Raw genomic sequence first — 57,034 nt, 5'->3', positions numbered from 1 at the left:
CTTAACTCATCAGTCGAAGGTGATCAGATCACTTATCACGGCGCAGAACACCTTGGTGTTGCCGTTGATACCGAGCGGGGCTTACTAGTTCCAGTTATTGCAAATGCAGGCGATCTCAACATGGGTGGCATTGCACGCAAGATTGCCGACCTAGCTGCACGCACACGCGACAACAAGGTAACTCCTGATGAACTTGGTGGCGGAACTTTCACATTAACAAATACCGGAAGCCGCGGTGCGTTGTTTGATACACCAATCATTAATCAACCACAGGTAGCAATCCTTGGACTAGGCGCAGTTGTAAAGCGACCAATGGTTGTTCGTGGAGAAGATGGCGGAGAGACAATTGCGATCCGTTCAATGGTTTATCTTGGTTTGTCATATGACCATCGTGTTGTTGATGGCGCAGATGCAGCTCGCTTCCTAGTAACTCTCAAAGAGCGTCTCGAAGGCGGCGCATTTGAGTCTGATCTAGGACTTTAGTTCCGACATGTCAGTACATCAGCGAATCGCTATAACTGGCGCATCTGGACTTATCGGAACAGCGCTAGTCGGTCATCTAAAAGCTGAAGGTCATACTGTTCAACGCCTTGTTCGTCGCGCCCCAGTTGGTGCTGATGAAGTTCAGTGGGATCCGCAAACAGGATTTGTTGATCTAGAACCTCTGCGCGGGGTTAACGCGGTCATTCACCTAGCCGGAGTTGGTGTTGGAGATAAGCGTTGGAGCAAAAAATATAAGAGTGAAATTCTGAATTCTCGTCTTCTAGGAACTACCGCGATTGCTAAAGCAGTAGCCGAGCTAAAACCACAAGTTTTCATTTCTGCATCTGCGATCGGTTGGTATGGAGAAAGCGGAAACAGAGCGGTCGTAGAAACAGATCGAGTTGGTGATGATTTCCTTGCGGCGGTTTGTCGCGAATGGGAAGCTGCTGCTGATCTTGCCCAGGATGTGCGCACGGTAAAGATTCGTACAGGTTTAGTTCTGGACCCAACGGGTGGGGCACTTGGAAAGATGTTGCCTTTATTTCGTTTAGGTCTAGGTGGAAAACTAGGTAACGGCAAGCAATGGTGGTCGTGGATTACCTTGCACGACCAAATCAGAGCAATTGTTTTTGCATTAGAAAATCCAATTTCAGGTCCAGTAAATCTGACTGCACCAAACCCTGTAACCAACCAAGAGTTCACAGCAGCTTTGGCGCGTGCAATGCACCGTCCTGCATTGTTTCCGGCCCCAGCCATCGCACTCAAGATGGCACTCGGTGGATTCTCTTCCGAAATTCTTGGTTCTAAGCGAGTCATACCTCATGTGTTGCAAGAAGCTGGCTTTACGTGGGACTACCCGCACATTTCAGAGGCGCTATCAGCCCTGATTGAGGATTAGTTCTGCAGCCAATCGGCCTGAAAAAAGTGCACCTTGTTGCGAAGGCACTGCTCGATGATCGCCAACAACAAATAGATCCTCTGACACCTTAACGGTTTGAGTTAGGGCTCGTCCTACATTGTGAATCGGCAGAGCTGCTGGAATTTCATATTTGGCTATCAATTGCCAGTCATGGGTACTGATCCCCCACATGATTGCTAAATGTCTGCGAACATCGGATTCAGTTGCACCTAAATCAGTTGTTGTAGACACTAGATGCTGTCCAAGTGGTGCATAACTAGATGAAATATCCGACATAACTATTGAGTTGATGATCGGCCCACGATTCTGACCATCAACAATCAAGCGCCCATTTCCGGAAGGGTTGTTTGCCACGGCGTGATACCAAGTAATGCAACCAGCCATTCGCGGTACTTCGGGCAATCCTAGAAGTTGTGTTGCAGTAGTCGCATCGGTTGCAACGATGATTGTTTCGGCTTTGAAATCTCCGGCAGATGTTTTTACTATTTTTCCTTCAAGACTATCTGCCTGCACGCCATAGGTGATTGAACTGATTCGTGCAGCTAAAGCTTTTGAAAGCTCCGCTACACCTTTTCGAGGAACGCCAATTGAACCTGTGACAAAACTTTTAATCACTGATTTGCCATATCGTGCATCAACATTTTTCGGATCTGTCAGAAAAACACCGTGCAGGAATGGTCGCAGGACGCGCACATATGTGGCGCCAGCAACTTTTAAAACATCTTCAACAGACTGATTTTCTTTGGGAGAGCTAGCCAGAAAACGCAACAGTGTTAATTTCTCTGGAATAGTTCCGGTTGCCTTGTCTAACGCCGTCCAGGGAGCTACGCGAGGATCACCCAAAGCTCGTCGATCAATTCCTAAAGCGACCTCGATAACGCGTGGAGCTTGGATGAAATCAATCTCCTTAATGACATCTAGATCAATAAGTGCAGGGTATTTTGAATTAATAAGTTGAAACCCGCGATCACAAATAAACCCATCGATTAAATCCGAAGTCACTCGACCACCTGGACGATCAGAGCTTTCGATGACCCGAACATTTCGTCCGGCTGCTTGCAAGGTGATTGCTGCACTAAGGCCTGCAAGGCCTGCGCCAATAATCAGAACATCTGAAGAATCAGACATTGGTACCGATAATCCTTGCTTGATCAATTATGGACGCTACAAGTAGCGCATCAACGTTGGAGACTGGCCAAGCGGTTCCGTTACTAATTGCCGAAGCCACCGCGGTGTAGAACATCGCATAATTTCCAGCAATGCCTTGAATCTCTTCTACTTCGTTTCCGCGATGTATATGTGCAACCGAGGTTGTTGGCTCTGACCAAATTCCACCTGCTGGAAACTTTCCAGCTCGAAGCAGCGCTTCCTGTGGATCTAAATCATTAATCACTAGTGCACCCTTGCTACCCAATATTCGAATTCGGGGACCTGGAGCGCCAACAACCGCGCTTGCAGAAAGATACGACATAACCCCACTGTCGTGACGCAAAACCAAAACTGAATCATCATCTGCTGCCCCACGAATTGCTCTGACCGTTGCAGTTACTAGTTCGCACTTTCCGAACCAATCAATTGCAGTTGAAATCAGATGTGGCTGAAGATCGAGTAGTTGGCCTCCCCCATCTTCGGCGCTCATATTCTCTCGCCAAGAATCTTTGTTTACATCTGGCCTGAAGCGTTCAAAGCGAGAATCCATTCTATGAATCTGTCCCAGTACGCCACTTGCTAAAACTTTCTTAATGGTTAAAGCATCGCTATCCCAGCGTCGATTAAAGAAAGTTGTTACTGGGACCCCAAGTGAATCAGAAAGTTCAACAATTGATTTAGTTTCTACAAGATTACGTCCCATGGGTTTATCAACTACAACAGGAATCCCAGCCTTTAGCGCAGCAGCAGCTTGTTCAGCGTGGGCTAGATTTGCAGAGGCGACAACAACAAGATCTAAGTTGTGGCTAAGCAGTTCTTGCATCGTTGTGACAACCTTGATGTCAGGAAAATCTTCCAAAGCATGTGATGCCCGCAATTGATTACTAGTTAGAACCGTGACTACCTCAAAGCCACAACCTTTGAGCAGTGGTGCGTGAAAGTACCGACCGGCTAGCCCATACCCCGCAATTCCTACTCGAAGGTTCATGATTAAGAGTTTTGTAACTTAGATGGCCACCAAACTTTTCCACCGATGTCGTGGACGAGTGCTGGAACAAGAATTGTTCTTACAATCAAAGTGTCCAGAAGAACACCAAAGGCAACCGCAAACCCAAGCTCTGCCAAGAAGACAAGAGGAAGAACACCTAAGACGGCAAAGGTTGCTGCCAGCACAATACCGGCAGAGGTAATAACACCGCCGGTAACTGTAAGACCCTTGATTACACCAGCCCTTGTTCCAATTTTGGCACTTTCTTCTCGCACTCTGGTCATTAAGAAGATGTTGTAATCAATGCCAAGTGCTACCAAGAAAATAAATGCAAACAATGGGAATGATGTATCCGCGCCCTTGAAGCCAAATACATGCTCAAAGACCAGTTGGCAAGCGCCCAGGGTCGCAAAGAATGAGAGAACAACAGTTCCCAGAAGTAACGCCGCAGACAGAATACTTCGCAGCAGCAAGCCCAGAATCAAAGTGATCAGAACAAGAACAATTGGAATAATCGTCCGGTTGTCTCGATTAGCTGATACATCGGTATCGAAAGCAACTGCAGTGCTTCCGCCCACCAAAATTTCTGGATCGATTGCATGGACCGCTTCCCGAATTACTGGAATCACATCTCGTGCTTCGACTGAATCTGGATTTAGCGCCAGCGTCGCATGCAGAATGACTTTGCCATCTACAACCTTGATCGGTGACAGTGGCTGTCCTGGAATATTTTGAGTCATTCGCATTGGTTCAACTGATGACACACCTGAAACACTCATCAGAGCTGCAGATACCGGTCCAACTAACTCTTCTCGTACAACAACTTCAGTAGGTTGCCCTGAACCGCCTGGATAATGTTGTCCAAGGAGCTCTAGCCCCACAACTGAATCAGGACGTTGTGTAAATGCATCGGCGGTAGAAAGGCCCTTAGCATTAAGCGTTGTTGAAAATCCAGCAAGAATTGCAAGTCCTATTGCGGTAACGATCCACAATTTGCGAGGACGTTTTTCAACTGCTGAACCAATCTTTGCCCAAGTGCCCTCCAACTGCGTATTAACATCGTCATTTCGCGGAATACGTGGCCAAAAAACCCAACGACCAAAGGCAACCAAAAGCGCTGGCAACAAAGTAAGAATTGTTACAACTGCAGCAGCGACACCGATAGCTCCGACAGGACCAAGACCTCGGTTTCCAGACAAATCACTGAGCAGCAAAACAAGAAGCGCAGAAATCACCGTTGCACCAGATGCGACGATGGGTTCAAACACGCCTTTCAGTGCGGCTTTCATCGCTTGTGCGGGATGTTCAAAGTGGTGCAGCTCTTCGCGGTAGCGCGAAATTAGCAGCAATGCATAATCTGTTGCTGCACCAAGTACAAGAACAGAAAGAATTCCTTGGGATTGTCCGTTCAGATCAATGACATCATTTTTTGTAAGCAGGTATACAAGACCACCAGCAGTAGACAAAGCAATAACTGCTGAAAACAGCGGCAGAATCCACAGGACTGGACTTCGATAAACAATAATCAGAATAAATGCCACAACACTCAATGTGGTGAGCAACAAGGATGAATCGATACCCTCAAAAGCACCAAAGAGATCACCCAACAATGCACCGATTCCGGTTACATTTGAAACTAGGCCAACACTCTTTGCAAACTCTGCTGAATCCTCACGCAAGGTTTCAATTACTTCAGGCAGCGCCGGTTTCTTATTGGGCAATAGCTCTGTAGCAATCTCTGATTTGAAAGGCAGATTTACTAGTAGCGCTTTACCATCCTGCGAAGGAAAGGCAAAAATTTGCTCCCCTTGTGTCAGGTATTTCGAAATAGGTACATCAGTGCCAATAATCTTTTGGGAGCCAAGTTTTGCAAGATGCGCGTTAAGAGCTGCGATCTTGTCGGCATTTACTTCGCCCACGTACAGAATCAAGGTCGGAAGGTTTTGATTTTGATCCTGATTAAACTTTTCGATGATTTTGGCGGCTTGAGTTGATTCTGCACTATCCGGCAAGAATGCTGAGTTGTCGTTTTCTTGCACTGTTGAAAGTTGTCCAAATAGTGGCCCTAGAACTCCGCTGGTTCCAAACCACAGGAAGATCACCAGTAAGGAATAAATCAGTGGACGACGGCTCTTCTTCATCATTGGTGTAGACACTCGAACCAAACCTTTCAGCGTTAAACCGGCCTATGGGCCTGAATTGATATGAAGGTAAGCCTACCTTTAGGCTATGGGTGTGCCTCTCGTGGAAACCCCTTCTGATTCAGCGATTGCTTTGTCACGTCATGGGCTAGTTGATTATCAAAAGGCGTGGGAATCTCAGAAGGCTATTCATCAAGAAGTCGCCGATGGAACCCGCCCCAACACCTTGTTACTGCTAGAGCATCCATCAGTTTTCACCGCTGGCCGTCGCACCGAGGAATCGGAAAAGCCATCCGATGGCACCCCCGTTATCGATGTAGATCGCGGTGGGCGAATCACTTGGCACGGGCCGGGGCAACTGGTTGGTTACCCAATTGTGAAGTTGATTAATCCAACTGAACTGGTCGGTTTTGTACGCGAAATTGAATCAGGATTAATTGCTGTCTGTAACGACCTTGGCCTAGATGCACGACGAGTCGACGGCAGGTCAGGTGTGTGGATTCAAGATTCACAAGGAGATCGCAAGATTGCGGCAATCGGCGTGCGCGTAGCCCAAGGTGTAACGATGCACGGATTTGCAATCAACGTTAATCCAGATCTTTCATCATTTAAATCCATCATCCCTTGTGGAATTTCTGATGCTGGAGTTACCTCACTTGAAATCGAGTTAAATCGCGCAATCACAATTGAAGAAGTTTCACCTTTAGTTGAACGACACATCTTTGAATCTCTCAGAAGGGTGAGCGCATGACCATGGCACCTGAAGGTCGCAAACTGCTTCGCATTGAAGCTCGTAATGCGCTGGTTCCGATTGAGCGAAAGCCTGAATGGATTAAAACCCGTGCCAACATGGGCCCGGAATACACACGACTTCGATCTTTGGTAAAGAGCGAAGGGCTTCACACTGTGTGCCAAGAGGCGGCTTGTCCAAACATTTTTGAATGCTGGGAAGACAAAGAAGCAACTTTTTTAATTGGTGGAGATCGTTGCACCCGACGTTGCGATTTTTGCAATATCGATACCGGAAAACCTTTGCCAATTGATCGCGAAGAGCCACGCAAGGTTGCCGAATCGGTTAAGTCCATGGGTCTTCGTTACGCGACTATTACAGGTGTAACCCGAGATGACCTCGAAGATGAAGGTTCCTGGCTCTACGCAGAAACAATTCGCGTCGTACACGAACTCAATCCCGGTACAGGCGTTGAAATGCTTGCCCCAGATTTCAACGCAAAACCTGAACTTCTCAATCCAATTTTTGAAACTCGCCCTGAAGTCTTTGCTCATAATCTTGAAACAGTTCCACGTATTTTCAAGCAGATCCGCCCAGCCTTTACTTATGAAAAGTCATTAAAAGTCATTGGAATGGCGCAAGATTTTGGGTTGATTACAAAGTCCAATTTGATTTTAGGTCTTGGCGAAACACGTGAAGAAATTTCTCAAGCTTTGGTTGATTTACACAACGCGGGATGTGACTTGATCACAATCACTCAATACCTGCGCCCAACCAATAAGCATCACCCTGTGGAACGATGGGTGAAGCCAGATGAGTTTGTCGAATTAGCTCAAGAGGCAGAACAAGTTGGTTTCCTTGGAGTTATGAGTGGACCACTGGTTCGTTCTTCTTACCGTGCCGGCCGTTTGTATAAGCAGGCCATGGAAAAGAAAACCTCTCGTGGCTGATCTGGTCTATCCCCCAGTAATCACACTGGTTAAAGGGTTTTGGAAGTACTTAGGTTTTCGATTTGATTTCCAAGGTGATGAAAACATTCCGCGTAAAGGCGGAGCTATTCTTGCAATCAATCATGTTAGCTATTTAGATTTTGCGATCGCAGGTACTGCTGCGCTTCCAGTCAAAAGATTCGTTCGCTTCATGGCAAAGAAGGAACTCTTTGACCACAAAATTGCAGGACCCTTGTTGCGCGGAATGCACCACATCAATGTCGATCGCAACAATGGTGCCCCCTCATATGTAGCCGCACTGAAGGCCTTAAATTCAGGCGAGATCATTGGTATTTTCCCTGAAGCAACGATCTCGACTAGCTTTGAAATCAAACAACTAAAGTCCGGTGCCCTGCGCCTTGCCGCAGATACAGGAGTACCCATAATTCCCACGATTGTGTGGGGTGGGCAACGGGTCTCAACGAAGGGCCTTAAGCCTAATTTCAAGCGGGGTAAAACACCTGTGTCAGTTTCATTTGGCGAACCAATCAATTACGCCAAAGATGTCGATATAGATACGGCTGCGCAACAACTACGCGAGGTCATGATTTCTATGCTTAATCAAGTTCAAGAAAAGTACCCTGATAGCCATGTCGGCCAACGTTGGGCTCCTGCTCGCCTTGGTGGAACCGCACCTGCCCCACTAAAGTAGCCTCATGTTTAAGAGAAAAGCTAAAGAACCGAAGATCAAGAAGCCACGTTTCCAAACCTTTCGTGATGCTTACAAAGTCACCAAGCAGGTTAAGCCATGGATTACCGCGGCACTGATTGGAATTTTTGCGGTCTCATGGGGAATCGGTATAGCAATTGGTTCGGCAATTGGCCAGCCAATCTATATTGCATTTGTCTCTCTGCCGCTGGCTCTTCTTCTCACACTTTTCTTCTTCACGCGACAAGCCGGAACCGCTGCTTACGCATCAATTGAAGGTCAGATTGGAGCAGGTGCAAGTGTTTTGATGGCAATACGTAAAGGCTGGACAACAACTCCCGCAGTTGCGGCAGCCCGCAATCAGGACATGGTTCACCGCAGCGTAGGTCGAGCCGGAATCGTTCTCACAGGTGAAGGCAGTAACGCAGTTCGTCAAATGATTGCTGATGAGCGAAAGAAAGCTGAACGTTTTGCACCGGGTGTTCCCGTTATTGAAATTCTGGTTGGAAATGAGGATGGACGTGTTCCCATTCGTAAACTTCAAAAGCACATGCGCCGTCTGCCAAAGAAGTTAACTGCGCATCAAATGCGCGAAGTTCGAGCGCGCCTAAAGGCTGTTGGTGGAATGTCTATGCCAATTCCAAAGGGTCCAATGCCAACTCGGGCACCGAAGATTCGCTAGTTTTAAACGCTTCCAGTTCTAGTTAAAACAGTTCCACTAAATCGCTCGTGTAGCCCTCTGCCATTTTCATCAAAGGTGATAGCAAAGATCACGGCGACCAACAGTGCTGAGCGGATTAATGCCTGAACCGGAGTAACCACCCCACCGTCTGCAAATCTGATGATCTTTATTCCAAATATCCGATGCCCTAAGGACGCACCTTGAAGAGCTGAGAGGATTGCAATCTCGGCAAAGAAAAGTGCCAACACCATCCATGAGCGGTTAGGGGCCATCTTTCCGATCCCACCAGTTGCCGCGGTAACGATGAAATAACAGGCCAACCAGTCGACCATTAACGCCGCCATTCGACGACCTAGGGTTACTCGGTTGAAATTCACGCTCACCTGATAAGCCTAATACCCAAACCCGTCAGACGTAACATGGATTTAACAAGCGGGTTATGCCAATTTCATGGTGTGGACCTAGGGTTCAACTACCTAAAGCGCCAGAAACTCAATGATGAGGGGTCTTGCGCATCACATGTGAAATTGGGAGAAGCATGTTTAAGAACGCAGCAGAAATTTTTGCTTACATTAAGAAAGAGGATGTCAAACTAGTTGACGTTCGCTTTACAGATTTGCCTGGTATCCAGCATCACTTCAACGTTCCTGTTGAATCATTTGATGAAGCTGTGTTTACCGACGGCCTGATGTTTGATGGTTCCTCTATTCGAGGTTTCCAGACAATCAATGAATCAGATATGAAACTGTTACCAGTTCCAGAGTCTGCATACATCGATCCATATCGTAAAGAGAAAACCCTCATCATTATTTTCTCAGTACACAATCCAGTTGATAACACTCCTTACAGCCGTGATCCTCGTGGTGTTGTAGCTCGCGCAGTTGATTACATGCGCTCTTTGGGATTTGCCGATACTGCATTTTTTGCACCAGAGGCTGAGTTCTATGTCTTTGACAGTGTTCGCTTTAAGACCGGTATCAACTCAGCAGTTCACGAGATCGAATCTTATGAAGGCGCTTGGAACACTGGTGTTGAATATGATGCAGATGGAACTCCTAACCGTGGTTACCGCACACGTGTAAAGGGCGGATATTTCCCGGTATCTCCAACTGATCAGTTCGCAGATCTTCGCGATGAAATGGTGATGCAGCTAGGAAAGGTCGGACTACTTGTTGAGCGTTCACACCATGAAGTAGGAACAGCTGGACAGATGGAGATCAACTACCGCTTCACTGACATTCTTACAGCTGGTGATGATGTTATGAAGTTCAAGTACGTCATCCGCAATACCGCGTGGCAGGGCGGCAAGACAGCAACATTTATGCCTAAGCCTCTCTTCGGCGATAACGGTTCAGGTATGCACGTTCACCAATCTCTATGGAAAGATGGAAAGCCACTGTTCTTCGAAGCAGGAACATATGGCGATCTTTCAGACATGGCACGTTGGTACATCGGTGGACTGCTAAAGCACGCACCATCATTGCTTGCCTTCACTAACCCAACAGTTAACTCATACCGTCGTTTAGTGCCAGGTTATGAAGCACCAGTAAATCTTGTGTACTCAGCACGTAACCGTTCAGCTTGCATCCGTATCCCAATTACAGGATCTAGTCCAAAGGCTAAGCGCATCGAGTTCCGTTGCCCAGATCCATCTTCAAATCCTTACCTAGCATTTGCAGCGATGCTTATGGCTGGTCTTGATGGAATTGTTAACAAGATCGAACCACCTGCCCCAGTTGATAAGGATCTATATGAACTAGAAGGCGAAGAGGCTGCATCAATTCCTCAAGTTCCTGGTTCATTAGAAGCAGTGTTGACTAACCTAGAAAACGATCATGACTTCCTAACAAAGGGTGGAGTGTTCGCTAAAGATCTTATTGATACATGGATCGCATTCAAGCGTAAGGAAGAAGTGGACTATGTTCGTCTTCGTCCACATCCAGCTGAATTCGAACTGTATTACGACATCTAAACCGTCCGTTAGAACAAAGCCCGCCCCTAAAAAGGCGGGTTTTGTTTTATCGCTTAGCTATTGTTCTAAATAGAATAATCGACAAGAGGGCGCTGACAACTGATGCCACGATAACTGCTAAAACTGCAATGTCTTGAGTTTGGGCATCATCGAAGGCCAAATCAGCGATGAAAATTGAAACAGTGAATCCGATTCCTGCGGCGCTTCCCGTGGCAAGTAGTGAAGACTTATTTACACCTTCTGGAAACTCAGCCGCCTTTAATCGCTTCGCGGCAAGGGAAGCAATAAGTACCCCTAATGGTTTACCAATTACCAAGCCGAAGAAAATTCCCCATGCAATCAAAGATTGTGATGCACCTTTAATTGACTCTGCCGTGATAACAACACCAGTATTTGCAAAAGCAAAAATCGGAACAACCAAAAAAGTGCTGAGCGGATGGAACTTATGCTCTAGCCACTCAATTACAGTAACGGTTCCATCTTCAACATCTTCAACCTTTGTCCCGCGTCGAAGAACATTGGGTGTCATTAAACCAAGAATCACTCCGGCCAAAGTGGGATGGACGCCAGTCTTATAAAGCGAAAACCATAAAGTAAAAGCAAAAAGCGAGTAAATCAATAAAGATGCAACGCCTGCCTTCTTTAGCAGGGCAATCATGGCGATGCACACCGCAGCGGCTGCTAGCCAAGAGAATTTGAATCCAGTTGAATACACGAAAGCAATGATCAAAATCGCGCCAATGTCATCAATGACGGCAAGTGCAAGCAAGAATGAACGCAACGGTGCTGCAACCGAAGGTCCAAGCATTGCGAGTAAACCAACGGCCAGTGCGATATCTGTTGCAACTGGCACTCCCCAACCACCTGGTGCCACTCTTCCTGCTACTGCTAAGTAAATCAGCGCAGGCACGGCCATACCGCCAATAGCTGCCAGAAAAGGCAACATTGCTTTCTTGAAGGATGCAAGATGACCTGAGGTCAGCTCCCGCTTAATCTCCAAACCAACAACAAAAAAGAATATGCTCATGAAGAGATAGTTGATTACTTTAAGAACTGTTAGATCAATTAAGTACCAGTCCGAGCCAATAGACATACGAAAATCCAGCGCTGAGAAATATTTATCCGAAAGCGGTGAATTGGCTGTAATCAAACCTAGAGCCGAGGCCACCAAAATAAGTAGTCCACCTGTTGACTCGCGATGAAGAAAGTCGCGAAGCGGGGAAATTCGGCGGGTCATGTGCCAACTCTAACTGATCGCGTTCTCCTGAGCTCTGATTTTTCTACCCGACAGCACTATGTGGCCAAAGAACCCAAATATCAAAGCAAAAAGGACTCCCACGTTAGAAAAAGCCCACGGACCATCCTTGCCCCCAATCAATTCTAAGAAATATCCCTGCCATTCCAGCCATGGTGCAAAAGTGTTAGTAACAAAACCCCACCCAATAACTGAACCAGAAATCATCAGGGCGATTGAACCCTTATTGACTGAGCCATAGATTCCTTGTGAATTGAACAAGTCAACTTCACTATATGCCTTCTTGCGCAGCAAGACATCGGCAACAAAAATTGCAGACCACACCGCAACAGGTACACCCAGCGTAATCAAGAATCCCTGAAATGGATAAAAGAAATTGTCCGCAATCCAAACAATGTAAATAGCGCCAGCAAACATGATGATTGCATCGATGATTGCGGCTTGGTATCGCTTGATTGGAACTCCTATAGACACTAGAGCTAATCCTGATGAATAAAGGTTCAGGATTGCGCCACCTACAAGACCAAGAATGGCAACAAAGGCAAAAGGAATCAAAAACCAGGTTGGCAACAAAGTCGTTAGCGCGCCGATTGGATCCATGGCTATTGCTTCGCTTAGCGTCTCACTGCTGCCAGAAAGTGCAGCGCCGTAAGTTACAAGAATAATAGGTACCGTCGACGCGCCCAGAACCGTCCATCCCACAACAGATTTGCTAGAGACAGAGCGTGGCAAGTATCTGGAGTAATCAGCTGCTGCATTTACCCATCCAAGTCCAATACCGGTAATCGCAAAGATCACAGCACCAACAAAGCCCTGGAAGTTTCCGTTTGGAATCTCTGTTACTGCCTTCCAAGAAACATTGTCGATTGTTAGTGCGATATAGAACAAGGTCATTGTCACAATTGAAATTGTTAACAACTTCTGAAGTTTCATAATCACTTTAAATCCCAAAACTCCACCAATTACGGTAAGCGTTGCGGCAAGAGTAAAGCCCAATAACAATGCAAGGTTGCGATCAATCCCGCCAATGCGAGCAAAAACAGTTCCAGTTGCTAAGGTTGCAAGCGAGACAAGAACAATTTCCCAACCAACAAAAATCAAATATGAGAGCGCTCCAGGCAATCTACTGCCCTTGACCCCAAAAGAGGCTCGAGATAAAACCATTGTGGGCGCATTGGAACGCTTGCCAGCTAAAGAGCTGACACCTACCAGCAAAAAAGAGCCAATTGTTCCAATAAGAGCCGCAACAGTTGCTTGCGCAAATGAGATTCCAAAACCCAGAAAGAAGGCGCCATAAGAAAGCGCTAGCAACGAGACATTTGCCCCGGCCCACGGCCAAAACAATGAGCGCGCTTTCCCTGTTCGCTCAGATTCGTCAATGACATTTGGGCCATTGGCTTCTATTTCAAATACAGCCATTCTTAACTTCTTCGGTTTTTTGCCATCAAGAAGATTCCACCTATCAAGGCAAGAAGCAAACCGCCAAGTAAGGTTCTGCCCGCTGGAATTGAGCTCTCATCAGGTGCTGCACTTGTTGGCATAGGCGAATTTTCTGCGCTGTAATCAGGTGATGCATTAAATGTGTATTCACCTTCAATTACATGTCCGTCATCCCCAACAACTCGATACTTAACTGTAAACACACCAGGAGCGCTTTGATCTGAAATCTTGGTACTGATTCTTCCCCCATTAATCGTCGGATATTCATCATTCATTGCATATCCTGTTGAATCAATGACCTCTAAGGAATTTACAGCTTCGCCATCCAGGGTTTGTAGATCTCCACTAAATTCAATCCACACCACAGTTGGAATTGGATTCACATTTGTAAAGCGCTCAGGAAATGAGGAAATGATCTCAACATGAGCCGATGAGCTCGGAACGGTCAAAATAGTCAGGCAGGAAACCAGAAACAGTGAGATTAATTTGCGCATGAGTGCAGTTTAGTCGAGGAAGAAATCCAATAGGAAATCCTTGGTTCCTGGAGTAACTGAATACTTTTCTAAATCAGTGATTCCCTCACTTGCGAGCAAAACATCATCAACAAAGAAGTTCCCGGTGCACTCTTTGGCATCACGGTTGAAGATGATGTAGGCAGCATCAGCCAGGATCTCAGGAGTACGTCCAGCTAAGGCATCAATGCCCGGAATCATTTGTAGTGCAGCGGTATCAATTACTGTGCGCGGCCATAGCGCGTTAACACCAATTCCATCTCGCTTGAACTCTTCAGCCATGCCTAAGACACACATACTCATGCCGTACTTGGCCATTGTGTAGGCAACATGATTTTTAAACCATACTGGTTTCATTGAAAGTGGTGGCGAAAGATTCAGAATATGAGGATTGCGTCCTTCTGCTGCCGACTTTCGAAGGTACGGAAGGGCTGCCTGTGAAGTCAAAAATGTACCACGCACATTGACATCAAACATCAGGTCAAAACGCTTGGCAGGAGTCTGATCTGTGCGGGTTAAATTGATGGCACTTGCATTGTTTACCAAGATATCGATTCCACCAAAAGCCTCTGCCGCTTGATTCATCGCCGCTTCAATCTGGGTCTCATCACGTAAATCGCATTGAATAGCAAGTGCCTTTCCACCTGCAGCTTCAATCTCGGCCGCGGCTGTATGAATCGTGCCCGGAAGTTTTGGGTTTGGCTCTGAAGTCTTAGCTGCAATCGCAATTGATGCACCATCTTTGGCTGCTCGTAGCGCTATTGCTAAACCGATTCCGCGGGAACCGCCAGTAATAAATATTCTTTTTCCGGCCAGTGACATTTACTTACCTTTCTTAGACATAAACTTCATGAAAGCTTCCATAGCCTCATCTGATTGCAAAGCCATAGCAAATATCTCAAATTCAGCCTTCATCACAGCAGCAACTGAATCATGATTACGCGCTTTGAGCAACGCCTTGGTATTAATTATTGCCTGAGGTGGTTGCTGTGCAATATGTTCTGCAATCGTCATTGCATGTGCCAAAGGATCTGAATCCTTTGCCGTAACTAGTCCCATCTCTATTGCTGCGTCGGCATCAAAGCTCTCACCTGTCATAAATATTCTTGCAGCTCGCTGATAACCCACTAGTTGAGGGAAAAGAAAACTAGAACCAGCTTCAGGAACAAGGCCCAAGGATGCAAACGGCATTGAGAACTTTGCGGACGGAGCTGCGATTACGACATCGCAATGCAACAGCATGGTTGTTCCTACACCGACAGCGTTGCCTTTAACTGCAGCAATCAGCGGCTTAGGAAAATTTAACAGAGCTGCCAAAAATTGCGCGACCTCTGAATCATCAGAAGTAGGTGGATTGTTCATAAAATCATTGATGTCATTTCCGGCGGTGAAGTGGTCTCCTGCCGACGTTATGACAACTGCGCGCACACCGAAGTCCCCAGCAGCGTCATTGAGACCCTGGGCCAAACCTGAGTACATTGATCGAGTCAACGCATTCATCTTTTCAGGACGATTAAAAGTGAGGGTTAGCACTTCTTTGTTCTGTGTGGACAAGATTTCGCTCATTCGCGCATCCTAAGGGGTGACCCTTGCAAAAAAGAAGTGCACAATGGGAACACGCGGAGAGGCGGATAGACAAATGACACGTGACATCACAATTTCAACTAGAGAACTGACTCCTTTCGAGCAATTGGTATTAGGGCTGGTGTGCGAGGGTAAGTCAAACGCCGCAATCGCTTTACAAACATCACATAGCGAAAAGGTAATTGAAAACACTGTCAGTCGTAGTGCCCAGGTATTTGGAATTAAATCTGATGGCGAAACCAATTTACGAGTTTTGCTCGCCCTTGCTTTCCGTACACATTACGGCGATAAAGCTTTTGATAAATTGCAGGTCGCGTGTTCTCACTACGAGGTTGGTCCTGAAGGACAATCTATGTGCAATCGTCACATCGACTGAGGGCAAACTCTCACATCACTTATACCGAGTGCTGACGCTCGCTTTTCTCTTATGTCCGCACTTGTTCTTGGAGTACAAATACCTTGTATTGATTTTGTATTGCAATACCCAATAGGGAGAGAGATGAAAAAATGAAACGTAGGAGTTTAGATAAGATCATTTCAATTGTAAGTTTAGGATTTGCAGCACTACTTCTGTTGTTTGCTGGGTTACTTAACTGGGGTGCGTCTTTTGCCGATGATAATGTCGCATCTCAGCTATCTATGCAGAACATTAGTTTCCCTGCCGTCGAATCTTTACCAGCTGCCACAAAAGATCAGCTGACTAAATGGGCAGATCAGAAAGTTGTGACTGGAGAAATGGCTCGGGATTATTCTGATTTGTACATCCTTGAACACATGAATGCATCAGCAACGGCCGTTATGGGCAAGCCAGCAACATACTCTGAGGTGTCAGGTATATACATGGGACTTGTTCGAGGTGGCAGTACTGATGTTGAAAAAATCAAACAATACGGCGATCTCCGTGAGACTCTCTTTATGGGAAATACTTTGCGTGGAATGCTTCTACAAGCATATGCCTTTGGAACGATGGGCATAATTGCAGGTTACGCAGCGCTGGCCTCTTTGGGGGGTGCAATCCTATTTTTGATTCTCGGTATTGCAGCCGTTCTTCACCGTCGACATACCAGCGAAGAGGTTCTGATTTAACCCTCAACTCTCCGTGAGCGGTTAAAAAAGCGCCCCTGGATAACTCCAGGGGCGTCTCTCTTAAGGTTTTTTCTAGCTCTTTAGCGCTCTAGCTTTCCTGAAATGAAATCCTCAGTCTTTGTATGAGCTGCCTCATCTGTGTACTGAGTTGGCGGGGTCTTCATAAAGTAACTAGATGGTGACAATAGAGCTCCACCAATCTTGCGATCTAGACCGATCTTTGCGCAGCGAAGTGCATCGATGATTACGCCAGCTGAGTTTGGTGAATCCCACACTTCCAACTTGTATTCAAGGTTTAGCGGAACATCACCAAATGCGCGGCCTTCGAGGCGAACGTAGGCCCACTTGCGATCATCTAGCCATGGAATGTAATCCGATGGACCGATGTGAACATTCTTCTCACCAAGATCATGGTGCAGCTGAGATGTAACCGAGTTTGTCTTTGAAATCTTCTTGGATTCAAGACGATCACGCTCGAGCATGTTCTTGAAGTCCATGTTTCCACCAACGTTGAGCTGATATGTGCGATCTAGGTGAACTCCACGATCCTGGAACAACTTAGCCATGATGCGGTGAGTGATAGTCGCACCAACTTGGCTCTTAATGTCATCTCCAACGATTGGAAGTCCCGCATCTGCAAACTTCTTTTCCCATACAGGATCTGAAGCGATGAACACAGGTAGAGCATTAACAAATGCGCATCCTGCATCAATTGCGCATTGTGCGTAGAACTTAGCCGCAGTTTCAGAACCTACAGGTAGGTAGCAGATCAAAACATCGATTTGCTCATCCTTTAGAACCTTTACGACATCTACAGCTGGTGCATCTGATTCCTTGATTGTCTCGCGGTAGTACTTACCGAGACCATCATTTGTGACACCACGAAGAACTGGAACACCAGTCTTTGGGACATCACTAAATTTAATTGTGTTGTTTTCACTTGCCCAAATTGCATCGGCAAGATCAAGTCCAACCTTCTTGGCATCCACGTCAAAAGCTGCAACGAACTTGATGCTAGAGATGTGGTATCCCCCAACAACAGCGTGCATGAGACCTGGGATCTCCTGATCAACAGGTACGTTCTTGTAGTACTCAACGCCCTGAACTAATGAGTTAGCACAGTTTCCTACGCCAACAATTGCAACACGGATGTCGCCTTTACCGGTTGTGATGTTCACTCTATTTCCTCTCGGTTTTGATCATGTCTTCCAGCCAAGCAATCTCTCGATCAGCTGTTTCCAGTGAATGACGTCGCCACTCCTCTAGATATTTGTCGATTCCCACAGGTGACTTCTCGAGTTCACCACGCAAGATTTCGGCTTTCTCCTTGAGGCGACGATGGCGCCCCTCAAGAATTCGTACTCTGTTCTTGGCAGATGTTGGTGAGAAGAAGGCGAAACGAATTTCAAAGCCCTCGTCCTCCCATGTTTCTGGCGTTACTGATTCAGTGAGATCTTCAAATTTGCGAGCGCCTTTTTCTGTGATCGCATAAACGATGCGAGACCTGCGAGAAGTCGCTTCCATAACTGACTCTTCAATAAGGCCTGCCTCCATCATGCGACGAAGCTGTGGGTACAAAACAGAAAATGACAGGGCGCGAAATGGTCCAAAGATGGTTTGGATGCGCTTTCGAAGCTCATAGCCATGCAGTGGGGCTTGTGAGAGCAGGCCAAGAAGGGCGAACTCGAGCGACTCTGAACGCGAGCGCATCTGACCCTCCTTACTCCGTCATATGTATCTATTCGATATATCGAGCCGTAATCTATTGGGATATACCCATACCGCGCAACCTGAACACGCCTAACTGCCCAATCTTCACCCGCTCAGAGGTGTGGCGTACACACAGGTAACGCACAGCCCAGTTCTACGCTGAATGCTCAGGCTCTATTTCGGGCCCCTCAGGAAGGAAGTCATACATGTCTCTACTCTCGTGGAAACTGCATGGAAACGGAAAGTCGGTTAACCCAGGTGAAGTTGTTTCAACTGATGAGCGCCTTACTTGGCCTCGCACCATCGGCGTCGGCGTTCAACACATCGCGGCAATGTTTGGTGCAACATTTTTAGTTCCAATCATTACTGGATTTCCCCCAACAACAACTCTGTTCTTCTCAGGTGTAGGAACACTTATTTTCTTAGCGTTAACTCAAAACAAGGTTCCTAGTTATCTTGGCTCCTCCTTTGCATTCTTAGCGCCTATTGCTGCAGCTAAGACAAATGGTGGAATGGGCGCAGCACTTGGCGGCGTCGTAGTAACTGGTGTGATCTTGGCTGTTGTTGGTCTGATTGTTCGCCAATCTGGCATCGGTTGGATTAACTGGTTGTTGCCACCTGTAGTAACAGGAACAATCGTTATGGTCATTGGTTTGAACTTGGCAGGAGCAGCAAAGAATAACTTTGTAGCAGCCCCAATGATCGGTGTCATCACTTTGGCATCCATCGGAGTTATCTCCGCATTTTCCCGTGGCTTCATGGGACGCATCAGCGTCTTCCTTGGTCTGCTAATCGGTTACCTGGTTGCATATGTCCAAGGCGATGTAAACACTGATGGCATCAAAACCGCAGACTGGTTTGCGCTTCCAACATTTACTAACCCAACTTTTGATGGCAAAGCAATCATTCTCTTCCTTCCTGTTGTACTTGTATTGATCGCAGAAAATGTTGGTCACGTTAAGGCTGTAGCTTCAATGACTGGCAAAGATCTTGATGATCAAATGGGTAACGCTCTGATGGCAGATGGTGTTGCAACAACCCTTGCTGGCTTTGGTGGCGGTTCAGGTACGACAACGTATGCAGAAAACATTGGTGTAATGGCTGCAACTCGCGTGTACTCAACAGCTGCATATTGGATCGCAGGTGTCGGTGCGATCGGACTTTCCTTGTCACCTAAGTTCGGTGCGGTTCTAAGTGCTACTCCAGTTGGAGCACTCGGCGGAGTTGGCGTGGCATTATTTGGAATGATCGGCGTTGTTGGTGCACGTATCTGGATCGAAGGAAAAGTTGATTTTGCGAATTCAACAAACCTTTTGATTGCTGGATCTGCGTTGATTATCGGTATTGCAGATATGTCATGGACTCGTGGAGATTACACATTCAACGGAATCATCAACGCTACTTTGGTTGCGATCCTTGGATACCGAATCCTGCATTCAATTGCAGATGCACGAGGCAATAAGTAATATCCCTGAATGATCATTCCATCGCGGTTTCCTGAATACATTGTGGCCGCGATGGTCATCATCTTGGCGCCTGGCCCGAGCGTTTTGTTTGTCATCGCTCGGGCCATTGCGTGGGGACGCGCTACTGCGGTCTTTACCGTTGCTGGAAATGTAACTGGCGCTTTTTCACTATCTGTCTTTGTCGCATTAGGTTTAGGCCCAGTTCTAGAACGCTCGGAAGTTGCTTACGTTGCCGTTCAATGGGCTGGTGGCCTCTACTTGGTCTACTTAGGAATTGAAGCAATTTGGAAACGCACCGTTCATGCAGCAGATATGGCCAATCAGGGAGATGTCGCGCCAAGCATTCGCCGTTCAATCCGTGATGGATTTTGGGTCGGTGCGCTAAATCCTAAAGGTGTTGTTTTCTTCGCAGCTGTTTTGCCGCAGTTCATCGACCGCGAACGCGGAAGCGTTACCGCCCAGTTGATTTTTTTGGGCGGCGTCTTTGCGATTCTGGCTTTTGTTTCAGATGGCAGCTGGGGTGTCTTGGCAGGGACTGCACGTAATTGGCTCGCCACAGATTCCAAACGGCTAGAACGATTGCGTGCAACAGGTGGAGTCATCATGATTCTTTTGGGAATACAGGTTTTGGTGTCAGCAATTGTCAGTGGCTAAGTACACAATTACTTCATGATTAAACCAGCCAAACCCGCCCGTGAAAATATCTCCCCATCTGATTTAACCTTTGGGCTATCTACCTGCAAAAGATGTTTGTGGATCAAGTATTGGTACAAGGTAACCATGCCTGGTGCATTTCCACTTGTGGGCACAATGGCTGCTTTGCAGGAAGAGCATTTTCAGGGCGCTGATATGCCAACAATTGATCCATCACTTCGCCCGGGAAAAGTAAGTAAATGGGGCGAATGGGTGAAAAGTAAGCCGCTGCTAATCAATGGCGCAGAAAGTCGCTGGAGAATTCTCGGTAAGTACGATCTAGTTTCAACCAATGAGGATGGAACTATCGGCTTAATCGATTGCAAAGTTTCAGATAGTCAGCGCGACAGTGGTCAGTTCTACTCCCCTCAACTTGAAGCCTATGCCTATGCTTTAGAAAATCCAGCGGCAGGAAAAGTTCAATCTGTGGCTTCGATGGGCTTACTTGTCTGGCGACCAACGAGCGCAATTGGAAGCAACGCCAATGAATATGGTTTTGGGGTTATGCAAAAGTATGTGCCGGTTGAGCGAGATCAAGCCAACTTTTTACGAATAATCGGTGAGTTCATTGATGTACTTGAAGGAGATCTGCCTGATGCTGGAAGTGAGTGCCAAACCTGCACATACTTGGTTGCACGAAATGCTTTGGATTAATCCTCTTCGGTGACTTCGCCTAGCTTGGCCTTCTTTGGTGCATAGATATCAATGTATTCCTGACCTGACATTGCATGAATTGCATTCATGATTTGATCGGTTACATCACGAAGGTGTTGCAAATCTGTTGAATCGCCTTCAAAGTACATCGGCTCACCAAAATGCATTCCAACGCGCTTCACATTTGGAATGACTTTTCCAGTTGGTTGAATCTTGTCGGTGTTAGACATTGCAACCGGTATAACTGGTGCGCCTGATTCAATAGCCAAGCGGGCAATTCCGGTTCGACCTTTGTATAACCTGCCATCAGGAGATCTGGTTCCCTCTGGATAGATTCCAAGGCAATTACCTTCTGCCAAAACTTTCAACCCAGTTATCAGTGCAGCTTCACTTCGACGGCCACCTGAGCGATCAACTGGAACTTGACCTAGGGCAATAAAAGTTAGCTTTTTTAACAACCCTTTAGGGCCTGGCGATGTGAAGTATTCACTCTTTGCAAGAAAGGTAACTTTGCGCGGAACTACTAAAGGCATAAAAATAGAATCACTAAATGAAAGATGGTTGGAGGCGATAATCACGCCTCCCTTAGTGGGCACATTACGCAAGCCGCGAACCTTAGGGCGAAAAGCCAACATTAAAAATGGGGTCAGAAATGCCCGCAAGGTTCCGTAGGGCAGGTTGTTGAGCACGGGTCTAATTTAGTGGCTATTGACGACTATGACACTATCTGAGGGTGAGTAATGAGAAAAAAGAGCCAGATGGCTTTGATGAAGAGGAGCTAATCCGCTCAGAATTTGACTCCATCGTTTCAGGGCTCAATCTGGATCAATCATCACCTTCAACATATCTTGATGAACTAGATCGAATTGATTACGAAGGCTTTGTTGCGCCCAATCCGCTCCCGCAAACACCTCGTGGATTCATCAACTCTGCGCGTGATGCAATCAAAAAATGGTTTGACCGAAATCATCGAGATGATGATGGAGCTGCGCTGTGACTACTGCTGGCTCTGAAAAATTTAGCTGGGGAATTCTGGGTCCTGGTGGTATTGCGCAAGCATTTGCGAAAGATCTAGCTTTATTGCAAGGTCACACCATCGCAGCCGTGGGATCTCGTTCACTTGAAAATGCGCAAAAATTTGTGGCAACTTTTGGTGGCACTGCTTATGGAAGTTACGAAGAACTTGTTGCAGATCCAAGTATTGATGCCATTTATGTAGCGACACCCCATCCTGCACACCATGACAATGTGATCCTGGCCTTAAACGCTGGCAAACCAGTTCTTTGCGAAAAACCTTTTTCTGTGAATGCGCACGAAGCACAAGCAATGATTGATGCAGCAGCTCGTAATGGTGTTGCGCTTATGGAAGCGATGTGGGCACGATTCTTGCCGCATTATGCAAAGGTGCGGGAAATAGTTGATTCAGGAGTGCTGGGACCAATTCTTTCAATCCATGCAGATCATGGGCAGCGTCTGGCCGACCAAGGTATTGCCCGATTGATTGAACCAGCTTTAGCTGGAGGTGCATTACTTGATCTTGGAATTTATCCGGTCTCTTTTGCGCACATGATTTTGGGGACGCCAGCACAGATAACATCCACGGCAGTTATGACGGATAAAGGTGTCGATGCCCAAACATCAATGATTTTTACTTATGAAGATGGTGCACAAGCTGTCCTTACAACAACAATGATTGAACAAACACCATGTCGGGCAGTTGTTGCGGGCCTAAATGGCTGGCTTGAAATTGATCGCACCTTCTATAACCCGGCAGCTATGCGAGTGGTTCTAAATGATGGAACAACTACTGAGTATCCAAATGCCTACAAAGGTCATGGCTTACGTGAACAAGCCGAAGTCTTTGCGCAGCTAGTTAGATCAGGAAAACTTGAATCTGAAATTCTTACGTGGAAAGCAACTGTAGAGATTATGACGACTTTGGACACAGTCCGAGAACAGATTGGTTTGAAATACCCTTTTGAAAATTAAGCGCGAGCTAAATCAGCAACGCCCACAAGTCCGGCTTCATTACCCAATTGTGCAGCGATTAATTCTGGGTAAGGATGCTTTCCCGCAAAAGGCATAGTGCGTTCCAGGGCTTCACGGGTCGGCTTCAACAAAATTTCTCCAGCATCAATGACTCCCCCGCCGATCACAACACAGGCTGGATCTAACAAAACAGATAGTGATGCAATTCCTGCGCCAAGCCATTGGCCCGTTGTATTAAAAGCTGCAAGTGCGACGGGATCACCATCACGAGCTGCATCGGTAATTGCTTGGCCAGTTAAGCCCGCGACTGTTCCATCACCACGTGATAAAAGGTTTCGTGCAATTTCTGGGCTGGCATTAATTGCTTCACGGGCGTGACGCAATAAAGCATTTCCTGATGCGTATTGTTCGAAACAACCTCGGGCGCCGCATCCACACAAATGTCCATCAGGAACAACGCGAAGATGTCCAAATTCTGCTGCGATTCCGAAAGCCCCGCGGTAGAGCGAACCATTGACAACAATTCCGCCACCGATTCCTGTGCCAACAGTAAGCATCATCATGTGGTTTTGATTTCGTCCCGCGCCAAACTTTGCTTCACCCCAGGCTGCAGCGTTGGCATCATTTTCAATAACAACGGGTAGGCCGATTTGAGCTGTTAACTCTGCATCTAAATCGACGCCGTTCCAGTCAGCAATATTTGGAGTTGCAAGCATTGTCTTGCGGTCTGATGAAACAAATCCAGCTGCAGAAACACCAACAGAAGTTACTTCAAACTTTTCCATCAACTCTTTGGCGGTATCGGCAATTGTTCGCGTAAGTTCTACGCCGCCTTGACGTGGAGTTTCTTTTCGCGCGGTTGCAAGAATTTTTCCATGCTCATCAACCACGCCACCAAGAACCTTCGTGCCTCCTACATCAATGCCGATCGTGTTACCCATCAGATCTTTAGGCTTCGAGATATGACTTCAGTTGAGCAAGTGCAGCGTCAATAGTTGCCTTTTCAGCTTTCTGGCGCATCATCGCTGGAACTGGCATCGACAGGTCAACACCAAGTTCATAGGTGACCTCGGTTGTGTCTTCATCGATCGCTGAAATTGTGTAAACCCCATCCATACTGGTCAGTAGGTCGGCTTCATCGAGCGAGAAGGAAAGTTTGTTGGGAGCTTGGCTCCAGTCGTAATCAAGGGTGGGACGATCCTTCATCATTCCCGCATCAATGCTCATCTTTACCTTTGTAATGCGCCCCTGATCATCGCGAGCCAATGCTTCAGCGCTCTTGATCTGTGAAGACCACTCTGGATACTTGTCTAATTCGAAAAGCGCCTTTTGAACACGGTCAATTGGAGCATCAATGGATATTAACGATTTGCTGAGATCTGTCATGGCGCAAGGCTACCCTCTTCCCCTTTTATCCGCCTCCACGCTAGCGTTCCCCCATGAATGAAATCTCAATCCCTCCTTTAGTTCCCGCAGCTACTGCCGGAAACCTCACAAATCTGATCGCTGAACGCGCCTGGTTTGAACCAGAGCGCATCATCATGTCTCGCCCATTGGGCGAGGGATGGCAACCTGTAACCGCGCGCGAAGTTGAAGAAGAGATTCGCGCAACAGCCAAGGGCCTGATCGCATCCGGTGTTCAAATCGGCGATCGTGTTGCCATCATGGCGCGCACACGTTACGAGTGGACCATTCTAGATTTTGCGACTTGGTTTGCCGGCGGTGTCGTTGTTCCAATTTATGACACATCATCTGCAGAACAGATTGATTGGATTCTAAACGATTCACATTCAGTAGCAATTATTGTTGAGACTCCAGCACTTGCTGAACTGGTAAAGACAGTGCAGCCATCTCATACACGTCACATGTGGACCATGACTGAAGATGTTCTGACTGTTTTGCGTGAAGCTGGAAAGCACATCGGAGATGATGAAATTGATCGTCGCCGTAATGCAGTTACTCCAGCATCACTTGCAACACTTATCTATACATCTGGAACAACTGGCAAGCCAAAGGGTGTTCAGTTAACACATGCCAACTTCCTTTCAGAGTGTGGCAACGTTGTTCAGGGTGCAAGCGAACTGTTCTTAAAGCCTGGTGGTTCAACTTTGTTGTTCCTCCCAGTTGCGCACGTCTTTGGTCGCATGGTTCAAATTGGTGCAATTTCTTCAGGATTACACATGGCACATTGCAGCGATCCTGTTGGTCGCTTACCGATGGATCTCGCATCATTTAAGCCAACATTTGTGTTGGCTGTTCCACGTATCTTTGAAAAGATTTATAACGGCGCTGAAGCTAAGGCAGAAGCTGCCGGAAAGGGAGACATTTTCCGCAAGGCTGCTGCTGTTGCAATTGCATACTCTGAAGCACTTGATAAGAAGAAGGTTTCGCCAATTCTTAAGCTCAAGCACGGTCTCTTCGATAAATTGGTGTACAGCAAGATTCGTGCAGGAATGGGTGGACGCGTAGAAGCTGCGATCTCAGGAGGCGCACCACTTGGTGCCCGTCTTGGCCACTTCTATCGTGGTGCTGGAGTCACAGTTCTAGAAGGCTATGGTTTAACGGAAACAACAGCTGGAGCAACTCTGAATCTAGTGGGAGCCCAACGCGTTGGTTCTGTTGGACGACCAATTCCAGGAACTTCAGTAAAGATTGCAGAAGATGGTGAAGTACTTCTACGTGGCCCAATCGTCATGGAAGGTTACTGGCAGAATCCAGCAGCAAATGATGAAGTGTTTGATTCAGAGCGCTGGTTTAAATCTGGCGACTTAGGAAAACTCGATGAAGATGGGTTTCTTTATATTGTTGGTCGCAAGAAGGAACTTATTGTTACTGCGGGTGGAAAGAATGTTGCACCTGCTGTTCTTGAGGATCGACTACGCGCACATCCATTGGTAAGTCAGTGCATGGTAGTTGGAGATAACCAACCATTTATTGCAGCTCTTGTAACTCTTGATCCAGATGCGCTCAAGGGGTGGGTTGCAAACAACAAGAAGGATGGCGCATCAATTGGTGATTTGGTAAATGATCCAGATTTAATTGCAGTCATTCAGACTGCAGTGGATGAAGCCAATAAGGCTGTCAGTAAGGCTGAGTCAATTCGCAAATTCACGCTACTTTCAACCGACTTCACAATTGCTGGTGGCCACTTGACCGCCAAACTTTCAGTGAAGCGACATGTTGTTGCAAAGGAGTTTGCGAAAGAAATTGACGCATTGTTCGCAAAGTGAGCAATGAGCGGGTAACCCTCGCACAGGAACTTCACGATGGAATCGCCCAGGACTTAGTTGTCCTGGGCTTTTCCATTGATCGTGCCATTTCTATCTGCCAGGAAGACGAACTTAGGAATTCACTAAGGCAGATCAGATTTACGACTACTGAATTAATCGAAAAAGTCCGTCTACAAATGCACGAGTTACGAAATTCAGAACCCCTTATGGTGCTAAATGGGCAAGTAGATACGATGTTTGAGACGTTAAGGGTTGTGCAAGAAGTGTTGCGCAATATTGAAAAGCATTCCGGAGCTTCCTATTGTGAGATTCAAATTACTGACGACGGACACGGCGGAGTTTCAAACAAAGTCGGATCCTTTGGCCTAGCTGTCATACAAGAGCGCGTCCATAAACTCAATGGGGAAATCACCATTGCCTCAGATTCCGACGGCACCAGAATTGGAGTACGAATCCCATTGGATAGGTGATGACGCGACTACTAATCATTGATGACCACGCCGTAGTTCGTCAGGGTCTAGTTCAAGCTTTCAAAGACAATGGGTTTGCTTCAATTGAAACTGCCGGCAGTCTGGCAGAAGCCCGATCTAAAGTCGCGGCCTTTAATCCTGAAGCAATCATTGTTGATCTCAATCTTCCAGATGGATCTGGGTTAGAAATTGTGCAATGGATCCGAAAACATTCGGCCAAAATTGCAATCATTATTCTTTCCCTGAATGACCCAGCTCAGTTTATTAAAGTGGCCCGCAGTTCAGGCGCCAACGCCTATCTTTCCAAGAGTCAATCAATGCAAGAAATTATCTCATCTGTCACTTTTGCACTTTCTAATCCGGGTTCTTTCACCAGTGCTTTAACCCCCGACCAGCATCGTGATTTTGATTTAACGCCCAGAGAAGTAGAAGTTCTATACCTATTGGCAGATGGTGCCAGCAATGTTGATATTTCTTCGAAGCTTTACATAAGTCTCTCTACCGTTAAAACACATATCTCTTCGCTTATGAGAAAGCTGCAGTGCACCAACCGCACAGCAGCAGCCAAAATTGCACGAGATAACGGTTTCTTACTGTAAAAGTTTATTGAAACGTTGGGACCAAATTTCCCAACGCCAATTTTCGATAATCCATTCTCGGCCAGCGGTACCCATAGCTTTTGCGCCATCAACATCATTGAGCAGTCTGATCGCAGCAGCTGCGATTTCTTCATTGTTTTCGCCATCCACAACAAAACCAGTTACGCCATCTAGCACCGCATCAGGTGCTCCCCCAGATGAGCCCGCGATGACTGGTAAACCACACGCACTAGCTTCTAGGTAAACGATTCCTAAACCTTCAACTTCCAAACCAAAAAATCTGGAACGTGAAGGCATCGCAAAGATATCTCCCGCGCAAATGTATTGAGGTAACTGGGCATACTGAATTCTTCCAATAAAACTGACATGGTCCATCAGGTTATAACGCGCAACTAGTTTCTGAAGGTGGGAAAGGTATGGCCCCTGACCCACCATCAAAATGTGCGCATCTGGAACGCTCTTAAGTATTTGGGGCAAAGCTTGGATTAAGTGGTCCTGACCTTTTCGATGCACCAAGCGCCCTACTGAAACAATCACTCGCTTATTTTCTAGCTTCAGTTCTTTACGCAACGCAGTTGAATCTTGTGGACAAAAATGATCGACATCAATGCCGGGCGCAATCTTTACCATTTGCTGGGCCGCTGTCTTAGAAAGGGAGCGCGAGATAGCTCGCTGGGTGAACTCTCCTAAAAATGTCAACGAATCAATGGTTGAACCGATTCGGCGCAATGCAAGGGTGAAGGGAAACACCTTTGCCCACCAGACTTCATGACCGTGAGTCAATGCAACTGTTTTTCTAATCCCTGCTCGCTTCATTGATGCAGACAGCAATCCCAAAGGCGCAGCTGCTCCAAATGCAGCCACCTGAATATGTGATTGTTTAATTATCCGTGACAGGTTTCGTGCAACTCGAGGAGTTGGTAACAAAATTGTGGCTCGATCACGAATAACCGTGACTCCATAATCAGCTTTCCATGTTTTGTCATATTCTTCTGAACCGCTTTGCGCCGATGTGTAAACGATTGTCTGGCCGAATGGTCTGCGTTCGATCAATCCGATGACAAAGGTTTCAATTCCACCTGCGCGTGGGCCAAAGTCATTGGTAACGAAAAGAACCGGACTAGAAACGACGAGCTCCAACTAAAGGTTTTCTTCCAAGCGATCCGCTAGGTGCAACCTTTACCCGTGAACCTGAGCGCGGAGCATGCACCATTTTTCCGCCACCCAAATAGATTGAAACATGTGAAACAGGGCGACCATAAAACAAAAGATCTCCTGGCTTCAAAGCGTTCAATGAAACTTTCTTACCAAGTCGAGATTGCGCCGCAGATGAATGAGGAAGTGAAACTCCCGCTGTCTTAAATGCGCGCATTGTCAATCCTGAACAATCCCAGGTTGTCATTCCAGCTGCGCCAAAAACATATCGATCACCAATTTGGGCAAGGGCGTATTTAATTGCGATTCCGGCTCGTCCTGAAATTCCTGATGCACTCTTGGCGGCCTTAAGTGATGAAGCCTGGTCCGCGTTTTCTTCATCCTCGGCCAACCGTGCTAAACGTTCACGTTCTGCTTTAGTTAACTTTGACAAAAGTTTTTCCGCTTCAGCCAACTTCTTTTGGGCTAAGGCAGATTGAGCGGTTAACTTCTTTTGCGCAGCAGCTACCAGGGCTAACTTGTCATTGACCGTCAAGGTCGTTGCGTTCAATCTCTGCTGCGCGGTTTCGAACTTTCGAAGCTGGGCCGATTTGCGTCTGGTAATAGCATCTAGCGCACCTGCTGATGACAGGTACAGCGCTGGGTCTGATGAGAATAGAAGTTCAAAACTCTGGCCAAAGCCACCTGACTTGTACTGCTCAATTGCAATTGACCCCAAAGATTTTTGAAGGGCGGAAACAGTCTCTCCTTGAATTTGCGCCTTAGCTTTAATTCCATTGAGGGTTTTAGTTAAAGCCGATAACTTCACTTTCGCCTCTTGCGCACCTTCGGCAGCGGCGGTTGCATCCTCTTCTAGCTGGCGAATCTTGGCTTGGACCTGGGCCAAAGTTTGCGCACCCGAGGCGCTAACCGGCGCCAAAACGCCAGCCATAACCGCAAGTGCGGTCAGAATGCGCAGCCAGAAAGACATAGGGACAAGGCTAACCGCGCCTATACCCACCTCTCAACCTCAACAAGGCTTATTCGCCTGTGAATTTGAGTGGGGATCAGGCGGTACGAGCGTTAAATTGCAGAGGCGGTGTCAGGCCGCTCTCAGCAAGCACGGTGAGCGCACCCACGGTCTCATCGCTGATCTGTGAAGTGTTATCTAGAAAGAAGGAGACCACACAGGTATTACACGCGATTGCAGCCATGGTGCAGGTAGAACAATCAATGATCATGCAACAAAGGTACAGAGAGCCACTGACAAGAAACATGGCCGGTGAGCAATACTTGGGCATGTGAGCGTTGTTGCAACATTAGTAGTCGGTAGCGATGGCTCAACTTCTAAAGAAAGCAGATCCGCCGGAATCAGCTCGCCTGAGGACCGCCAAGCTTTCCTGAAGAGGCGACGAGAAGTGGATGTCATTATCGTTGGTGGAAACACCGCACGTCACGAGCCGTATAACCGAACGCCCGTCCCGCTGGTTGTGATTTCTAGATCATTGGTAAACCCAGTTCAGGGAAATCACTTGGCTTTGTTCTGGAACTGCTCACCAGTGATGGCAGTAGAAAAAGCGCGTTCTCTATTTGGTGAAAAGATTTTGATTGAAGGTGGCATCTCGATGATTAATGAGTTGCTAGCCCATAAGAAAATAGACCAACTAGAACTTAGCGTCACACCCGCCACAGGCGGCGAGCACGCTGTCGATATCAATCAGCTCTTGGCACATTTCTCACACATAGAAAAACGTGAAGATTCCGGAACTATTTTTTATTCAGCTCGCAATTAAAACGCTGAGATTAGTGAAACACCGGTAACTGCCAAGGCAATACCAACGTATTGAACTTTATGTAATCTCTCATTTAAAAACTTGAAAGCCAAAAGTGCCGTAGCAATTGGGTACAGCGAACCAAATACCATGGCAACTGAGACAAGACCTTTAGTCGTTGCAACGCCAAGTAACAGGTTAGCTAGAAAGTCTGCTGCGCCGATAAAAATTAGTATCGGCAGATCTTTCTTGGAAAACCTGCCAGTAGTTCTAAATTTTAGGGCAAGTGAGATAGTTACAAAGAAAGTTGCACCACGCATCGAAACCATCGTTAGCAATGCGCTTTCCTGAGAACCGATAGACATGAAAGTAAGTGACATTCCAAATCCTGCAGCAGCGCCCAACGCCAAAAGCAATGGTTTGATTGGTAAGCCATTTGAAAGTTCAGGCCCGCTTGCGCAAAAAACTCCCACCAACGCAATGACAATACCCATTGATGCGATCATGGAAAGTTTGTCACCAGTGACAATTGCGTACACCAATGGAATAACTGCGCTCATAGAACTAATCGGAGCAACGACTCCCATACGCCCAGTTGATAAGCCTTCATACAAACACGCCAAGCCGATGTAACCAAATAATCCGGCTAGCGCACCCGAAAGAACATATCCATTTAAGCCGAAAGCTTGTCCGTACAGATCTCCTGAAACAAGAACAATCAGCAAGCCAACTATCAATCCGATAACCTGAGAGAAACCTAGAACGGCAAATGGATGATGCATTTTGCTCAGACGTCCTGCAAAAAAGTCAGCCGTTCCCCACAGCGCACTTGATAGAAGTGCCAAGATTGATGCCATGTAACCAAGGTTACCGCCCCGCCTCCCAAGAATCAGGCTGTGCCATCTTTATCCTAAGTGAGTGGATGCCAATGGTTTTGAGCGTTTAATTGACCATTTACGCACCGTAACTCCAAGAGCTGAATTAACGTTGACCGAAGTTCCGGCTCCTCAAAAATTGGCAACTTTTTCTTTCGCATTCTCGGTAGATGTTTCAAATGGTCTTCTGGGCGATCAAGAGGATGAAATAGCTAACGGTCGCTTTGTTTTGCTACATGAGCCAGGTGGCCAAGCCACGTGGGATGGCGAATTTCGTTGCGTGACTTTTGTTAGCGCCGATGTTGACCCAATTATGCAAGAGGATCCGCTGCTTCCAGAAGTCGGTTGGAGTTGGTTTCTGGAATCCCTTGAATCAAATGAGTGCACATACAATTCGCCAAGCGGAACAGTTACTCGCGTAAGCAGCGCTTCCTTTGGAAAGTTATCTCCTCGAAGCAATGAAACTGAAATTGAGATTCGCGCATCGTGGTCCCCCATTGTTGAGGATCCAAAAGAGATCATTAATCACATTGTCAGTTGGTGCAATTTGATCTCAGAGGTCGCCGGGTTACCACCGATCCCTGAAGGAGTTTCGGCTATTTCTTCATCACGCAGGCGCTAGTCATGAGTGACGAGATTGTTGCAATTCCACTACTGCAACCAAGTGCAGGTACCCCCGAATTAATTGATACCGAGGATTCCTTTCGGCAGGCACTTCAAGAATTAGCAAAAGGTTCCGGACCATTTGCTGTAGATGCTGAACGTGCATCCGGATTTAGATACAGCGCAAGAGCCTATTTAATTCAAATCAAAAGGACTGATGGTGGATTACATTTAATCGATCCCATCCCATTTGGTCCTGGTCATCAATTGTTCACCGAACTCAACGATCTTCTGAACACCGACGAAGTTATTCTTCATGCCAGTACCCAAGATCTGCCATGTTTGCGCGAGCTTGGGATCAACCCCGCAAAGCTTTTTGATACTGAATTAGCAGGAAGAATCGCTGGTTTACCCCGAGTTGGTTTAGGCCCGCTGCTCGAATCCATAATGGGAGTACTGCTAGCTAAGGAACATAGCGCTGCGGATTGGTCTGCCAGGCCCCTGCCAAAGGAGTGGCTGACTTATGCCGCACTTGATGTTGAACTTCTTGTAGAACTTCGCAATCACATGTACGCAATTCTAGAAGATGCGAAAAAGTTGCCGTGGGCGTTAGAAGAGTTTGCCTCGATTCTCAAAGCACCACCAGCACCTGCGCGAGTGGATCCATGGCGAAGAACATCAGGTATGCACAAGATTAAAAGACGCGATCAGTTGGCGGTAATAAAATCTTTATGGATTGCACGAGATGCTGTGGCAGCTAAGCACGATATCGCCGCGGGCAAATTGCTTAATGATTCAGCGATTGTTGAACTTGCCATAGCGGTGCCTACAAATAAGAAAGAGTTTGAAAAATGTTTGCGTCCACTTGGGCTACGGGCTCGCTGGCTGGAAAACCTTGCGTTGTGGTTGGACTCAATCGCTACCGCGGTGGCATTGCCAGAGGATCAGTGGCCGGCAATGCGCACAAATGCTGATACTTTGCCTCCCATTAAATTGTGGCGAGACAAGTTCCCAGAAAAGTTTGCTCCACTCTCACATGCTCGCGCGGCTATCGAACTTATTTCCCAGGAGAATCAAATTCCTGTTGAAAATTTAATTACACCTGAACATGTCCGACGGATTTGCTGGAAGCCACCAATCGGTTCGACTTCGACTTTATCTATCACTGAGGTTGAAAAGGCTTTATCTGAGCTCGGTGCCAGACAGTGGCAAATCGATTTAGTCGCACCGGCCCTTGCTGCCGCCTTACTTGAGCGCGAACCCATCCCGGTAGAGGTTGCAGAACCGGTGGCTGAAGAGGCATAACTAGGTACTGTCACAAAGCCTTACTCATGAGTAACATATGGCTCATACCTAACAAACGCCAGACCTAAAAAAAGGAAGCGCCATGTCACGCACAGTAGTTCTCGTTGATGCCGTTCGTACACCATTTGGAAAAGCCGGCGGCATGTACGCCGGTACCCGTGCTGATGATCTTATGGTTCGCGCGATTCGTGGTTTGCTCGAACGCAATCCAAAGATTGATCCAGCATCAATCGAAGATGTTGCTATTGCAGCAGCGACACAAACAGGTGATCAAGGAATGAACATCGGCCGAAGTGCTGCATTGTTATCAGGTTTACCAAACACAGTTCCTGGCTATTCGATTGATCGTTGGTGTGCGGGCGCTTTAACAGCTGTCACAACAATTGCTGGTGCAATTGCCATGGGAACAAATGAGATTGCGATCGCTGGCGGTGTTGAACATATGGGTAACCACCCAATGGGTGAAGGCATGGATCCAAATCCGCGCTACCTTGCAGAAAGAATTGTTGAGCAGGACGCACTTGCAATGGGTGCAACCGCAGAGCGTTTGCATGATCGCTTTCCCCAATTAACTAAGGAACGTGCAGATCGCTACGCAATGAATTCGCAGGTAAAAACTGCAAAGGCCTACGCTGATGGAAAGATACAGCGCGATTTAATTCCAACCGCTGCTCGAAGTGCAGAACTTGGGTGGACGGTTGCCACTGCTGATGAAGCACCACGTCCACAAACAACGATGGAAGGTCTTGCAGGACTAAAAACTCCTTTCCGTCCTGCAGGTCGTGTAACTCCTGGTAACTCATCTGGACTCAATGACGGTGCAACCGCTGCATTGCTTGCAAGCGAAGAAAAAGCGCTAGAACTTGGTTTAACAATCAAGGCGAAAATGGTTACCTATGCCTTCGCTGGTGTCGAACCAGAAATCATGGGCTACGGACCTGTTCCCTCAACGCTAAAGGCGTTAAAGCAAGCAGGGCTGAAGATCGAAGATATTGGCGCTTTTGAAGTTAACGAAGCCTTTGCAGTGCAGGTGATTGCTTTCTTAGATCACTTTGGAATTGCAGATGATGATCCACGAGTAAATCCATATGGTGGCGCCATTGCCGTAGGACATCCGCTTGCATCATCTGGTGTGCGTTTAATGCTTAACCTTGCACGCACCTTTGAATCACAACCTGAAGTTCGCTATGGAATTACAACAATGTGTATCGGTCTAGGTATGGGTGGAACAGTTATCTGGGAAAACCCAAATTTTAAGGGAGCTAAGTAATTATGAGCGCAGATATCACTCTTCCAGCTGGAGCACCCGAAGAGGTTGTTACCAATGCATTAGTTCGAGAGATCGATCTCTCTGCCTTTGGTGGCAAAGGTGTTATGGCTTTAATTACCTTAGATAACGGACTTGATCACAACCGTCCAAATACCTTTGGTGCACAATCAGTCAAAGCGCTAGATGCAGCAATTACCGATGCGATCGGTCGCAAACCTGCTGCTATCGCAATTACTGGCAAGCCTTTTATCTTTGCTGCTGGTGCTGATCTTTCAGCGCTCTCATTCTTAAATGATCGCAGTCAATCACTTGCGATTGGAAAACTAGGACATGATGTTTTTCGCCGTCTTGGTGAATCCTCGATTCCTACTTTTGCTTTTATCAACGGATTGGCACTTGGTGGCGGTCTTGAAGTTGGACTTCACTGCCACTACCGCACCATTGCATCAACAGCATTTACTGCCCTGCCAGAAGTTTTTCTAGGTTTAGTTCCTGGTTGGGGCGGCGCAACAATTTTGCCTAAGTTGATCGGTCCAGAGCGCGCAGTTCAAGTAATCATGCTCAACGCGCTGAACAACAATACGATGATGAAAGCAAAAGATGCGCTAAAGCTTGGCGTTGTTGATGCAATGTTTGAGCCAGCAGATTTCATCGAGCGTTCTATCGGATTTGCTGTTGGCATTCTTAATGGAACAACAAAAATCGAACGTGCTGATTACAGCAAGGATCCAGCCTGGGAAAGCGCACTTGCAACTGGAAAAGCTGCCGCCCTGAAAAAATATGGCGGAGCAACCATTGCATCTCCGATGAAAGCGCTAGAGCTCATTGCCGCAGCAAAGAGCAACACTTTAGGTGAAGGTTTTGATGCAGAAGATCAAGTACTTGCTGATTTAACGATGTCTGATCCACTTCGTTCTTCGCTCTATGCATTTAATTTGATTCAGAAGAAGCGCAAAAAGGTAGAAGGTGCACCAAAACCAGCACTTGCACGAAAGGTAACTAAAGTCGGCGTTGTTGGTGCAGGTTTAATGGCATCGCAGTTAGCGCTACTTTTAGTGCGAAACCTTAAGTGCCCAGTTGTCATGACAGATATTGATCAAGCACGCGCTGATAAGGGTGTGGCTTGGGTAAAAAATGAACTTGCCAAGTTAGTTGAAAAGAAGCGCATGAGCCCAGAATCTGCCGGACGCCTAGCGCTGCTTGTTTCAGGTTCAGCAGATCAATCAGTCTTTGCAGGATGCGACTTCGTTATCGAAGCTATCTTCGAAGAGCTTTCACTTAAGCAAGAGCTATTCAAGAAGCTTGAAGGCATTGTCTCTGCAGAATGTGTCCTTGCAACAAATACATCATCACTGTCAGTTGAACGCATGACTGAAGGTTTGAAGAATCCTGAGCGCGTCGTAGGTTTCCACTTCTTTAATCCAGTGGCTGTCATGCCATTGCTTGAAGTTGCTCGCACATCAACAACAGATGATGCAACAACAGCAACAGCGATTGCAGTTGGTAAAGAGCTCAAGAAAACCATGATCATTTGTAAGGATGCCCCTGGCTTTGTGGTAAACCGTTTGCTTACTCGCTTCATGGGTGAAGTCACCGATGCCGTCGATGAAGGAACATCTCCGGAAGTTGCAGATGCTGCGATGATGGAGATTGGTTTCCCAATGTCTCCGTTCCATTTATTGGATTTGGTTGGTCCAGGTGTAGCGCTACACGTATCTGAAACTTTGCATAACAACCTAGGGCCTCGCTACCGAATCTCTCCAACTATGCAACGCATGGTGAAAGAGGGAGTTCGCAATTTCTACATCAAGGGCGAAAATGGCGTTGTCAGTGCCAACCCTGTAGCACTTGCATTGATTGAAAAGGGAACGACGCCATCAACTGCCGAACAGGTTCGCTCACGTGCGCTTAAGGCGTTAGCTGAAGAAGCTCGCATGATGCTAGATGAAGGTGTTGTAACAACTCCTGCAGAAATCGATCTCTGCATGTTGATGGGCGCTGGCTGGCCTATGCATTTGGGTGGAATCCTGCCGTACTTGGATCGTGAAGGAATCAGCGAAGCTGTGACAGGTAAGCGTTTCCATGACAAGGGAGTTGCTTCACTTCCGTAAATCTAAGAAATCCAACCAGCAATCTGTTGCACTATTGCTGCGGGGGTAATCGCTAGATCCTCTAAAATTTCATTGCGCTTTGAATGCTCAATGAATTCAAGTGGCACGCCAATTGGATGCACGATGCGATTGTTGCCTTGTTGACCCAACGCCTCAGATATCGTGCTTGCGATTCCGGCATGCTTAATTCCGTCCTCCATCACAACAATCGTGGAGTACTCAGCGCATAATGCGGTGACGCTGCTGGAAATTGGCTTGACCCACAGTGGGTCAATAACTGTAATTTCTATCGATTGTTCACGGGCAAGTTGTGCAACTTCTAATGCCATTGCAGCCATGGACCCCACGCTGATTACAAGAACTTGTTTGTTGTTGCCGCGATGTAAAACATCAATACCCGAAACTCTTTCTAGGGCGGGAATATCTGCAGGAATTGCACCCTTTGGAAAACGAATCATGGATGGTGCGTTGTCGATAGCTATGCATTGACGTAATAACTCCTTTAAGCGCGCACCATCTCGTGGTGCACCAACATGCATGTGAGGAACTATTCCGGTCAGAGCAAGATCCCAAATTCCATGGTGAGAAGGGCCATCATCGCCCGTGATTCCGGCACGGTCTAAAACAAATGTGACGCCCGCATTATGTAAGGCGACATCTAATAGCAATTGATCAAAAGCACGGTTAAGGAAAGTGGAGTAAATAGCAATCACAGGATGAACACCAGCGTAGGCTAAACCTGCTGCACTGGTAACCGCATGCTGTTCTGCAATTCCCACATCAATGGTTCGGTCAGGAAATTTCTGCGCGAACTTATCTAATCCGGTAGGCCCAAGCATGGCCGCAGTTATTGCAACGACTTCAGGATTTTCAGAACCAATCTGTGTGATCTCCTCTGAAAACACATTGGTCCAAGAAGTCGCCGAAGCTTTGAGTGGCTTTCCAGTAGCTGGATCCACAATGCCAACTGCGTGGAATTTTTCAGCCATATCTTCAAGAGCTGGCTTATACCCGCGACCCTTTTCAGTAATTGCATGAACAATTACGGGAGAACCAAACTCCTTGGCCATCTGCAGAGTTTTTTCCATGGCTTCGATGTCGTGACCATCTATTGGACCTAAATACTTAAAGCCAAGATCCTCAAACATGCCTTGGGGTGCGAGCATGTCTTTCATGCCCTTTTTAATTCCATGCAAAGCGCCATAAACATGTTTTCCAACTACTGGAGTGTTATGCAACATTCTCTTGCCACGGCTCAAGATGCGCTCATACTCTTTGCTCGCGCGCAAAGTAGTCAGGTAAGTTGCTAAACCACCGATTGTTGGTGAATACGAGCGTTCATTATCGTTAACGACAATTACAAGATTTCTATCTGACTCTGGGGAAAGGTTATTAAGCGCCTCCCAGGACATTCCACCAGTTAACGCGCCATCTCCGACTACTGCTACAACGTGACGGTCAGGTTGACCTGTTAATGAAAAACCACGCGAAACTCCATCGGCCCAGGACAACGCAGTTGAGGCATGGGAATTTTCGATTACATCGTGATGGCTTTCGCGACGATTGGGGTAACCCGAAATACCATCACGTTGACGCAAAAGATCAAATAGATCTGCTCGACCGGTAAGAATCTTGTGTACATATGATTGATGTCCAGTATCAAAGAGAACTATGTCTCGCGGAGATTGAAAAACCCTATGGATCGCGATAGTTAATTCAACAACTCCAAGATTTGGACCAAGGTGTCCACCAGTGCGAGAAACTTTTTCGATCAGGAATTCGCGAATATCGGCAGCCAGTACATTTAATTGATCATGGGTCATTGCCCGAAGATCATCTGGCGACTGGATATTGATTTTCATGGTGAGAGAGTAAGAAGTTACTCAGCCAACAAAGATCGAAGGACGTACTGCATGATCCCGCCATGTCGGTAGTAATCAGCTTCACCTGGTGTATCGATGCGAACCTTTGCAGTAAAGCTCTTATCACCTGCAGTGACCTTTAGCTCCTTTGGAACTCCCCCGCTGTTAAGCGCAGTGATTCCTGTAATTGCAAATACTTCGGTTCCATCCAAACCAAGCGTTGCTGCAGTTTCGCCATCCTTAAACTGCAATGGCAATACACCCATTCCAATCAGATTCGAACGGTGAATACGTTCAAAGCTTTCGGCAATCACAGCGCGTACACCAAGCAATGCGGTTCCCTTTGCTGCCCAGTCACGTGAAGATCCAGATCCATACTCTTTGCCTGCCAAGATAACTAGCGGAACGCCAGCGGCTTGATATGCAACTGATGCTTCGTAAATAGTTGTTTGCGTACCATCAGCTAAGAAGTTACGAGTAAATCCACCCTCAACCCCATCAAGCAACATGTTCTTCAGGCGAATATTTGCAAAGGTTCCACGAATCATTACCTCATGGTTACCTCGGCGTGAGCCGTATGAATTGAAGTCTGTGCGTTCGATGCCATGCTCAGCTAAATACTTACCTGCTGGTGAATCAGCCTTGATATTTCCAGCTGGAGAAATGTGGTCAGTTGTAACTGAATCACCAAGAACTGCCAACACTCGCGCCCCCGAAATATCGGTTACTGGAGTTGGATTCTTTGGCATACCTTCAAAGTAAGGGGGTTTGCGAACATATGTTGATTTTTCATCCCACTCGAAAACCTTGCCTGTCGGTGTTGCAAGAGACTTCCAGCGATGATCGCCTTCAAAGACCGTCGCATAATCCTTGGTAAACATTTCTGATGAAATTGAAGAATCAATAACAGATTGAATCTCTTGCGGAGTTGGCCAAATATCCTTGAGGTAAACATCATTTCCAGCAGAATCCTTACCCAAGGAATCTTTCTCAAAATCATGATCCATGGTTCCGGCAATGGCATATGCCACAACTAGTGGAGGCGATGCCAAGTAGTTCATCTTTACATCAGGACTGATGCGTCCTTCAAAGTTTCGGTTACCTGACAAGACCGCGGTAACAGCTAAATCTGACTCATTAATTGCCTTGCTGATTTCAATTGGTAGTGGGCCTGAATTTCCAATACACGTTACACAGCCATAGCCAACAAGGTTAAAACCTAGAGCTTCCATGTACTTGGTCAGATCGGCGCGATCGTAGTAATCAGTGACTACCTTTGATCCCGGAGCCAAAGTCGTCTTGACCCAAGGCTTTGATTTAAGTCCCTTTTCGACCGCCTTCTTTGCGAGCAAGGCCGCACCGATCATCACTGATGGGTTAGAAGTATTTGTACAAGAGGTAATCGAGGCGATAACAACATCACCATTTTTTACGCGAGTTGAACCTGCGGTAACTTCGCCCTTGTTGGTCTTTTCGCCAAAGTAGCTAGGAAGAATTTTTTCAAACGCACTCTTTGAATCACTTAAGGAGATTCGATCTTGCGGACGCTTTGGTCCAGAAATAGATGGAACAACCGTTGATAGATCAAGCTCTACAACTTGAGAGAAACGTGGTTCAACTGAAGGGTCATGCCACATTCCCTGTGCCTTTGCATACTTTTCAACTAATGCAACTTGTTCATCACTTCGACCAGTTAGACGCAAGTAACGAAGGGTCTCTTCATCAATCGGGAAGATCGCACATGTTGAACCGTATTCAGGGCTCATGTTTCCAATTGTTGTGCGATTAGCCATCGGAACTGAGGTCACACCTGTTCCAAAGAATTCTACAAACTTGCCAACAACGCCCACCTTACGCAAAATTTCGGTGATAGTCAGCGCCATGTCTGTTGCCGTTGTTCCCAGTGGAAGCTCTCCAGTTAACTTGAAGCCGACCACGCGAGGGATCAACATTGAAACTGGTTGGCCTAGCAGCGCGGCCTCGGCTTCGATACCGCCAACACCCCAGCCAAGGACTCCGAGTCCGTTGACCATGGTTGTATGTGAATCTGTTCCGACAACTGTGTCTGGATAAGCTCGAAGCGTTCCTTCAACGGTACGTGTCATAACAACGCGTGCGAGGTATTCAATATTCACTTGGTGAACAATTCCTGTCCCAGGTGGCACGACCTTGAATTCGTCAAATGCGGTCTGGCCCCAACGCAAGAAACGGTAACGCTCCTGATTGCGCTCATATTCAATGTCAGTGTTTTGCTCGAATGAATCCTTGGTTCCAAACTTATCTGCGATAACTGAGTGATCAATTACTAGTTCAGCAGGTGCAAGCGGATTGACCTTTGATGGATCTCCCCCGAGTTCAACGATTGCTTCGCGCATGGTTGCTAGGTCGACAACACATGGCACACCTGTGAAATCTTGCATGATAACTCGAGCAGGTGTGAATTGAATTTCTGTATCTGGCTCAACGGCAGGATCCCATGCGGCAAGAGAGTTGATGTGATCGGCTGTGATGTTGGCACCATCTTCGGTGCGCAATAAATTCTCGAGTAAGACCTTGAGGCTATAGGGAAGGGTGGCAGCTCCATCGATCTGCGAGATATCAAATATCTCGAAACTCTTACCCGCAACTTCTAGATTCTTCTTTGCGTTGAAAGAGTTTTTACTCATTATCTGCCTTTCGTCGATGCGCGTAACCAGCGCTCAAGATACCTCAGCACGCTCATACAGGGCAACACATTCGATGTGATGTGTCATAGGAAAGAGATCAAAAGCACGTAATTCTGCCAATGCATATCTGTGATCTTCAAGATAGGCGTTATCTCTGGCAAGGGCTGCTGGGTCACACGCCACATACACAATTGCTCGAGGATTTAGTGCCGCGATCTGTGTAATCACATCCCGTCCAGCACCTTCACGTGGTGGATCCAGAACCACAACATCTACCGATGTTACTCGAGGCAAAAGTTTGGCCACATCTCCCGTAGCAACAGTTACATTTTTAAAGGATGCAAAATTTCTTCGCGCATCTTCAGTTGCAATCTTGCTTCCTTCAATTAGATCCACCTGTCCATCTGGACCAACTGCTTCAACTATCGCTGCAGTAAAGAGACCTACGCCTCCATATAAATCTAGAACATGTTCCCCTTTACTCAGTTGAGCAAAATCAAGGACAACATTACTTAACACCTCTGGTGCCTTTACATGACTTTGCCAAAATGATTCATGACTTGCCTCTAGCCTCTTTCCTAGGACGTTTTCATGAAGAACTGATTGACCTTCCGTAATTCTGGCTTTTTCTTCGCCACGTGTTGGTGCTAAGGCGATAGTTCGCTCACCTGAATTTGAAGCACTGATCTCAACTCGAACATCGCCTTTAAGTGGACGAGCAGCTATTTCGGAAAAATTCATACTCTTAACACAAATAATGCAATCATCTACTGGGGCGATGGAATGTGAACGTGACTTATAAAATCCTAATTTTCCATTTCGATTTGTTGTCGCAATCGCGCGAGTACGCCAACCTGTCGATTCCCCGACCTCTTCAACTTCGATACGGATCTCTTTTTTTGCAATTCGAGAAAACTGTTCTGTAATGACATCAGACTTTAGGGACCTTTGATAAGACGGTGCTATATGTTGGAAGTCGCAGCCTCCGCATCCCGAACGATGTGCGTACTGACAGGGCGGTTTGACTCTAAATTCGGAAGGCTGCGTAACTGAAACGACATCGGCGCGATTAAAAGAGGAACCTGTGCTTGTGACTTCAATCGTGCACTGTTCGCCCGGAATTGCGTGTCGGACAAAGATAACCGCCCCTTCATGGCGGGCGATGAAATGTCCACCATGCGCGACTTTTTCGATAGTGACATCGATCAAATCACCAATTTTTAGGGCTGAACTCTTATTTGATGCCATGGAAGGAAGTTTATGGGTGTAAGTTACTTCCTGTGCACGTAGTAATCATGGGTTGCGGTCGAGTTGGATCATCACTAGCCATCGAACTTGAAGCCGCCGGACATACCGTTTCAGTCATTGACCAAGCCCGCGAAGCTTTTCGCCGTTTAGGTCCTAATTTTAAGGGACGCACTGTTACTGGTGTTGGATTTGATCGAGACACTCTCCTAGAGGCAGGCATTCAAGAAGCAGATGCCTTTGCAGCTGTCAGCAATGGTGACAACTCAAATATTTTGGCCGCACGCGTTGCGCGCGAAACCTACGGAGTTCATAACGTTGTTGCGCGAATCTATGATCCAGGCCGCGCCGAAATTTACCAACGCCTGGGCATTCCGACCGTGGCAACAGTTTTGTGGGCTACCGATCAAATTTTGCGTCGCCTAGCCCCTGAAGGCTCTCGCTCTGAATGGAGAGATGCAACAGGAATGGTGCAGTTATGTGAAGTCCATCCGCAAGATGATTGGTATGGGCGTCCCATACTGCTTATTGATCACATGACACCGGCCCGCGTTGCATTTATTACTCGCCTAGGAGAAGGACTAATCCCAGATGAGCACACAGTTTTACAGCAAGGCGATCTGATTCACGTCATGGTCTCAGATGCCGACGTTGCTCGTACCGAAGAAATTCTTGCAAGTAGCCCAGAAGGTGAACGTTAATGAGAATTGCAATTGCAGGAGCCGGAAATGTTGGTCGAGCTATTGCTCGCGAACTTTTGGACAATGGGCATCAAGTGCTCTTGATTGACAAGGACCCAAAGGCTTTGAAGTTAGAGAGTGTCCCGGATGCAGAATGGCTCATGGCTGATGCTTGTGAAATCACTTCACTTGATAATGCTCATTTGAATAACTGTCAGGTCCTAGTTGCGGCAACCGGTGATGACAAGGCAAATTTGGTGACATCGCTGCTGGGAAAAACTGAGTACGGCGTCCCACGTGTAGTTGCACGAATTAATCATCCAAAGAATGAATGGCTATTTGATTCTTCTTGGGGCGTCGATGTTGCGGTATCAACACCACGAATTATTGCCGCCCTTGTAGAAGAGGCGGTAAGTGTTGGCGATGTGGTTCGTTTGTTCTCATTTAGAAAAGGCCAAGCAAACTTGGTCGAACTTACACTTCCAGATGGATCAGCCTGCATCGGCAAAACGGTTGAAGAAATTGAGCTTCCAGAAAATGCTGCACTAGCTGCGATCGTTCGAGATGGTCGAGTAATTACAGCTAAAGCACATGATGTTTTTGTAGCCGGTGATGAGCTTCTCTTTGTTGCATCAGCTGATGCCGAAGCTCAGATTAAAGCCTGCTTTATCTCTTAATCAGAAGCTTTTTGCGCTGGTGGCCCAGCTTTAATCACTAGCCATGTGGCGTATGCGGTGATGAAAAACAATGGATAACCCATTGCCAGATTTACCGTGCCTAAAAGATTCACATTCCCGCTCTTATAAATTGGATACTGAACCGCAATGCGCACAAAGAACATGGCTACCCACAGCCAACTTGCCTTGATGTACATCTTCTTTCGCGCAGGATTATTTCGCCACGTGAAATTTTCGCCCAAAAGAGGTCCAAGCACTAAACCTAAGATTGGCCAACCAACCAGGTTTGCAATCAAATAAACGGTTCCGTAACCAAGGTTTGTGAGCAACTTTGGAATGTAAAAGTCTTCCGCGTTGCCGCTGCGATTAGCAAAGTATGCACAAATTAATACACCGATTACTCCAGAAACTGAGTGCTGGATTGTGTCTTTCTTGATCAGCCTAAAGATCGCCAACACTAAAGATAAGGAAAGTGCAGCCCAAGTCGCCGTAGAAACCTCTTTAGTAAAATTAAAAACAATCAAGAAAACTACAGCAGGAACGCCCGAATCAATCAGGCCTTTTTTGCCACCCAGTGCGTTAACAACTTTGTCGCGATCTTCGTTATGTTGACTCATGCACGACCCGTTGATCCAAAACCACCTGTGCCTCTGCCAGAGCCTGGAAGTTCATGCACTTCAACAAAATCTGCTTTCTCTACCTTTTGAATTACTAGTTGTGCAATGCGGTCACCCTTTTTGAAAGTTATCGCTTCCTTTTGATCATGGTTGATCATGATGCATTGCAGTTCGCCTCTAAAGCCGGCATCAACGGTGCCTGGTGCATTGACCATGGTTACGCCGTGTTTGATGGCCAAACCTGAACGTGGATGAACAAATGCTGCGTATCCATCTGGCAAAGCAATAGAAATCCCAGTTGGAACTAATGCTCGCTCCCCTGGATTTAAAGTGATATCTATACGCGTCACTATGTCCGCACCTGCATCCCCACCCTTTGCATAATGTGGCAGCGGTATGGATTCGTCCAGACGTGTTATCAAGACCTGAACATTGCCCATGATTATGGATTAACCCCAAAGGTCGAATCAACATAAGCCATCAACTCTGGCGTTTTTGCTAACTGCTCTATGTATTCTTTAGGGGCGTTGTTCAAAAAGTGATCCATAGGAACGACAATGAATAACGCTGCTGCTTTAACTGCGATGTCGCCATCTGTAGAATTTAAGCGACCGATGGCTTCTGTGTAAACCTTTCGCCCTTCTTGACCCATGATTTGAGCAGTAATGTGAAGGGTTGATCCCACAGGTACTGGCTTCAAGAAATCTGTTTCTAAACGTCCAGTCACCGCTGGCGCTCGTAACAACCACATTAGCTTTCCCAAAGCTTCATCAAATGCCAATGACAATAATCCACCATGTGCAAGTCCCGGTGCGCCTTGGTGATTTTCAGTAACTATAAATTCGGCAGCGACATCCATGCCTTGACCTGCATATGCAACAAGATGAAGTCCAGTTGGATGAAGCTCTCCACATCCAAAGCAATGTCCAAAGTGAGATGGAATTTTGCTACCAACTGCAGGAGCTTTTGGATGTCTCTCAGGTATCAACGCCCCTTCTGGAGCGGTCGTACTAGGAATGCGTGCCATACCTGAACTTTACTCCTTGAATATCAGATACGGTAATCCTGTGCGATTTAAAGAAGTGATACGTGCCCCACTATGGCTAATCGCCTTCGTGTACTTTCTCTTTCTTTCTATGGTTTTATCCATATGGGCAGCCCTTGGGAATACACCCGCGCTGATCACCTTTGCAATTCTTACCATCTGGCTTATTTATTTATACTTCAAAACTGCGCTAAAAATTGTGGTCGACGAAACTCATTTACGTGTGGGCAACGCTGTTATAGAACACACTTATATTGGAGATGTAGCAGTTCTTACCCCTGCCCAGGTGAAGTTAGTGCGCACTCGAGATGCAGATCCTTTAGCTTTTCTTGCCATTAGATTTTGGAGCAGCAAAGCGATCAAGGTTGAAATATCAGATCCACGAGATAGAACGCCGTACTGGCTGATAACAACAAAAAAAGGACAAGAATTAAGTAACGCTCTTAAGAGTTAGTTGCACTCTTTACAAACAGCTTTAGCGCCTTCGCCCTTAGCTAACTGCGTCATGTGATGTACCAAGAAACAACGAGAACATGTGAACTCATCTACTTGCTTTGGAACTACACGAACAGCAAGTTCCTCACCTGAAAGATCTGCACCTGGCAGCTCTAGGTTTTCAGCAGCTTCAGCTTCATCAACATCGATTTGACCGGATTGAGCATCAACACGCTTAGCCTTTAATTCTTCAAGAGACTCCTCATGAAGTTCCTCATCAGTTTTTCTGGGTGTGTCGTAATCTGTTGCCATTGCTCTCACCACCTTTTCAATGTCTCGCCGTTACCGCTTTAAATTGGGCTTGCGGGCGCATCATGGCGCATTTGACTGTGTTCTGCTTGGTATAACCCACGGCGTGTCGGTGTTATTCCCCACTTATGCGGCAATTCTCGATTCTTTGTGCCAATCCCCCATCCACGCGTGCGTGAATTGCGGTTCCTGCTTCGACGTACTGCTCGGAAAAAATCTCTCCCTGTTCATGGATGGCATGAACTAAATCGCCTCTGTCATATGGAATGACAACATTTATTTCAACTGATGGCCGAGGTAGCGAATTTTCAATTGCATGAAGTAGACCTTCAACACCAAAACCTGTACGCACCGAAAAGGCATAGCTATTGGGTTCCTTGCGCAGAATCTCCATAATCACGTTTGGATCAGCAATATCAACCTTGTTAATTGCGATGATTTCTGGAATGTCTTTGCCACCGATCTCATCAATGACCAGGCGAACCGCTTTAATTTGTTCAAATGGATCTGGGTGTGATCCATCTACAACATGGACGATCAAATCTGATTCTGATACCTCTTCTAGCGTTGATTTAAAAGCATCAATAAGTTGATGTGGCAGATGTCTTACAAAGCCAACGGTGTCACTGAGTGTATAAATTCGGCCATCACTGGTTTGTGTTTTGCGAACCGTTGGATCCAAGGTTGCAAAGAGCGCGTTTTCCACCAGAACACCAGCGCCGGTCAATTTGTTAAGAAGCGAAGACTTGCCGGCATTTGTATACCCTGCGATTGCCACAGATGGAATATTGAATCTACGACGTTCTTGGCGCTTGGTATCGCGAGATATCTTCATCTCTGCAATCTCTCGACGCAGTTTCGCCATCTTGTCTCTAATGCGACGTCGATCTGTTTCTATCTTTGTTTCACCAGGACCACGTCCACCAATTCCGGCACCACCAGCAGCGCGACCACCCACCTGCCGTGATAAAGAATCTCCCCAACCGCGCAAGCGAGGAAGCAAATAAGCAATCTGAGCCAGTTCGACTTGGGCCTTACCCTCTTTACTTTTTGCATGCTGTGCAAAAATATCAAGAATTAGTGCGGTGCGATCTACGACCTTTACTTTCAACTTATCTTCAAGTTGTCGAAGTTGCGAGGGAGATAATTCACCATCACACACCACTGTGTCAGCTCCTGTTGCAACAACAACTTGCTTGAGCTCTACAACTTTTCCAGAACCGATGTATGTCGCAGGATCTGGCTTGTCTCGTCTTTGAATCAATCCTTCTAAAACTTCAGAGCCTGCAGTTTCGGCTAAAGCTTTCAGTTCTGCCAAAGAGTTCTCTGCATCCTTAATTGTTCCTTCAGTCCAAACGCCCACCAAGACAACGCGTTCTAGTTGAAGCTGTCGATACTCAGCCTCAGAAATATCCTGAAGTTCAGTTGAGAAGCCCTGTACGCGCCGCAAGGCATGGCGCTCAGAGAGCTCCTGAGATTGATCAATATTCTGGTCTTGCTCACTTGCATCAAATTCCGCCGCTACTCGAGCGCTTTCTTGAAGAAGTCTTTCAAACTCTAAATCAAAATCCTTACTCAAGGAGATACCTGGAAATGTCTACATCTCGAATTAAGAGCGCTGGACCAGTAAGAGTTGCATTGGAATGTCCATCGATTGTGACTTCGAGTCGACCACCTGGTGGATTGATAATCCATGTAGCCGGAAGTTTTCCTTTGGTATGCAAGGTTGCCGCTAGGGCCACAGCGCAGGTTCCGGTACCACACGAACGAGTTTCACCAGAACCTCTTTCAAAGACACGCATTTGAATCGAATTACCTTCAGTAATTTTTACAAACTCAACGTTAACGCCTTCGGGATATGAATCTCGTGGACGTACAACGGGTGGTTCATTGAGTTCGCCTACTTGGGACATGTCATCTACAAACACAACTGCGTGAGGGTTGCCAACGCTGATGTTGTAACCGTTCCAAATGTGCCCATTAGTGCCAGCGGTAATACTTTCTGACTCATCAGTTACTTGGCCCATATTGACTGAAATGTCATCGGTTAGGGGGACCCGTAAGTGTTTAACTCCGTCCCGAGTATTGATGGCAAAAATTCCTTCTGGTTGATGCCCACGTTCAACTAAGTATCTGGCCATCACGCGAATACCGTTGCCACACATTTCCGCTATCGATCCATCGGCATTGCGGTAATCCATAAACCATTTACCGTCCCGCTTTATCATGCGAATTAATCCATCAGCGCCTATACCTGTGTCTCGATTACAAATGGCTGCGGTTTGCGCAGTTGTAATCGAATGCTCATCAGTCGGATCAAAAACGAGAACAAAATCGTTTTCGGTACCGTGGCCATAAGTTGCAATCATTGTTATTAGTTTATCGATTCGAGGATGCGCTCGAGGGCGTTTTGAACCGGTGAGATCCACGTGATGCGATCATCACGAGAAAACCAGGTCTCCTGACGCCTTGCGTATTGTCGTGTCGCTCGTTTGGTCTCTTCCTGAGCTTCTTCTTGCGTGACTTTGCCTTCGATTTGGGCGATCACTTGCGCATAACCCAATGCCCGTTGAGCAGTTACTCCTTGCATAATCCCTGCTTGTAAAAGTGTTTGTGCCTCTCCTACTAATCCTTGCTTCCACATGCGATCTACCCGAATTGAGATTCGCTCTGACAACGTGTCCCGGTCCATAACCAGACCAAACTGTTGTGCAAATGGGTAGCGCGAACTTTCTTCACGTGGCAAATTCGCCGTAAACGGTTTGCCGGTAATTTTGATAACTTCAAGAGCTCGGATAACTCTTCGTGAATTTGCTTTATCTATTGCTAAAGCTGCCGCAGGATCAAGTTTTTCTAGGCGCTCAAAAAGTGGACCAATGCCTTTTGTCGCAAATTCAAGTTCAAGTTCGGCACGAACTACAGGATCGGTATCAGGGAAATTGAGTTCATCTAGAATTGCTTTGATGTACAAACCTGTCCCACCCACGATAATTGCATCCTTGTTTCTGCCATGAATTTCTGAAATAACAGCACGAGCTTTCTCTTGATACCAGGCAACATTGGCATCTTGGCTCACATCAAGTAAATCCATCATGTGATGAGCAATGCCTTTTCGCTCATCCATTGTTATCTTTGCGGTTCCAATATCCATGCCCTTATACAGTTGCATAGAATCAGCGTTGATGATTTCCGCATTTATTTGCTGCGCCAGTGCGACAGCCAGATCGCTTTTACCTGTGGCAGTTGCACCACAAATGACAATCAATCTCATCGCTTGACCGTTGGGATTCCAAGCATGGTCGACGCCGGACCAGGGTTGGCAATTCGCAATTGATGAGCTTCTGCTCCCCTGGTTTGGCGAACCGACAAGGGTTCTCCAATCAAATAATGCGCAGATGCTTGAGTGATTTTTACAGCAACTTCATCGCCAGGGCGAGCTACAAATTTATTATCGAAGTGAACTAACCTAAAATCTTCACTGCGTCCGGTTAAGCGCTCTTGGGCTTCATCGCGGCGACCTTCGTAATCGCCCACCAAAATCTTATGCGTTGTTCCGATTGCCTCTTGATTAACTGACAACGAAATTTCTTGTTGATGGTTGTGCAAACGGGTGTACCGCTCACCGACTATTTCAGGAGAAATCTGATCCGGCATAGTCGCAGCTGGAGTGCCCGGCCGCTTAGAGTATTGATAGGTGTATGCCGCAGTAAATCGCGCAGCAGTACATAAATCTAACGTTGCCTGAAAATCTGCCTCTGTTTCACCTGGGAAACCAACGATGATGTCAGTTGTAATTGCGGCGTGAGGAATCGCGGTTCGAACGCGATCTAGAATTCCTAAATATCTATCGGTTCGATACGACCTACGCATGTGTTGCAGGATGCGATCTGAACCAGATTGCAAAGGCATATGAAGATGTGGCATCACATTTGGCGTTTGCGCCATAGCATCAATGACATCGTCAGTGAAATCACGTGGATGTGGGGACATAAAGCGCACACGTTCTAATCCAGCTATTTGCCCACACTTTTTGAGCAGTTTGGCAAAAGCTTGGCGATCTCCAAAATCCACGCCATAAGCGTTTACATTTTGTCCAAGCAAGGTAATTTCAATTACCCCTTGGTCAACAAGTGCTTTAACTTCGGACAAAATGTCGGCTTCATTGCGATCCTTTTCGATTCCGCGCAATGCCGGAACTATGCAAAAAGTGCATGTGTTGTTGCAGCCAACTGACACTGAAACCCATGAAGAAAAAGCAGACAAGCGTCTGGCAGGCAGTGTTGATGGGAAATGCTCGAGTGCTTCAAGAATTTCAATCTGTGACTCTTCCTCAATGCGTGCGCGCTCAAGCAACACGGGTAAAGAGCCAACGTTGTGCGTACCAAAGACAACATCTACATAAGGGGCTTTCTTTAGAATTGTCGCCTGATCCTTTTGGGCAAGGCAGCCACCAACAGCGATCTGCATATTGGGATTTGCCTTCTTAATGGGGGCAAGAAAACTTAAATTTCCATACAGTTTGTTGTCGGCATTTTCACGAACAGCGCAGGTATTAAAAACAACAATATCTGCTTGCTCTCCAGTTACTACTGGGATAAAGCCAGCTTCATCCAAGAGACCTGCAATTCGTTCAGAATCATGAACATTCATCTGGCAGCCGTAGGTTTCGACTGTGTAAGTACGGGTCATAGAGGGGATATTGAATACTCAAGCGTCGAACGATTAACCACGAGCATCTGATGATTATCAAGATGCTGCCAATCTGTATTTCCCCATCCGGTCGAGGCAATCAAGAAGTCATCACCACGGACAGTAAAACGAAGTTCGTAGTGGTCGGGCCCACTCCATTCGCTTGTGTTAGCTTCATTAAATTCACACACAGCAATCAAAGTATCAGGCGTTTGAACCATAATATTTATAGCCGAATAATCAGCGATTGCGCGAACTAGATTCACTGTCTTTCGAACACCCTCGACCAAACCAAGTTCATCTATCTGGGACAAAAGCGCATAAAAGAAGCGTTCGCTGTCTGTAGTGCCGGTAATCAGTGATCGGTACTTATCGTTAATGAACTGCTCAGCGGTATCGGCAGGTCGGATTGTGCCGTTGTGCATGAAGGTTGTGGTGCCGTAAGTGAAAGGGTGATTGTTATCAATATCAATCGTTAAACCCTTTGAGGCAAGACGCAGATGAAATAGTGCTCCTGCTGTCTCTAAATTCTTACCGGTTTCACTGAGCAGATCACTTTCCTTTGCAGGAATAAGGTCTTTAATGACTTCGCCTTCGTAGCCGATGCCCCAACCATCTTTATGCTCGGCGGATAAGGCAACGAATTTCTCGAAATCTGATCCAACGACATCGTAAAAACTCTTACGCTCTAATGAAGTAAAGGCTAGTAATCTGCACATGGGTGAACTCTACTTGATGGCTAGCGTTTCTTCTTTGCGCGCTCAACTGCTTGAGCCGCTCGCCATTTAGCTATTTCGCCATGATTTCCGCTCAGCAGAATTGCCGGAACTTCAAGGTCACGCCAAATAGATGGTTTCGTAAAGTTTGGATACTCAAGGTATCCCTCTTCATTATGCGATTCTTCAGCCAAGGATTCTGGATTCCCTAAGACTCCCGGAATTAATCGTGTGATCGCTTCAATCATCACTAAGGATGCAACTTCTCCCCCGCCAAGAACATAATCACCAATTGATACTTCATGGACTCGATAATTCTTGCTTTCGTAATGTTGGCGAACTCGATCATCGATTCCTTCATAGCGACCACAGGCAAAAACCAAATGTTGTGATTGTGAAAAAGCAGTGGCCATGGGCTGATCAAATCGTTTTCCTGCTGGTGTCAAGATAATCAGATCTGTATCTGGGGTCATAAGCGGATCAAGAGCTTTACCCCAAACTTCAGGAAGCATCACCATTCCAGCACCACCACCGTATGGAGTGTCATCTACCGTGTTGTGATTATCCGTTGAGAAGGCTCGTAAGTCATGAATTCCAAACTCAACTAACCCTTGTTCTTGAGCTTTACCAAGTAAAGATAACTGCAATGGAGCAAAGTAATCAGGAAAAATAGTTACCGCATCAATCTTCATTCCATTACTCCCGTGATTGAAGGTGGAATCACAACAATTTTTTTGTTGACAATATCTACCGTTGGAACTAATTGATGTACAAATGGAATCAACTGTTCTCCATTACTTGTTTTGATCGCCAATAAGTCCTGGCCCGGAAGATTAATCACATCGCTGACTTCGCCAAAAGCTTCGCCATTTTCAAGGATTGCTTGGCAACCAATCAATTGAAGAACGTGGTATTCATCCTCATCATCACTTTGCTCATTAATGTCAACATCGGCGTACAGCAAAGTGTTGCGGAGCTTTTCAATGCCATTGCGATCGGTTATGCCTTCAAAACCAAGCAACAAAATCCCGTTATGAACGCGACCGGAAATAATCTTCAGGTTTCCGTGAGCGTCTGTTTGAACAGTTGCACCAATAGCAAAGCGACGATCAGGTTCATCTGTACGAACCTCTATCGTCGCCTCACCAAGAATTCCGTGAGCGCGACCAATTCGCCCCACGAGCAAGCGCATAGTTATCGAACTTCGTCGGTCTCGATGAGATCGACGCGAACTGTGCGTCCTGCGAGCGCACTTACAACAGTACGAAGTGCTTTTGCGGTACGACCATTACGACCAATGACCTTGCCGATATCTTCAGGGTTAACGCGAACCTCTAAAGTTGTTCCGCGACGTCCGCTTTTTTCAGCGACAACAACATCATCGGGATTATCGACGATTCCCTTGACCAAATGCTCTAGGGCTTCATCCATCATTGTTACTGTGCAGCCGCTTCTTCAGCTGGAGTTTCAACAACTGCTTCAGCTTCAACCGCAACATCTGCAGTCGCTTCTACAGCTAGAACCTCTGCCACAACTTCGTTAACTTCTGGTTCGGACACTGCAGGAGCTTCTTCAACTACAGGGTTTGCCTTAGCTGCAAGCTTCTCTTGTGCCTTCTTCTTCAATGTTGTTGCACCTTCTGCAGGTTCTGCAGCTGCTGCCTTCATCGCTGCTTCGTAAGCAACAACCTTTCCTGGCTTAACAGCTGCAACCTTAAGTGTTCCTTCAGTTCCAGGAAGACCCTTGTGCTTCTGCCAATCTCCAGTCACCTTTAGCAAAGCCTCTACAGCTTCAGATGGTTGTGCACCAACGCCGAGCCAGTACAGAGCGCGCTCTGAGTTGATCTCGATTAGTGATGGCTCTTGTCCTGGTACGTAGCGACCAATTTCTTCAATTGATAGACCGTTACGTGCCTTGCGTGAGTCTGTAACTACAACGCGGAAAAATGGTGTGCGGATTTTGCCCATGCGCATTAAACGAATTTTTGTAGCCAAGAAAGTTGTACTCCTGTAAATGTGTGTCATGCGTATCAACCGCAGCGGGGTGCGCGATCAATTCATATGACTATCGAATTGTGGATGTTGCTGGGGGTAGAGGGCCCCGTCAACAGGTTCCCAATTCTGCCATTTATGCCCAAAAGAGGGAAATCGGCGATTACTGTCCTTCTTCCTGCGCTCGCTTGGCAGGATTTCCAGATTTGGACTTCTTCTTCTTAACCACTGGGGCCGACACCTTTGGCATGGCCGGCATGCCCATTCCGGGAGGCATTCCAGCTGGCATCCCACCATTGCGGACCTGCTTCATCATCTTTTGTGCAGCAGAGAAGCGATCTACCAAATTATTCACATCTGAAACTTTTCGACCAGAACCTAAAGCGATACGAGCTCTGCGTGAACCGTTTAGAACCTTTGGATCACGGCGCTCTGTTGGTGTCATTGATTGAACAATGGCTTTGGTGCGAACAATCTCGCCCTCATCAAAGTTTTCAATCTGTTTTTTCATTTGGCCCGCACCTGGAAGCATGCCCAGCAACTTAGACATATTGCCCATCTTTGACATCGCCTGCAGTTGCTCAAGGAAATCTTCTAGCGTGAAGTCTTCTCCGCTTGCAAACTTTGCTTCAAGCTTTGCCGATGTATCTGTATCAAATGCCTTCTTTGCTTGTTCGGCCAAAGTTGCAACATCGCCCAGACCCAAGATTCGAGAAGCCATTCGCTCTGGATAAAAAATATCGAACTCGTGAAGTTTTTCACCGGTGGAAGCAAACATGATTGGGCGCTTAGTCATCGAAGCGATTGAAAGTGCCGCACCGCCTCGGGCATCACCATCTAGCTTTGTAAGAACTACACCGTCAAAACCGACACCATCTAAAAAGGCTTGCGAGGTGCGAACCGCATCTTGTCCGATCATGGCATCGACTACAAACAAGATTTCATCTGGATTAATGGCATCACGAATATCAGATGCCTGCTTCATCAAATCTTCATCGACACCTAAACGTCCGGCGGTGTCGACAATAACCATGTTGAACATCTTGGACTTTGCGAACTCGATACCATCTTTGGCAACTTTTACTGGATTGCCTTGGCCGTTCCCGGGTTCAGGTGCAAAGACTGGAACATTTACTGATTCACCAACAACTTGCAGCTGTGTGACCGCGTTAGGACGCTGTAAATCTGAAGCAATAAGCAAAGGTGTATTGCCTTGATCGGCATAAAACTTGGCAAGCTTTCCGGCCAAGGTCGTTTTACCCGCACCTTGTAAACCAGCCAGCATGATCACCGTCGGAGGATTTTTAGCAAAGCGAACTCTGCGTGCCTGTCCGCCAAGAATTTCAATCAAACTCGCATTAACGATTTCAAAGATCGCATTTGCTTGATTGCTACCCGATTGCAGCGTTGGTAACGCATCCAGCGATTTTTGGCGGATATCAGCAATAAAATCTTCAACAACCGACAGAGCGACGTCAGATTCAAGAAGTGCTTGTCGAATCTCTAGACAGGTAGTTTCGATGTCTGATGTAGATATCTTGCCCTTTGAGCGAAGGGAGGAAAAAGCTCCGCTAAAGCGCGAGGTAAGTGACTCAAACATAAGAAGGGAAGACTACTTCAAGGCTTGCTTAAGATGCGAAGCGACCTCATTAGCGCGCTCGGCAGAGAGCGCTCCTCCCGTTAACTCTGTGACATACAGGGTGTCGATAGCTTCTGCACCAAGGGTGGTCACAATTGCTGAGCGAATATCAACCTTAGATTGCGTAATTGCCGCCCCAATTCTAAAAAGTAATCCTGGTCTATCGTGGCTGCGAACTTCGATGACAGTTGCATCCGTTGCCGCATCTGTAAAAATTTCTACAACAGGTGCCGGAACAGGGATAGAAGGTATAGATGCATACGCTGCTGCTCGGGCATACAGTTTTTCCTCAACATCCTTGGAATCGATCAGAGCAGCTGCAATTAGTTCATGCATCTTGACTTGATTAATACTTGGCGCATGCGGTTCAGGTGTAACTATCCACGACATAACAGCTGAGTTTCCAATAGTTTTTGTGCGAGCTGATTTCACATCTAGCCGAGAAATGTTGAACACGCCAGCAACAATTGAAAGCAATCCGGGCTTATCAGGTGAAACTACTTCGACTTCATAACCACTTGTGTGTTCGGCAACCGTGACTCGTAAATGGCCTTCCTCTGCTAATGCTCGTTGGGTATCGGTTACTTCAGGTTGCGCAGCAACCTCAGCCCCTGCCATGGCTCGCTTAACTCGTTGAGCTAAGTCTTTGACTAGAGTGGCTTTCCAGTCGCTCCAACCAGCACTTCCGGTGGCTTCGCCATCGGCAATACTCAAAGCATGAAGAAGCTCAAGGGTATTTACATCCGGAATCACCGACAGAATAGATTGAATTGTTGCTGGATCATCTAAGTCGCGACGCGTAGCGGTAGAAGAAAGCAACAAATGATGTCTAACTAGATTCTTAAGAACTTCTATATCCTTTTCTTCAAAGCCAATTCTCTTTGCGATGGGTTCAATTAATCGAACTCCGCGCTCTGAGTGATCTTCTTGTGTTCCTTTTCCAATATCATGGAAAAGAGCGCCAAAGAGAAGCAGGTCAGGTCGCTGCACTGTTCGAGTTAACTTGGCTGCATGAACAGCTGTTTCCACCATGTGGCGATCAACTGTATGTCGGTGTAAAGCATTGCGTTGCGGTAAAGAACGAACGCTCATCCATTCGGGAATCCATTCAAAGATAATCTCTTCCTGATCCAAGGATTCAAAAATACCGACCATGGGTTCACCTGCTCCAATGAGTGTGATCAGCAGTTCACGTGCCTCTGTTGGCCATGGATTTGAAAACTTTCCTTCACCCTTCTTTAAGCTAGAGGCTAGTTCGGTACATGAATCAAGTGAGAGTGGCAGACCAAGTTGGGCAGCTGTTGCCGCAGCTCGCAAACCAACTACAGGATCTTCATTTAAGGAAGCCAGCTGGTCAATCACAATTTCGCGGTTAGAGGCACTTACATTCTTTGCAACTGTGGTGACACGTCCTCGCTTTAAAATACGGCCAAGACCATCGCTACTTTTATGTTCAATTGCGTGCCATGTGTAGGTCAATAAAAAATCAACCGAGCGCGCAGCTCTGGCAACTTCACTCATCATTGCGTCAGCATCGGCATACTTCAAAAGCCTTGCAACTTTATCTTGCTCTTGGAAAAGCAATCGATCTTTACCTCTCCCACTTGCAACGTGCAAAGACTCCCGCACATTGTTGAGAGTTGCCTCAGCCCAACTTACTTTTTCCAACGGGACTGCAACTGCTCCTGTGAGCGAGATTGCTCGTAGCGCCTGTATGTCACGCAATCCGCCTCGGGCTTCCTTCAAGTCAGGTTCCAATAAGTAAGCGAGTTCACCGGCCCGCGCATGACGCTCTTGCAAACTTTTGCGTAATGAAACAAGGTTGTCTTTGGCGTTCTTTTGCCAGAAATCTAAAGAATCACTCTTTACGCTAGCAACTAAATCAGGGTTGCCGGCGATTAATCGAATATCCAATAATCCAGTTGCAACTCGCAAATCTGATGCTGCGGCCTCTCGAGTTTCACTTCGAGTTCGCACTGAGTGATCTACGCTCTTTTTATCCC

Annotated in this window: 61 protein-coding genes (1 of these 61 only partly in view); 25 read left to right on the top strand and 36 right to left on the bottom strand. The window is 46.8% G+C overall.

The window, feature by feature from the left end; genetic code table 11:
• Both sucB and AC9UC2_RS03265 read left to right on the top strand, forming a co-directional pair.
• Positions 1–483, top strand: partial view of a 2-oxoglutarate dehydrogenase, E2 component, dihydrolipoamide succinyltransferase gene (gene sucB, locus AC9UC2_RS03270; RefSeq protein WP_509525220.1) — the end only. It extends 1,227 nt beyond the left edge of the window; 483 of the gene's 1,710 nt are visible here — the last part of the coding sequence; its start codon lies beyond the left edge, outside the window; its stop codon occupies positions 481–483.
• 7 nt (positions 484–490) lie between these two features.
• Entirely contained in the window at positions 491–1,381 is an 891-nt protein-coding gene (locus tag AC9UC2_RS03265; RefSeq protein ID WP_509525218.1) for a TIGR01777 family oxidoreductase, read from the top strand.
• Here the strand turns inward: AC9UC2_RS03265 and AC9UC2_RS03260 are convergent.
• The 3 genes from AC9UC2_RS03260 to AC9UC2_RS03250 are packed head-to-tail and all read right to left on the bottom strand — an operon-like array spanning position 1,361 to position 5,695.
• Entirely contained in the window at positions 1,361–2,530 is a 1,170-nt protein-coding gene (locus tag AC9UC2_RS03260) for an FAD-dependent oxidoreductase (RefSeq protein ID WP_509525216.1), read from the bottom strand. The two genes, AC9UC2_RS03265 and AC9UC2_RS03260, sit on opposite strands and share 21 nt — an antisense overlap.
• Positions 2,523–3,539 (bottom strand): Gfo/Idh/MocA family protein, encoded by a 1,017-nt coding sequence (locus AC9UC2_RS03255; RefSeq protein WP_509525215.1) that lies wholly within the window; start codon positions 3,537–3,539, stop codon positions 2,523–2,525. Before AC9UC2_RS03255 ends, AC9UC2_RS03260 begins: the two co-directional genes overlap by 8 nt.
• Before the next feature lie 2 nt (positions 3,540–3,541).
• Positions 3,542–5,695, bottom strand: coding sequence for an MMPL family transporter (locus AC9UC2_RS03250; RefSeq protein ID WP_509525214.1), 2,154 nt, complete (start codon positions 5,693–5,695; stop codon positions 3,542–3,544).
• A 79-nt stretch (positions 5,696–5,774) separates the two neighbouring features.
• On the opposite strand from AC9UC2_RS03250, the gene lipB reads away from it, so the two are divergent.
• The 4 genes from lipB to AC9UC2_RS03230 are packed head-to-tail and all read left to right on the top strand — an operon-like array spanning position 5,775 to position 8,730.
• On the top strand, positions 5,775–6,431 hold the full coding sequence (lipB, locus tag AC9UC2_RS03245) for a lipoyl(octanoyl) transferase LipB (protein ID WP_509525212.1): 657 nt from the start codon (positions 5,775–5,777) through the stop codon (positions 6,429–6,431).
• Positions 6,428–7,360, top strand: coding sequence for a lipoyl synthase (gene lipA, locus AC9UC2_RS03240; protein WP_509525211.1), 933 nt, complete (start codon positions 6,428–6,430; stop codon positions 7,358–7,360). Before lipB ends, lipA begins: the two co-directional genes overlap by 4 nt.
• Positions 7,353–8,051 carry a lysophospholipid acyltransferase family protein gene (locus AC9UC2_RS03235; RefSeq protein ID WP_509525210.1) on the top strand — a complete coding sequence of 233 codons (699 nt, stop codon included), beginning with the start codon at positions 7,353–7,355 and terminating at the stop codon, positions 8,049–8,051. The genes lipA and AC9UC2_RS03235 overlap by 8 nt, the downstream gene beginning before the upstream one ends.
• A gap of 4 nt (positions 8,052–8,055) precedes the next feature.
• Complete coding sequence (locus tag AC9UC2_RS03230; RefSeq protein WP_509525208.1) at positions 8,056–8,730, top strand: DUF4191 domain-containing protein; 675 nt, start codon at positions 8,056–8,058, stop codon at positions 8,728–8,730.
• A gap of 2 nt (positions 8,731–8,732) precedes the next feature.
• Here AC9UC2_RS03230 and AC9UC2_RS03225 read toward each other — a convergent pair whose 3' ends face one another.
• Positions 8,733–9,113, bottom strand: coding sequence for an RDD family protein (locus tag AC9UC2_RS03225; RefSeq protein WP_509525207.1), 381 nt, complete (start codon positions 9,111–9,113; stop codon positions 8,733–8,735).
• Positions 9,114–9,268: 155 nt separating this feature from the next.
• Between AC9UC2_RS03225 and glnA the strand changes: the two genes are divergently transcribed.
• The gene (gene glnA, locus AC9UC2_RS03220) at positions 9,269–10,702 is read left to right on the top strand and encodes a type I glutamate--ammonia ligase (RefSeq protein WP_509525205.1); all 1,434 of its coding nucleotides are present in this window, start codon (positions 9,269–9,271) and stop codon (positions 10,700–10,702) included.
• Between the two features lie 46 nt (positions 10,703–10,748).
• On the opposite strand, the gene nhaA is transcribed toward glnA, so the two are convergent.
• From nhaA to AC9UC2_RS03195, 5 genes are read right to left on the bottom strand one after another with little or no spacing between them, the layout of a single operon-like run.
• A complete protein-coding gene (gene nhaA, locus AC9UC2_RS03215; RefSeq protein WP_509525203.1) occupies positions 10,749–11,939 on the bottom strand; it encodes a Na+/H+ antiporter NhaA in 1,191 nt (396 codons plus the stop codon).
• Positions 11,940–11,948: 9 nt separating this feature from the next.
• Positions 11,949–13,376: a purine-cytosine permease family protein gene (locus AC9UC2_RS03210; RefSeq protein ID WP_509525201.1), complete on the bottom strand. Its 1,428-nt coding sequence runs from the start codon at positions 13,374–13,376 to the stop codon at positions 11,949–11,951.
• Positions 13,377–13,378: 2 nt separating this feature from the next.
• Positions 13,379–13,891 carry a copper resistance CopC family protein gene (locus AC9UC2_RS03205; RefSeq protein WP_509525199.1) on the bottom strand — a complete coding sequence of 171 codons (513 nt, stop codon included), beginning with the start codon at positions 13,889–13,891 and terminating at the stop codon, positions 13,379–13,381.
• 9 nt (positions 13,892–13,900) lie between these two features.
• A complete protein-coding gene (locus tag AC9UC2_RS03200; RefSeq protein WP_509525197.1) occupies positions 13,901–14,731 on the bottom strand; it encodes an SDR family oxidoreductase in 831 nt (276 codons plus the stop codon).
• Positions 14,732–15,475: an enoyl-CoA hydratase gene (locus tag AC9UC2_RS03195; RefSeq protein WP_509525195.1), complete on the bottom strand. Its 744-nt coding sequence runs from the start codon at positions 15,473–15,475 to the stop codon at positions 14,732–14,734.
• 43 nt (positions 15,476–15,518) lie between these two features.
• Between AC9UC2_RS03195 and AC9UC2_RS03190 the strand changes: the two genes are divergently transcribed.
• Together AC9UC2_RS03190 and AC9UC2_RS03185 are read left to right on the top strand one after the other, a co-directional pair.
• Positions 15,519–15,869, top strand: a complete 351-nt coding sequence (locus AC9UC2_RS03190) for a chemotaxis protein CheY (RefSeq protein WP_509525193.1) — start codon at positions 15,519–15,521, stop codon at positions 15,867–15,869.
• A 131-nt stretch (positions 15,870–16,000) separates the two neighbouring features.
• Entirely contained in the window at positions 16,001–16,579 is a 579-nt protein-coding gene (locus AC9UC2_RS03185; RefSeq protein ID WP_509525192.1) for a hypothetical protein, read from the top strand.
• A gap of 80 nt (positions 16,580–16,659) precedes the next feature.
• Here the strand turns inward: AC9UC2_RS03185 and AC9UC2_RS03180 are convergent, their stop codons facing one another.
• Together AC9UC2_RS03180 and AC9UC2_RS03175 are read right to left on the bottom strand one after the other, a co-directional pair.
• The gene (locus AC9UC2_RS03180; protein WP_509525190.1) at positions 16,660–17,757 is read right to left on the bottom strand and encodes an inositol-3-phosphate synthase; all 1,098 of its coding nucleotides are present in this window, start codon (positions 17,755–17,757) and stop codon (positions 16,660–16,662) included.
• A gap of 1 nt (position 17,758) precedes the next feature.
• Entirely contained in the window at positions 17,759–18,289 is a 531-nt protein-coding gene (locus AC9UC2_RS03175; protein ID WP_509525188.1) for a PadR family transcriptional regulator, read from the bottom strand.
• A gap of 206 nt (positions 18,290–18,495) precedes the next feature.
• On the opposite strand from AC9UC2_RS03175, the gene AC9UC2_RS03170 reads away from it, so the two are divergent.
• Genes AC9UC2_RS03170 through AC9UC2_RS03160 form a run of 3 tightly spaced genes read left to right on the top strand, consistent with a single transcriptional unit; the run spans position 18,496 to position 21,102 of the window.
• A complete protein-coding gene (locus AC9UC2_RS03170; RefSeq protein ID WP_509525186.1) occupies positions 18,496–19,755 on the top strand; it encodes a uracil-xanthine permease family protein in 1,260 nt (419 codons plus the stop codon).
• Between the two features lie 9 nt (positions 19,756–19,764).
• Positions 19,765–20,409 carry a LysE family translocator gene (locus tag AC9UC2_RS03165; RefSeq protein WP_509525184.1) on the top strand — a complete coding sequence of 215 codons (645 nt, stop codon included), beginning with the start codon at positions 19,765–19,767 and terminating at the stop codon, positions 20,407–20,409.
• A gap of 15 nt (positions 20,410–20,424) precedes the next feature.
• Positions 20,425–21,102 (top strand): PD-(D/E)XK nuclease family protein, encoded by a 678-nt coding sequence (locus tag AC9UC2_RS03160; protein WP_509525182.1) that lies wholly within the window; start codon positions 20,425–20,427, stop codon positions 21,100–21,102.
• Here AC9UC2_RS03160 and AC9UC2_RS03155 read toward each other — a convergent pair.
• A complete protein-coding gene (locus tag AC9UC2_RS03155) occupies positions 21,099–21,737 on the bottom strand; it encodes a lysophospholipid acyltransferase family protein (RefSeq protein WP_509525454.1) in 639 nt (212 codons plus the stop codon). The genes AC9UC2_RS03160 and AC9UC2_RS03155 overlap by 4 nt on opposite strands.
• 98 nt (positions 21,738–21,835) lie before the next feature.
• Between AC9UC2_RS03155 and AC9UC2_RS03150 the strand changes: the two genes are divergently transcribed.
• The gene (locus AC9UC2_RS03150) at positions 21,836–22,099 is read left to right on the top strand and encodes a hypothetical protein (protein ID WP_509525180.1); all 264 of its coding nucleotides are present in this window, start codon (positions 21,836–21,838) and stop codon (positions 22,097–22,099) included.
• Positions 22,096–23,091, top strand: a complete 996-nt coding sequence (locus AC9UC2_RS03145) for a Gfo/Idh/MocA family protein (RefSeq protein WP_509525178.1) — start codon at positions 22,096–22,098, stop codon at positions 23,089–23,091. The genes AC9UC2_RS03150 and AC9UC2_RS03145 overlap by 4 nt, the downstream gene beginning before the upstream one ends.
• Here AC9UC2_RS03145 and AC9UC2_RS03140 read toward each other — a convergent pair.
• Positions 23,088–24,032 carry an ROK family glucokinase gene (locus tag AC9UC2_RS03140; RefSeq protein ID WP_509525176.1) on the bottom strand — a complete coding sequence of 315 codons (945 nt, stop codon included), beginning with the start codon at positions 24,030–24,032 and terminating at the stop codon, positions 23,088–23,090. The two genes, AC9UC2_RS03145 and AC9UC2_RS03140, sit on opposite strands and share 4 nt — an antisense overlap.
• A gap of 7 nt (positions 24,033–24,039) precedes the next feature.
• The gene (locus AC9UC2_RS03135; RefSeq protein ID WP_509525175.1) at positions 24,040–24,477 is read right to left on the bottom strand and encodes an SRPBCC family protein; all 438 of its coding nucleotides are present in this window, start codon (positions 24,475–24,477) and stop codon (positions 24,040–24,042) included.
• 53 nt (positions 24,478–24,530) lie between these two features.
• On the opposite strand from AC9UC2_RS03135, the gene AC9UC2_RS03130 reads away from it, so the two are divergent.
• The 3 genes from AC9UC2_RS03130 to AC9UC2_RS03120 are packed head-to-tail and all read left to right on the top strand — an operon-like array spanning position 24,531 to position 27,390.
• Entirely contained in the window at positions 24,531–26,321 is a 1,791-nt protein-coding gene (locus AC9UC2_RS03130) for an AMP-dependent synthetase/ligase (protein WP_509525174.1), read from the top strand.
• A complete protein-coding gene (locus AC9UC2_RS03125; RefSeq protein ID WP_509525172.1) occupies positions 26,318–26,791 on the top strand; it encodes a sensor histidine kinase in 474 nt (157 codons plus the stop codon). Before AC9UC2_RS03130 ends, AC9UC2_RS03125 begins: the two co-directional genes overlap by 4 nt.
• Positions 26,791–27,390 carry a response regulator transcription factor gene (locus AC9UC2_RS03120; RefSeq protein WP_509525171.1) on the top strand — a complete coding sequence of 200 codons (600 nt, stop codon included), beginning with the start codon at positions 26,791–26,793 and terminating at the stop codon, positions 27,388–27,390. Before AC9UC2_RS03125 ends, AC9UC2_RS03120 begins: the two co-directional genes overlap by 1 nt.
• Here AC9UC2_RS03120 and AC9UC2_RS03115 read toward each other — a convergent pair.
• The 3 genes from AC9UC2_RS03115 to AC9UC2_RS03105 form a co-directional block, all read right to left on the bottom strand.
• Positions 27,382–28,530, bottom strand: a complete 1,149-nt coding sequence (locus tag AC9UC2_RS03115; protein ID WP_509525170.1) for a glycosyltransferase family 4 protein — start codon at positions 28,528–28,530, stop codon at positions 27,382–27,384. The two genes, AC9UC2_RS03120 and AC9UC2_RS03115, sit on opposite strands and share 9 nt — an antisense overlap.
• Positions 28,511–29,515, bottom strand: a complete 1,005-nt coding sequence (locus tag AC9UC2_RS03110; protein WP_509525169.1) for a C40 family peptidase — start codon at positions 29,513–29,515, stop codon at positions 28,511–28,513. Before AC9UC2_RS03110 ends, AC9UC2_RS03115 begins: the two co-directional genes overlap by 20 nt.
• A gap of 76 nt (positions 29,516–29,591) precedes the next feature.
• Positions 29,592–29,765 (bottom strand): hypothetical protein, encoded by a 174-nt coding sequence (locus tag AC9UC2_RS03105; protein ID WP_509525167.1) that lies wholly within the window; start codon positions 29,763–29,765, stop codon positions 29,592–29,594.
• 60 nt (positions 29,766–29,825) lie between these two features.
• On the opposite strand from AC9UC2_RS03105, the gene AC9UC2_RS03100 reads away from it, so the two are divergent.
• A complete protein-coding gene (locus AC9UC2_RS03100; RefSeq protein ID WP_509525166.1) occupies positions 29,826–30,317 on the top strand; it encodes a dihydrofolate reductase family protein in 492 nt (163 codons plus the stop codon).
• Here the strand turns inward: AC9UC2_RS03100 and AC9UC2_RS03095 are convergent.
• Positions 30,314–31,153 (bottom strand): EamA family transporter, encoded by an 840-nt coding sequence (locus AC9UC2_RS03095; protein ID WP_509525164.1) that lies wholly within the window; start codon positions 31,151–31,153, stop codon positions 30,314–30,316. The genes AC9UC2_RS03100 and AC9UC2_RS03095 overlap by 4 nt on opposite strands.
• A gap of 61 nt (positions 31,154–31,214) precedes the next feature.
• Between AC9UC2_RS03095 and AC9UC2_RS03090 the strand changes: the two genes are divergently transcribed.
• From AC9UC2_RS03090 to AC9UC2_RS03075, 4 genes are all read left to right on the top strand, one after another.
• A complete protein-coding gene (locus tag AC9UC2_RS03090) occupies positions 31,215–31,793 on the top strand; it encodes a DUF3000 domain-containing protein (RefSeq protein ID WP_509525163.1) in 579 nt (192 codons plus the stop codon).
• A gap of 2 nt (positions 31,794–31,795) precedes the next feature.
• Positions 31,796–33,079 (top strand): HRDC domain-containing protein, encoded by a 1,284-nt coding sequence (locus tag AC9UC2_RS03085; RefSeq protein WP_509525161.1) that lies wholly within the window; start codon positions 31,796–31,798, stop codon positions 33,077–33,079.
• A gap of 82 nt (positions 33,080–33,161) precedes the next feature.
• Positions 33,162–34,349, top strand: coding sequence for a thiolase family protein (locus AC9UC2_RS03080; RefSeq protein WP_509525159.1), 1,188 nt, complete (start codon positions 33,162–33,164; stop codon positions 34,347–34,349).
• Positions 34,350–34,351: 2 nt separating this feature from the next.
• Complete coding sequence (locus tag AC9UC2_RS03075; protein ID WP_509525157.1) at positions 34,352–36,460, top strand: 3-hydroxyacyl-CoA dehydrogenase NAD-binding domain-containing protein; 2,109 nt, start codon at positions 34,352–34,354, stop codon at positions 36,458–36,460.
• A 2-nt stretch (positions 36,461–36,462) separates the two neighbouring features.
• On the opposite strand, the gene dxs is transcribed toward AC9UC2_RS03075, so the two are convergent.
• Genes dxs through AC9UC2_RS03060 form a run of 3 tightly spaced genes read right to left on the bottom strand, consistent with a single transcriptional unit; the run spans position 36,463 to position 42,236 of the window.
• A complete protein-coding gene (gene dxs / locus AC9UC2_RS03070) occupies positions 36,463–38,322 on the bottom strand; it encodes a 1-deoxy-D-xylulose-5-phosphate synthase (protein WP_509525156.1) in 1,860 nt (619 codons plus the stop codon).
• A gap of 17 nt (positions 38,323–38,339) precedes the next feature.
• Complete coding sequence (gene acnA, locus AC9UC2_RS03065) at positions 38,340–40,988, bottom strand: aconitate hydratase AcnA (protein ID WP_509525155.1); 2,649 nt, start codon at positions 40,986–40,988, stop codon at positions 38,340–38,342.
• A 33-nt stretch (positions 40,989–41,021) separates the two neighbouring features.
• Complete coding sequence (locus AC9UC2_RS03060) at positions 41,022–42,236, bottom strand: class I SAM-dependent RNA methyltransferase (protein ID WP_509525154.1); 1,215 nt, start codon at positions 42,234–42,236, stop codon at positions 41,022–41,024.
• Positions 42,237–42,268: 32 nt separating this feature from the next.
• Between AC9UC2_RS03060 and AC9UC2_RS03055 the strand changes: the two genes are divergently transcribed.
• Both AC9UC2_RS03055 and AC9UC2_RS03050 read left to right on the top strand, forming a co-directional pair.
• Positions 42,269–42,934: a potassium channel family protein gene (locus tag AC9UC2_RS03055; RefSeq protein ID WP_509525451.1), complete on the top strand. Its 666-nt coding sequence runs from the start codon at positions 42,269–42,271 to the stop codon at positions 42,932–42,934.
• Positions 42,934–43,590, top strand: a complete 657-nt coding sequence (locus tag AC9UC2_RS03050; RefSeq protein WP_509525153.1) for a potassium channel family protein — start codon at positions 42,934–42,936, stop codon at positions 43,588–43,590. Before AC9UC2_RS03055 ends, AC9UC2_RS03050 begins: the two co-directional genes overlap by 1 nt.
• On the opposite strand, the gene AC9UC2_RS03045 is transcribed toward AC9UC2_RS03050, so the two are convergent.
• Genes AC9UC2_RS03045 through AC9UC2_RS03035 form a run of 3 tightly spaced genes read right to left on the bottom strand, consistent with a single transcriptional unit; the run spans position 43,587 to position 45,234 of the window.
• On the bottom strand, positions 43,587–44,207 hold the full coding sequence (locus AC9UC2_RS03045; RefSeq protein ID WP_509525151.1) for a DUF3159 domain-containing protein: 621 nt from the start codon (positions 44,205–44,207) through the stop codon (positions 43,587–43,589). The genes AC9UC2_RS03050 and AC9UC2_RS03045 overlap by 4 nt on opposite strands.
• Positions 44,204–44,647: a dUTP diphosphatase gene (gene dut / locus AC9UC2_RS03040; protein WP_509525150.1), complete on the bottom strand. Its 444-nt coding sequence runs from the start codon at positions 44,645–44,647 to the stop codon at positions 44,204–44,206. Before dut ends, AC9UC2_RS03045 begins: the two co-directional genes overlap by 4 nt.
• Positions 44,648–44,649: 2 nt before the next feature.
• The gene (locus AC9UC2_RS03035) at positions 44,650–45,234 is read right to left on the bottom strand and encodes a PaaI family thioesterase (RefSeq protein ID WP_509525149.1); all 585 of its coding nucleotides are present in this window, start codon (positions 45,232–45,234) and stop codon (positions 44,650–44,652) included.
• A gap of 40 nt (positions 45,235–45,274) precedes the next feature.
• Here AC9UC2_RS03035 and AC9UC2_RS03030 point away from each other — a divergent pair, with 40 nt between their 5' ends.
• On the top strand, positions 45,275–45,706 hold the full coding sequence (locus AC9UC2_RS03030; RefSeq protein ID WP_509525147.1) for a DUF3093 domain-containing protein: 432 nt from the start codon (positions 45,275–45,277) through the stop codon (positions 45,704–45,706).
• Here AC9UC2_RS03030 and AC9UC2_RS03025 read toward each other — a convergent pair.
• The 12 genes from AC9UC2_RS03025 to AC9UC2_RS02970 all read right to left on the bottom strand — a co-directional run.
• On the bottom strand, positions 45,703–45,999 hold the full coding sequence (locus AC9UC2_RS03025) for a DUF4193 domain-containing protein (protein WP_029018944.1): 297 nt from the start codon (positions 45,997–45,999) through the stop codon (positions 45,703–45,705). The two genes, AC9UC2_RS03030 and AC9UC2_RS03025, sit on opposite strands and share 4 nt — an antisense overlap.
• A 112-nt stretch (positions 46,000–46,111) precedes the next feature.
• Complete coding sequence (gene hflX, locus AC9UC2_RS03020) at positions 46,112–47,575, bottom strand: GTPase HflX (RefSeq protein ID WP_509525146.1); 1,464 nt, start codon at positions 47,573–47,575, stop codon at positions 46,112–46,114.
• On the bottom strand, positions 47,568–48,365 hold the full coding sequence (gene dapF / locus AC9UC2_RS03015) for a diaminopimelate epimerase (RefSeq protein WP_509525144.1): 798 nt from the start codon (positions 48,363–48,365) through the stop codon (positions 47,568–47,570). Before dapF ends, hflX begins: the two co-directional genes overlap by 8 nt.
• Before the next feature lie 5 nt (positions 48,366–48,370).
• On the bottom strand, positions 48,371–49,267 hold the full coding sequence (gene miaA, locus AC9UC2_RS03010; protein ID WP_509525143.1) for a tRNA (adenosine(37)-N6)-dimethylallyltransferase MiaA: 897 nt from the start codon (positions 49,265–49,267) through the stop codon (positions 48,371–48,373).
• Entirely contained in the window at positions 49,264–50,685 is a 1,422-nt protein-coding gene (gene miaB / locus AC9UC2_RS03005; protein ID WP_509525142.1) for a tRNA (N6-isopentenyl adenosine(37)-C2)-methylthiotransferase MiaB, read from the bottom strand. Before miaB ends, miaA begins: the two co-directional genes overlap by 4 nt.
• Positions 50,682–51,404 (bottom strand): class II glutamine amidotransferase, encoded by a 723-nt coding sequence (locus AC9UC2_RS03000; RefSeq protein WP_509525140.1) that lies wholly within the window; start codon positions 51,402–51,404, stop codon positions 50,682–50,684. Before AC9UC2_RS03000 ends, miaB begins: the two co-directional genes overlap by 4 nt.
• 20 nt (positions 51,405–51,424) lie before the next feature.
• Positions 51,425–52,093, bottom strand: a complete 669-nt coding sequence (gene trmD / locus AC9UC2_RS02995) for a tRNA (guanosine(37)-N1)-methyltransferase TrmD (RefSeq protein ID WP_509525139.1) — start codon at positions 52,091–52,093, stop codon at positions 51,425–51,427.
• Positions 52,090–52,593: a ribosome maturation factor RimM gene (rimM, locus tag AC9UC2_RS02990; protein ID WP_509525138.1), complete on the bottom strand. Its 504-nt coding sequence runs from the start codon at positions 52,591–52,593 to the stop codon at positions 52,090–52,092. The genes trmD and rimM overlap by 4 nt, the downstream gene beginning before the upstream one ends.
• Positions 52,594–52,595: 2 nt before the next feature.
• A complete protein-coding gene (locus AC9UC2_RS02985) occupies positions 52,596–52,835 on the bottom strand; it encodes an RNA-binding protein (protein WP_445821286.1) in 240 nt (79 codons plus the stop codon).
• 2 nt (positions 52,836–52,837) lie between these two features.
• On the bottom strand, positions 52,838–53,425 hold the full coding sequence (gene rpsP, locus AC9UC2_RS02980; protein WP_509525137.1) for a 30S ribosomal protein S16: 588 nt from the start codon (positions 53,423–53,425) through the stop codon (positions 52,838–52,840).
• A gap of 130 nt (positions 53,426–53,555) precedes the next feature.
• Positions 53,556–54,992, bottom strand: coding sequence for a signal recognition particle protein (ffh, locus tag AC9UC2_RS02975; protein ID WP_509525135.1), 1,437 nt, complete (start codon positions 54,990–54,992; stop codon positions 53,556–53,558).
• Between the two features lie 12 nt (positions 54,993–55,004).
• A partial coding sequence (locus tag AC9UC2_RS02970) for a [protein-PII] uridylyltransferase (protein ID WP_509525134.1) occupies positions 55,005–57,034 on the bottom strand: 2,030 nt, incomplete at its 5' end.

Origin of the sequence: Candidatus Planktophila sp., from assembly GCF_036734405.1 — a bacterium.
GTDB lineage: Bacteria > Actinomycetota > Actinomycetes > Nanopelagicales > Nanopelagicaceae > Planktophila.
This window is presented reverse-complemented; position numbering and strand designations above follow the sequence as displayed.

Coding starts and splice junctions, on each gene's coding strand:
- miaA (WP_509525143.1), bottom strand. CDS start 49,267: ATGAGATTGATTGTCATTTGTGGTGCAACTGCCACAGGTAAAAGCGAT.
- AC9UC2_RS03255 (WP_509525215.1), bottom strand. CDS start 3,539: ATGAACCTTCGAGTAGGAATTGCGGGGTATGGGCTAGCCGGTCGGTAC.
- AC9UC2_RS03105 (WP_509525167.1), bottom strand. CDS start 29,765: ATGATCATTGATTGTTCTACCTGCACCATGGCTGCAATCGCGTGTAAT.
- AC9UC2_RS03120 (WP_509525171.1), top strand. CDS start 26,791: ATGACGCGACTACTAATCATTGATGACCACGCCGTAGTTCGTCAGGGT.
- dapF (WP_509525144.1), bottom strand. CDS start 48,365: ATGATTGCAACTTATGGCCACGGTACCGAAAACGATTTTGTTCTCGTT.
- AC9UC2_RS03045 (WP_509525151.1), bottom strand. CDS start 44,207: ATGAGTCAACATAACGAAGATCGCGACAAAGTTGTTAACGCACTGGGT.
- dxs (WP_509525156.1), bottom strand. CDS start 38,322: ATGAAAATCAATATCCAGTCGCCAGATGATCTTCGGGCAATGACCCAT.
- AC9UC2_RS03095 (WP_509525164.1), bottom strand. CDS start 31,153: ATGGCATCAATCTTGGCACTTCTATCAAGTGCGCTGTGGGGAACGGCT.
- ffh (WP_509525135.1), bottom strand. CDS start 54,992: ATGTTTGAGTCACTTACCTCGCGCTTTAGCGGAGCTTTTTCCTCCCTT.
- acnA (WP_509525155.1), bottom strand. CDS start 40,988: ATGAGTAAAAACTCTTTCAACGCAAAGAAGAATCTAGAAGTTGCGGGT.
- dut (WP_509525150.1), bottom strand. CDS start 44,647: ATGGGCAATGTTCAGGTCTTGATAACACGTCTGGACGAATCCATACCG.
- miaB (WP_509525142.1), bottom strand. CDS start 50,685: ATGACCCGTACTTACACAGTCGAAACCTACGGCTGCCAGATGAATGTT.
- AC9UC2_RS03200 (WP_509525197.1), bottom strand. CDS start 14,731: ATGTCACTGGCCGGAAAAAGAATATTTATTACTGGCGGTTCCCGCGGA.
- AC9UC2_RS03110 (WP_509525169.1), bottom strand. CDS start 29,515: ATGTCTTTCTGGCTGCGCATTCTGACCGCACTTGCGGTTATGGCTGGC.
- AC9UC2_RS03190 (WP_509525193.1), top strand. CDS start 15,519: ATGGGAACACGCGGAGAGGCGGATAGACAAATGACACGTGACATCACA.
- AC9UC2_RS03230 (WP_509525208.1), top strand. CDS start 8,056: ATGTTTAAGAGAAAAGCTAAAGAACCGAAGATCAAGAAGCCACGTTTC.
- AC9UC2_RS03160 (WP_509525182.1), top strand. CDS start 20,425: ATGATTAAACCAGCCAAACCCGCCCGTGAAAATATCTCCCCATCTGAT.
- nhaA (WP_509525203.1), bottom strand. CDS start 11,939: ATGACCCGCCGAATTTCCCCGCTTCGCGACTTTCTTCATCGCGAGTCA.
- rimM (WP_509525138.1), bottom strand. CDS start 52,593: ATGCGCTTGCTCGTGGGGCGAATTGGTCGCGCTCACGGAATTCTTGGT.
- AC9UC2_RS03050 (WP_509525153.1), top strand. CDS start 42,934: ATGAGAATTGCAATTGCAGGAGCCGGAAATGTTGGTCGAGCTATTGCT.
- AC9UC2_RS03185 (WP_509525192.1), top strand. CDS start 16,001: ATGAAACGTAGGAGTTTAGATAAGATCATTTCAATTGTAAGTTTAGGA.
- AC9UC2_RS03080 (WP_509525159.1), top strand. CDS start 33,162: ATGTCACGCACAGTAGTTCTCGTTGATGCCGTTCGTACACCATTTGGA.
- AC9UC2_RS03210 (WP_509525201.1), bottom strand. CDS start 13,376: ATGGCTGTATTTGAAATAGAAGCCAATGGCCCAAATGTCATTGACGAA.
- AC9UC2_RS03025 (WP_029018944.1), bottom strand. CDS start 45,999: ATGGCAACAGATTACGACACACCCAGAAAAACTGATGAGGAACTTCAT.
- AC9UC2_RS02985 (WP_445821286.1), bottom strand. CDS start 52,835: ATGATGGATGAAGCCCTAGAGCATTTGGTCAAGGGAATCGTCGATAAT.
- AC9UC2_RS03060 (WP_509525154.1), bottom strand. CDS start 42,236: ATGGCATCAAATAAGAGTTCAGCCCTAAAAATTGGTGATTTGATCGAT.
- AC9UC2_RS03035 (WP_509525149.1), bottom strand. CDS start 45,234: ATGGCACGCATTCCTAGTACGACCGCTCCAGAAGGGGCGTTGATACCT.
- AC9UC2_RS03195 (WP_509525195.1), bottom strand. CDS start 15,475: ATGAGCGAAATCTTGTCCACACAGAACAAAGAAGTGCTAACCCTCACT.
- AC9UC2_RS03140 (WP_509525176.1), bottom strand. CDS start 24,032: ATGGGTAACACGATCGGCATTGATGTAGGAGGCACGAAGGTTCTTGGT.
- trmD (WP_509525139.1), bottom strand. CDS start 52,093: ATGAAGATTGATGCGGTAACTATTTTTCCTGATTACTTTGCTCCATTG.
- AC9UC2_RS03000 (WP_509525140.1), bottom strand. CDS start 51,404: ATGTGCAGATTACTAGCCTTTACTTCATTAGAGCGTAAGAGTTTTTAC.
- AC9UC2_RS03265 (WP_509525218.1), top strand. CDS start 491: ATGTCAGTACATCAGCGAATCGCTATAACTGGCGCATCTGGACTTATC.
- AC9UC2_RS03165 (WP_509525184.1), top strand. CDS start 19,765: ATGATCATTCCATCGCGGTTTCCTGAATACATTGTGGCCGCGATGGTC.
- lipA (WP_509525211.1), top strand. CDS start 6,428: ATGACCATGGCACCTGAAGGTCGCAAACTGCTTCGCATTGAAGCTCGT.
- AC9UC2_RS03170 (WP_509525186.1), top strand. CDS start 18,496: ATGTCTCTACTCTCGTGGAAACTGCATGGAAACGGAAAGTCGGTTAAC.
- AC9UC2_RS03075 (WP_509525157.1), top strand. CDS start 34,352: ATGAGCGCAGATATCACTCTTCCAGCTGGAGCACCCGAAGAGGTTGTT.
- AC9UC2_RS03260 (WP_509525216.1), bottom strand. CDS start 2,530: ATGTCTGATTCTTCAGATGTTCTGATTATTGGCGCAGGCCTTGCAGGC.
- rpsP (WP_509525137.1), bottom strand. CDS start 53,425: ATGACACACATTTACAGGAGTACAACTTTCTTGGCTACAAAAATTCGT.
- AC9UC2_RS03155 (WP_509525454.1), bottom strand. CDS start 21,737: ATGTTGGCTTTTCGCCCTAAGGTTCGCGGCTTGCGTAATGTGCCCACT.
- glnA (WP_509525205.1), top strand. CDS start 9,269: ATGTTTAAGAACGCAGCAGAAATTTTTGCTTACATTAAGAAAGAGGAT.
- AC9UC2_RS03205 (WP_509525199.1), bottom strand. CDS start 13,891: ATGCGCAAATTAATCTCACTGTTTCTGGTTTCCTGCCTGACTATTTTG.
- AC9UC2_RS03085 (WP_509525161.1), top strand. CDS start 31,796: ATGAGTGACGAGATTGTTGCAATTCCACTACTGCAACCAAGTGCAGGT.
- AC9UC2_RS03175 (WP_509525188.1), bottom strand. CDS start 18,289: ATGCGCTCGCGTTCAGAGTCGCTCGAGTTCGCCCTTCTTGGCCTGCTC.
- AC9UC2_RS03135 (WP_509525175.1), bottom strand. CDS start 24,477: ATGACAGATCTCAGCAAATCGTTAATATCCATTGATGCTCCAATTGAC.
- AC9UC2_RS03130 (WP_509525174.1), top strand. CDS start 24,531: ATGAATGAAATCTCAATCCCTCCTTTAGTTCCCGCAGCTACTGCCGGA.